This is a genomic window from Buttiauxella izardii (genome assembly GCF_003601925.1).
In the GTDB taxonomy this organism is placed as follows: Bacteria; Pseudomonadota; Gammaproteobacteria; order Enterobacterales; family Enterobacteriaceae; genus Buttiauxella; species Buttiauxella izardii.
On record NZ_QZWH01000006.1, the window covers coordinates 397,050 to 453,907 of the forward strand.

Genomic DNA, 56,858 nt, shown 5'->3' on the forward strand with positions numbered 1-56,858 from the left:
GATGACAGGCCAGGCGTTGGGTAACTCGACCTGGCGTAGTCGCTGCCATTTCGTCATACCGATACCGTTGGCGGCTTCGATAAGCGAAGCCGGAACGCCGCATAAGCCGGAGTAGGTATTACGAACAATCGGCAGGAGCGAGGCGAGGAACAGGGCGATGATCGCTGGTTTGTCGCCAATCCCGATAAACACCATCGCCAGCGCCAGAACGGCCAGTGGCGGTAACGTATTCCCGACGTTAAAGATCTGCATCACATATTCGGCGAAGCGACGCGCAGCCGGGCGGCTTAATAAAACTCCGCTTGGAATGCCAACCAGCAGCGCCAGTGCCATGGAGCTAAACACCAAAATCAGGTGCTGTTGCCCGAGATAAAGCAAATCAACCTGACGGGCTTTGATGGTTTCGGGGCCAATTCCCCAGACCAGCAAACCGACTACCGCGACGAGCGCCAATGCACCTAAAAGTGTGCGTTTTACTAACGAAGAATTTTGCATTGCTATGCGTCTCCCTGAGTGCACGTTATAGCGACTAAAAGCCGCCTGTTGTTATGCCTTGTGTCGGCAGGGTGTTTTGACCTATAGCAACGGAGCGGGAAGGATTCCAGTTTATGGGGAAATTACCAGGCTTATGATTAGTATGGGAATTACGGCTTTGGCCTTGTGCCGCTTCGCTTGCGAGGGAAGGTAAAGAATTGTCTTAAAAATGTGATGGTTAAGTTACGTTGTAACTTTTGACGTAATGAGTGTCGGATGACGCTTCGCTTATCCGTGCTGGTGATTGGGGGGGATTTGTGGGATGGAGAAGCGGCGGGATCAATCCACCGCTTCTCAGATTCTTAGAAATGAAGCTCTTTGCTAGCGACCGGAATCAGCATCTCTTTTTGCCAGTCGGCCAGGGTAATTTGGGTCAACTCGCCCAACGCCTGGTAGAACGGATGTTCAGCATTGGCGATAAACAACTCCAGGAAACGCCCGCTCCACGGCAGAATATGCCACGCCAGCAGTTCATCAACTTTCTGCTGCAAACCTTCTTCTGCAAGCCAGGCGGTCAGCATCAACAGCAAACCGATATGATCTTCCGGTTCATTGCTTTCTTGCTCATTGGAAATGTCGTTTTTGCGCATCCAGCGGCGCAGCTCAAGCATTGAATCGCCAAACAGCACGTTTTCTTTGTCCAGATAAACCGAACCCCACGGTGACGCAGGTAAAGCGTAAGGGCCGATAAACAGGCGTTGCCACGCTTCGCTCAGTGATTCTTCTGCATAATTGAAGCCGTCGGTCATGCGCTGGGCGATTGCCGCCAGTTCTTCGTGCTGCACCGGCCATTGCTCGACCCAGGTTGGATCTTCAAGTGTGGCGTACAGCGAGGCGACATCCCGGCTTTTAGGCTCTTGATAATAAAGCGCACCCAGTACTCTTCCTGTAAGGGCGATAGTCGCCAGTCGTTGTGCGGTTGGAGACAGTGTTTGAGACATCATTCTTTCCTTGTTGCGCGGGTTAAACTAACCCGCGCATTTTGTACCAATTAACCCGCAACCGCCATGCCAACGGTCATATGCAGGCCGTAAAAGATCCCACGGCCAATACATTCACCGATAACGACCAGTATCAATCCGACGAACAAACCGAGAGTTTTCGGCGATGAACGACGCAGCAGCGGGCAAATCCAGCAGCCCAGGCCAAGCGCCGACAGCGCAATACGCCACACTTGAAGCGAGGCATAATCAGGAACCAACGCGCTCGCTTGCTGCACCGAGCTGTGAATACCCGTCAGTTCACTGCCTTGCAGCACGATAACCGCCACCGCCACAAACAGTGCCAGCACGCTCAGCGTCGCCAGTTTGGTTTCATGGAAGGATTTACCCACCGCGCGTAATAACAACGCCGCGAGCAGCGGGCCGCCCAGCACCACCGTGGTAAAGAAACTCAGCGTGGTGTAACCGTTGTGCCAGGTCGGAACGGTGTCAATCTGGTAGACACGGGTCATTGCCCAGACAAAAACCAGCCCCAGCACCATGGTCGCCGCCAGCCATACACGGCCAATCGCCACCGGCATTTTGTTCAGTACGCTGAGCAACCACCAGAAACCACCCACCGCGAAGAACACGGAACCACTGGCAATTTCATTACTGAGCGCCGATTCCCCCACGCGATTGAGCGAGTTAAATGCGCGTAGCGGCGAGCCGAGGTGCATCACTGACGCCAGAAACGCAACGCCCATAATCACCCAGATAAAGAACATGGAACGAACGACTCTTTGCTGTAACTCGCTGTTGTTGCTCAGGGAATTCCATGCCAGCCCCATCACGATAACAGCCCCAACCACGCACTGGCCCAGTACGGTAAATAACACTAACGGCCATTCATGCCATCCGCTTCCCATCTTAGACCTCCTTCGGGTTAGCCAGATAACCGGTTTTATCCCCGCAAGGACGGCTGTTGGCGTTAGGTTTAATCACAATATTTGGCTTGGTAAAATGCGCTGATGGCAGCGGGGCGATTGCCGCCTGGGTGCCATATTTTTGGCGCAGTTCCGCAATCGGAGCCATATCCAGCGCACGCAGCGGGCAAGATTCCACGCAAATCGGTTTCTTACCTTCGGCGATACGTGAATAGCAGCCATCGCATTTGGTCATGTGGCCTTTTTCGGCGTTGTACTGCGGTGCGCCGTATGGGCAGGCCATGTGGCAGTAGCGGCAGCCGATACACACGTCTTCGTTAACGACCACAAAGCCATCTTCGCGTTTGTGCATCGCACCACTCGGGCAGACTTTGGTACACGCCGGGTCTTCGCAGTGGTTGCAGGCAATCGACAAATAATATGCAAACACGTTTTGCTGCCAGACACCGTTGTCCTGCTGCCAGTCGCCGCCCGCATATTCATAAATGCGGCGGAAGCTGACATCCGGGCCTAAGTTTTTGTAATCTTTACACGCTAGCTCGCAAGTTTTGCATCCGGTACAGCGGCTGGAGTCTATGTAAAATCCGTATTGGGTGGTCATTCGCTACTCCTTACGCCTTTTGGATATCAACCAGGTTGGTATGTTGTGGATTGCCTTTCGCCAGCGGTGAAGGGCGCTGCGTGGTCAACGTGTTGATGCATGAACCGTGATCAATCCGATCTCCCGTCATGTTGGCGTCGTGCCATGCGCCCTGGCCCATAGCGGTGACGCCCGGCATGATGCGTGGCGTGACTTTTGCTGGAATGCGCAATTCACCGCGCCCGTTAAACACGCGCACCATATCGCCGCTGGCGATACCACGGGCTTGCGCATCAATCGGGTTAATCCACACTTCCTGGCGGCAGGCGGCTTTCAGAATGTCGATGTTGCCGTAGCTCGAGTGGGTGCGGGCTTTGTAGTGGAAGCCGAACATTTGTAGCGGATAGGTGCTGCGTTCTGGCGCGTCCCAGCCGTCAAAGGTGGAAGCGTAAATGGGCAGTGGGCTGATGGTTTCGTCTTTTTCTAACTCCCAACTGGCGGCGATTTGCGCAAGCTGGCTCGAGTAGACTTCGATTTTCCCCGACGGCGTTTTTAGCGGGTTGGCGTCAGGATCTGCGCGGAATTCTTTGTACGCCACGAAATGCCCGTTCGGGTCTTTACGCTTATAAATCCCCATCGCGCGCAGTTCTTCATACGACGGTAATGCGGCGTCTTTTTCCAGCATCTTCGCATAGAGGTATTTCAGCCACTCTTCCTGGGTGCGGCCTTCAGTAAACTTCTGGTAGATATCTGGCCCGAGGCGGCGCGCCACTTCGCTGGTGATCCAGTAAATCGGCTTGCGTTCAAACTTCGGCGCGGTGGCGGGCTGGATGAAAATCAGATAGCCCATATTCCCGGCGTAGTCGTTCGGGATAATGTCCTCTTGCTCGACGGTCATTAAATCAGGCAGCAAGATATCGGCGTACTTCGCCGATGAGGTCATAAAGTTTTCGATCACCACAATCATTTCGCACTGGCTGTCGTCTTGCAGAATGTCGTGGGTTTTATTGATGTCGGAATGCTGGTTGATAATGGTGTTACCGGCATAGTTCCAGATGAACTTAATCGGCACATCCAGCTTATCTTTACCGCGTACACCGTCTCGTTTAGCCGTCATTTCCGGGCCACGAGCGATGGCATCCGTCCAGCTAAAGCAGGAAATCTGCGTTTTCACCGGGTTGGTCAGCACCGGCATACGTTCGATGGTGATGGTGTACGTGGATTCGCGCGCGCCGCTGTTGCCGCCGTTCACGCCGACATTCCCGGTCAGAATCGGCAACATGGCGATGGCGCGAGAGGTTAGCTCGCCGTTGGCCTGGCGCTGTGGCCCCCAACCCTGAGCGATATACGCCGGTTTGGTGCTGCCAATTTCACGCGCCAGTTTGATGATTTTATCCACCGGAATACCGGTAATCGCCGACGCCCACTGCGGGGATTTTTCTACGCCGTCATCGCCCTGGCCGAGAATATAGGCTTTGTAATGGCCGTTAGCCGGTGCACCTTCCGGCAGCGTTTTTTCGTCATAACCGACGCAGTATTTATCGAGGAACGGCTGATCGACGAGGTTTTCGCTGATCAATACGTGGGCCAGACCGGCAACCAGCGCGGCGTCCGTTCCCGGGCGAATTGGCAGCCATTCATCCTCACGTCCGGCGGCGGTATCGGTGTAGCGGGGATCGATAACGATCATCCGCGCATTCGAGCGTTCGCGAGCCTGTTCCAGATAATAAGTAATCCCACCACCGCTCATACGCGTTTCGGCGGGGTTATTCCCGAATAACACCACCAATTTGCTGTTTTCAATATCGGAAGTGCTGTTGCCGTCGTTGCTGCCGTAGGTGTACGGCATGGCGCAGGCAATTTGCGCGGTACTGTAAGTGCCGTAGTGGCTGAGGAAGCCGCCATAGCTGTTCATCAGGCGGGCAACCAGGGAAGCGTAAGGTGAGGAACGCGTAATGTTGCCGCCAACAATGCCCGAGGTGTAGTTGATGTAAACCGCTTCGTTACCGTGCTTTTCCACCGTGCCTTTCAGGCTTTTGGTGATGGTATCGAGCGCTTCATCCCAGGAAATGCGTTCGAACTTCCCTTCACCACGCTTACCTACGCGTTTCATCGGGTAGTTCAGGCGTTCCGGGTGGTTTATACGACGGCGAATCGAGCGTCCACGCAGGCAAGCACGCACCTGGTGATCGCCATAAATATCATGCCCGGTATTGTCGGTTTCAACCCAGGTGACTTCATTATCCGTGACGTGCAAACGCAAAGCGCAGCGACTGCCGCAGTTCACGGAGCACGCGCCCCAGACCACTTTCTCTTGTTCTGTACTTTGGTTTACGGCAGCGCCGACAGCGGTCGCCGCAGCACGCAAGCCAAAGGGCAGTGATATTCCACTGACCGCAACAGCCAGCCCACCAATGGCGCTGTTTTTCATCAGGTTTCGACGGGTGATTCCATCGGGGCAATTTTGGTTCGACATAACTCACTCCATGACGTGTCATCTCAGGTCGGGATGTCATTGTTGTTATTGTTTTAGGTGTAATGACGGTGTGCGAAATATTGCTTAACAAGCGAATATTATCGTCGGCAATGAGTTTTACTCATTTAGGGGTAGAGTTTGTTAACACGGGTCAAAGTTAGTGCGGACTTTTGAATGAAAGTTGACTTGTATGGTGCAGGGGGAGAGGCGGGGCTGTTATGCCCCGTTTGAAAGTTTACTGCGGCTCAGTCTGTGTTCCATCCTGAGTGGTACTGCCGCTGGCCGGATTGTTACCGCTGCTGGTACGGGTATAGAGGATTTTCTGCGTATCATTGGCGCAGTGCCCAACCACTTGTGCATCGGGTTGGTCGGCCTGATCGTTTGGAACAATCGTCAAACTAAATCCCGACTCCGGGACGCCGTTGTTAATGATCTTTTGCTGAATGTCGGCCTTAACTTTATCGCATGATGTCTGCGCGGCGAGCACTGGCGTGGTCGCAATTAATAGACATACACCCAGCCAAATCGAGTGTTTCATGATCTCTTCCTTATGTTGAGAGTGCCATTAAAGAATAGTCGCATTAGTGTAAAGCGCTGTATTTGCTTATATCATGAATGTTACCTATCAAGTCGATGACAGGATTTACGTGAAGAAAATCATTATCCTCTGTGCGCTGGCGGTGTCTATTGCCGGGTGTGACAATCAGAACAATACCCTTTCATACACGCCTGAAATGGCGAGTTTCTCGAACGAATTTGATTTTGACCCGCTGCGTGGGCCGGTCAAAGATTTCAGCCAGACGCTCATCAATGAAAAGGGCGAAGTGATTAAACGCGTGGTGGGTCTGGTATCGGAAGAAGGGTGTTTCAACGAGCTCGAATTTCACGATCTGGAAAACAATTCCGGAGCCACGCTGGTGCTGGATGCCAATTATTATCTTGATGCTGTGAGCCGTGAAAGGCGCGTCAAACTCCAGGGGAAATGCCAACTGGCGGAGTTGCCCGGTGTGGCGGTGACTTATGAAACGGACGACAATGGTTTTGTAGTCGCGGCACATGGCGAAGGCACATCCATCACATATCAATATGACGCTGATGGCTATCCGTTAGGTAAAACTACCAAGGCAAAAACCGACACTCTGGCCATCACCGCGAAAGCGGGCAGCGACAATAAGAAAAAACTCGACTACACCTCTGAAAGCACGCTTAACGGCAAAGCTATCGCGATGGTGAAACAAACCTGTGATTACGACGGCCATTTCAACCCGCTGGAGTGCGTGCTGAGTATCACCGATGAAAGTGTCAAACCGCCAAAAATGGAAAGTTACACCATTAAAAACAACATCAATTATTATTGATCATCAGCCTGTTAAGGAAACCGGATGAACTGGTTACAGCGTCTTAAAATTGATACTTTCTTGCTGGTGATGATCGCGGTGGTGGTGGTCGCGTCGCTATTCCCCTGCGAAGGCGTGGTCAAAACTGCGTTTGAATACCTGACCACGGCGGCTATTGCACTGCTGTTCTTTATGCATGGTGCCAAGCTCTCGCGCGATGCGATTGTTGCTGGTATCGGGCACTGGAAATTACACCTCGTGGTGTTCCTCAGCACCTTTGCGCTGTTCCCGTTATTGGGGCTGGCGATGGGTTTTCTCTCGCCCGCTATTCTTAATCAGCCGCTGTATATGGGCTTCCTTTATCTTTGTGCGTTACCGGCTACCGTGCAGTCAGCCATCGCGTTTACGTCGGTTGCGGGCGGCAACGTCGCAGCAGCGGTGTGTAGCGCTTCGGCTTCCAGCATTCTGGGGATTTTCCTGTCGCCGGTTTTGGTCGGTGCGCTGATGAACACCCAGGAAGGCTCCACCGACACGTTGCATGCGATTGGTAAAATTGTGCTGCAACTGATGGTGCCGTTTGTGGTGGGGCATTTATCGCGCCCGTTGATTGGCCGCTGGGTCGATAAACATAAAAAGTTGATCAGCCTGACCGACCGTTCGTCCATTTTGCTGGTGGTGTATGTGGCATTTAGCGAAGCGGTGGTGGAAGGGATCTGGCATCAGGTTAATGGCTATTCGCTGCTGGCGGTGCTCGGTTGTTCGATTGTTTTGCTGGCGATTGTGCTGGTGATCAACACCTGGGTTGCGCGCTTGATGGGCTTTAATACCGCCGACGAAATCACGATTGTGTTTTGCGGCTCGAAGAAAAGTCTGGCGAATGGCATACCGATGGCGAACGTGTTATTCCCGGCAAGCGCTGTGGGCATGATGGTGCTGCCGCTGATGATTTTCCATCAGGTGCAATTGATGGTTTGCGCGGTGCTGGCGCAACGTTATGCGAAGAAAACAGCGAAGGAAAAAAGAGCGCTTGAGTCAGTTTCCTGACTCAAGCGTGGAGAAGATTAAGCGGCGCGAACTTTAGCGATCAGCGCCTGCTTTTCTGCATCAGACAGGAAAGCGATTTTCAAACCATTCTCTTGTGCGGTGCGAATCTGCGCCGTACTCAAACCCGCCTGCGGTGCGGCAACTGTGTATTCATGAATAATATCAATCCCCTGAACCGCCGGGTCATCGGTATTAATCGTCGCCAGCACACCATGATTCAGGAAAGTGATCAGCGGGTGTTTATCAAGAGAAGCGACGGTGCTGGTCTGAATATTCGACGTCAGGCAAGACTCAATCCCGATACCGTGTTCAGCCAGGAAATCCATCAACACCGGGTCTTCAACGGCTTTCACACCGTGGCCGATACGTTTTGCGCCTAGTTCACGAATCGCCTGCCAGATGCTTTCCGGGCCTGCCGCTTCACCTGCGTGAACGGTAATGTGCCAGCCCGCGTCACGCGCACGGTTGAAATGGTTGAGGAACAAACTGCCTGGGAAACCTAACTCATCGCCCGCAAGATCAAGCGCGGTAATTGAATCGCGATGGGCGAGCAGCGCTTCGAGTTCAGCCAGGCAAGCGGCTTCACCAAACGTACGGCTCATAATGCCAATCAAACGCGCTTCAACACCAAAATCGCGGCAACCCTGGCGCACACCTTCGATAACCGCTTCTACCACGCCTGCAACGGGCAGGTTATGGTTCATCGCCATATAGCCTGGCGAAAAACGCAATTCGACATAATGCAGGCCGTTACGCGCCGCATCTTCAATGTTTTCCCACGCCACGCGCCGGCAGGCATCCAGGTCAGCCAGGACTTTCACGCCCCAGTCTAGCTTTTGCAGGAAGCTCACCAGGTCAGGCGCGGTTTCGACAACTTGTACATGTGGACGAAGTGCTTCAAGGGAATCTGCCGGAAGCGGCAAATTAAACTGGCGGCCGAGGTCAAGGATGGTTTGTGCACGAATATTGCCATCAAGGTGGCGGTGCAAATCAGTTAACGGCAGGGTGGTATCAATCATGGTCGCACTCTTTATTTTGATTTAAGTGCGTAACAGTATAAAAACAAACGCACCTAAATAGCTACGTTGCGCAAATAAAAAGGGGAGTTTCCTCCCCAGTATTCGGAAAAAGCTATTGCAACGACTTAATGGCCGCAATCAGGCGTTTAACGCCTTCTTCAAGCTTAACGCGTGGGCAACCGGCGTTGAGGCGTACAAAGCCTTTCCCTTCTTCGCCATAAGTATATCCCGGCATAATCGCCACTTTTTGCTGCTCGATCAGCGCTTTTTGCAGTGCATTGTCATCAATGCCCAGCGGGCGCAAATCAATCCATGCCAGATAGGTGGATTCTGGCGGCTGCCAGTTTAGTTGCGCAAACTCGCTGTTTAACGCATACGCCACATAGCGAAGATTGCTTTGCAGATATCCGCGTAGCTCATCTAACCACGCAGCCCCTTCCTGATAAGCGGCAATATGCGCAACGACCGCAAGAATTGCGGGGGAGGAAAGCCCGTCCTGGCCTTTCAGCACGCTCAGGTATTTCTGGCGTTCATCGGCATCGTTAATCAGGCCGTAAGCGCCGGTTAATGCTGGAATGTTGAAACTTTTGGAACCGGAAGTGAACAGCGCCCACTGGCCTTTGCCGACTTCATTCCATGGTGTGTGTTGGTGGCCTTGCCAAATCATATCCATATGGATTTCATCGCTGATCACCCGCACGCCGTGGCGTTCGCAAAGCGTCGCCATGGTGTCGAGCTCCTCGCGCGTCCACACTTTACCGGTTGGGTTTTGCGGGCTGCACAACAGCATGATTTTGCATTCAGGCTTTGCCAGTTGCGCTTCAAGTGCGGCCATATCGCACATCCAGTGACCGTCAGTTTTATGCAGCGGCGCACTAAATACCTGGCGCTGATTACCTTCAATCGCTTTATAAAATGCGTCATAGGCTGGTGTGTGGATAAGCACCGCATCGCCCGGCTCTGACCACTGGCGAATCAGCTGCGAAACCATGTAGATAACCGACGGGCCATACACCACGGATTCTTTATCAATCACGCTGTTAAAACGAACGTTGTACCAGTGAGCAATCGCGGCCAGAAACTCGTCATTCTTCCAGCGGCTGTAACCTAATACGCCGTGAGATAAACGTTTTTGCAGAGCTTCAAGAATGACCGGAGCGGTCGGGAAATCCATATCGGAGATAGTGAAGGGCAGAAGGTCGGCGGCACCAAAGCGGTCTGCGACATAATCCCACTGGGTACACCAGGTTCCGTGACGGTCAACGGGGGTGGAGAAATCGAACATATCACCTCGCAACAATATCATCTTGCAACAAAGGGCGCCGCAGCGCCCATTGTGATTTACGCCTGAGCTGTTTGCATCAGATGCGCCATTTCATCTTTCACCGACTGGACCTGCGGCCCAATCACCACTTGCAGATTATGCTGGTTAAGTTGCACCACACCAATTGCGCGCAGATTTTTCAGTGCGGCACTGTCTACCAGAGCCATATTTTTCACTGACATACGCAGACGCGTGATGCAGTTATCGAGAGAAACGATATTCTCGGCACCGCCCAGGGCTGCGAGCATGGCGGGAACATTGTAACCCGATTTACCCACCTGGCCGGCAATCGCTTTCTCAACGCTGGTGGTGTTATCGATATCACGACCTGGCGTTTTGATGTTGAAGCGGGTAATGGCGAAGCGGAAAATTGCGTAGTACGCCGCAAACCAGATAGCTGCAACCACTGGCACCATATACCATTTTGTTGCCAGACCGTGCAGGATACCAAACACCACGAAGTCGATAACGTTGCCATCGGTATTGCCGATTGTCACGCCCAGAACAGCCATGATGGTAAAGCCAAGGCCGGTCAACAACGCGTGGATAACATACAGAACCGGAGCCACGAACAGGAACAGGAACTCAAGCGGTTCAGTGGTGCCGCCAATAACACACGCGATCACACCAGAAATCAGCAGGCCTTTAATTTTATGACGGTTTTCTGGGCGAGCACAGTGGTACATCGCCAGTGCCGCACCCGGTAAACCACCAAGGAACGCAGGCATTTTACCCTGAGACAGGAAGCGCGTCGCACTTTCAGAGAAACCATGCACGCTTGGGCAGCTTAATTGCGCCTGGAAGATAGTCAGTGCGCCGCTGACGCTATGACCACACACATCCATTGTGCCGCCTGCATCGGTAAAGCGAATCAGCGCAACGAGAATGTGGTGCAAACCGAACGGCAGCAATAAACGCTCGCCGGTACCGAAGATCATCGGGCCGAACATCCCGGCGCTGTTGATCATGTTACCCAGTGCGTTGATCCCTGCGGCGAATACCGGCCAGATTAATGGAATAACCAGACCGACCAGACCCATCACCACTGTGGTGATAATTGGTACAAAGCGGGTGCCGCCAAAGAACGCCAGCGCATCTGGCAGACGAACATTGTGGAAACGTTCGTGAAGCAGGAAAACGATAATCCCGACAATCACCGCGCCCAAAATACCGGTATCAATAGATTGAATACCCAGAATATTTTGAATGTTGTTGGCTTTCAGAATTGCTGCATCAGTGGTCGGCAGAATGCCTTTTGCGGTTAACCAGAAGTTCACCGCCAGGTTCATTACCGCGTAACCGACAAAACCGGCAAACGCGGCAACGCCTTTGTTCTCACGCGCCAGTCCCAGCGGGATGGCGATACAGAACATGATAGGCAGGAAGCTAAATGCAAATGAACCGACTTTACCCATCCAGATGAAGATCAGTTGTAAAACGGGATTACCTAAAGCCGGAAGTAACGTAACAACATCGTGGCTGCTCAGCGAGCTGCCGATACCGAGCATGATGCCGCAGAACGACAGCAGTGCCACAGGCAACATAAAGGTTTTGCCAAGGTTTTGAAAAAACTCCCAAAGCGTAATTTTTTGTGGTGTATTAGCCGCCATAACGACTCCTTTAACCCTGGTTAATAAATGAGTAGTGTTACAAATCGAAGCGGATGATAAAACGTTTTACCAACCTTTATTGCGCTATAGCTCACAGATCCAAAGCTCGGTACAGTGCTTAATATATTCATAAGGGTTAAACGTTTTACCTACTAATTTGCCTCATGGAGGATTCGTCTGTCTTATGACGACTCAGGAAAAGAAAATAACCATTCACGAAGTTGCTGAGGCCGCAGGGGTTTCTGTTACGACAGTTTCTCTGGTACTTAGCGGTAAAGGTCGCATCTCTCCGGCGACCGGATTACGCGTGAATGAAGCCATCGAAAAGTTAGGTTTCGTGCGTAATCGGCAGGCGGTTTCCCTGCGTGGTGGGCAAAGCGGCGTTATCGGCTTGATCGTGCGCGATCTGTGCAATCCTTTTTATGCGGAGCTGACGGCGGGCCTGACGGACGAGCTGGAAAAGCAGGGCAAATTATTGTTCCTGACCCAAAGCGGCGCGCAAGGGCAACATATGCAGCGCTGCTTTGACATGCTGGTGGCGCAAGGCGTGGATGGGATTATCGTTGCGGGTGCGGCAGGACAGGGCGCGGATATGCGCGCCATTGCTGAACAAAAAAATCTGCCGCTGGTGTTCGCTTCCCGCGCCAGTTATCTCGACGAGGCCGATATCATCCGCCCCGACAACATGCAGGCCGCACAGCTTGTGACCGAGCACTTAATCAAACGAGGGCATCAGCGCATTGCGTGGCTGGGCGGCGACGGCTCGTCATTAACCCGCGCCGAACGCGTCGGTGGCTACTGTGCCACGCTGTTGCAATACGGTTTGCCGTTCCACAGCGAATGGATTATTGAATGCGAGCCGAGCCAGAAAAAGGCCGCAGATGCGATCACTACGTTGCTACAACATAACCCGACGATCACCGCCGTGCTTTGCCACAACAGCACCGTGGCGATGGGGGCCTGGTTCGGATTACTGCGAGCGGGGCGGCAAAGTGGGGAAGGCAGCATCGACAGCTATTACGACCGCCACGTCGCGCTGGCCGCTTTCGCGGAAGTAATGGACGACGAACTGGATGATTTGCCGCTTACCTGGGTTTCGACGCCCGCCCGTGAAATCGGGCGCAGTGCGGGGCAGCGAATAATCAAGCGAGTGCAAAACGATAACGAAGAAGCGCGTAGCCAGATTATGCCCGCTCGGCTGGTGGTTCGGGCGAATTAAAAAAGCCTCCCGTGTGGGAGGCTTCTTCAACAATCAACGATCAATTTACTGCTGAGGAACAGCCGGAACAGCCGGAACAGCTGGCTCAGCCGGTGCTTCCAGTTCAGGCGCTGGAGCTTCTTCCTGTGCATCCGGTGCCGCCATACCAAACATGCCTAACAGCTGGCCGATAGGCATTTTCTGGCCGTTTAGCGTCACCTGGCCGTTGGAGTATTGCAGGCTGGAAACCACTTTGTTGTCTTCCATGGTGGTCACGCGGAACATTTGCCCCATCGCCGCCAGGCCTTTGATTTGCTGGTCAGCCAGTTTTGCCGCTTCTGCTGGCTGGTAGCCTTCGAGCTGTGCAACTTGAGTCATCAATTCAGTCGCCATATCCACTGGAATCACCAGTTTGCTATCCAGCGATTTCACCACGCGATCAAGTTGTTCTTCAGGCGTGGCTGGTTCGCCAGTCGCTTGCGCCGGATCTTTCAGGAACAGCGACAGGTTAAAGGTGCTTTCGCCTTTGGCGTTTTTCCAGCTCAACGGCGCAACGGTAATGACCGGGTCACCTTTCAACAGAATCGGCAGGTTGGCGGCAAACAGCTCAATAATGCGCTGCTGATAGGCTTCCGGGTTTTGTGCCAGAGCAGGATCAGCCAGCAGTTTTTGCGATTCAACGTTATATTTCTGGCTGAATTCGTGCACCGCTGCGCCGTCAAGATTACCGACTTTGAGCGTCAATTTTCCGCTGCCGATATCTTTGTTCTGCACTTTCAGGGAGTTCAGCGTGTAATCGATTTGGCCAGAAAGATGTTTTTTATCTTCCTGCACCTCAGATTTCGCATTGATATTTAAGCCTTCCAGCACCGCCATTTCTTTGCCTTCAACAGAAATAGCTAACTTCTCAATAGACGCTTTTTGGTTACCGATGCGCTCGATAAATTCGCTGCGCGCGCTGTCGCCTTCGGTTTTGATACCGTTGAAGGTCATCTGCACATGCTGGCCGTATTCGTTAACGGTATTCACCAGCCCGCTTTGCGCTTCACCGCTGACGGAAATTTTGTCACCCTGGCCATCAACATCGGCCTTGAACTGACCGCCGCTGAACGCCACTTTCTCTTCGCCTTTTTCGTAATTCAATGGCAGCAGGCCAATGTCGGACGAGGTGTCGCCGTTGTAGCCAATACGCGTTTGAGCATCAATAAAGGACTGGCCTTTTGCAATATCAAACAAAGGTTTAGTGGTTGGGTTATTCACAAGCGTAGTGTGAACCGATGCCATGGAAGGAATCAGATTGAATTTTTTAAGCTGAGCGAACGGGAACGGGCCGTGATCGATGGTTTCATTGAATACGATGCTTTGATCAGGCTTCAGAATCGCGCTCGTTTTCCCTGCGGTGGGTTTTACAATCAACTGCATCGAACTGTGGAACAGGCCGCGATGATAATCCTGGTAGCTCAGCGTTAAGCCAGCTTCCGGAGAGGCTTTGTTCAATTCGGCGTTAGCATTACTCACCATTTCAGCCATGCGCCCTTCGAGCTGCTTTCCGGTATACCAGGCTGTGCCTGTCCACACCACGCCCAGAGCCACAATAACACCTACAGCAACCAGTGATTTTTTCATTCTGTGATAGTCCATATTAAGTGCACCTGCCGCTCCGGCAGATGATTGAAACGCCTCATATAGAGGCGTTTACGAAACTAATCTTAAAGCTTAGCAATCTTGCTTAAAAAGATCAGTAAGTTGCTTAAAACTCAGATTTTGGTGTAAACCCGCGCGACGCGTCCGACACCACTGATGGCAACCGGTGATTCTTGTGCAGAAATAAACGCTGACTCGCCAGGTTTAAGTACCAGTTGCTGACCCTCTTTACTCAACACCGCTTCGCCTTCAGTGCAGAACACAATGGCGGCACTTGGCTGCGCAAGGCTTGCTTGCTGCGTGCTGAGGTCATGTAAAGAGAAAGCAAAGTCATCAACCGGAATAGGGAAGTCCAGTTCAGTTGCGTGTTTTTCAGGTTGAGTCAGCAATTCTGCCGCTGGTTTTGGCTCAAACTTCACATTGGCGACCAGCTCGGGAATGTCGATATATTTTGGCGTCAAGCCCGCACGAAGTACGTTATCGGAGTTCGCCATCACTTCAAGGGCGACGCCTTTCAAATACGCGTGTGGCGTTTCAGCGAACAGGAACATCGCTTCACCGGGTTCTAATTTCACCACATTTAACAGCAGCGGAGAGAACAAACCGCTGTCGTCCGGGTAGAACTCAGAAATCACACGAATGGTTTCCCACGGCTCGCCTTGCTGGTTGTTCAGCGCCGCTTTCAACACGCTCAGCGCAAGGGATTTCTCTTCACCTTTCATATTTAGCAGGCTGGCGAAAAGCTGCGACAAACGTTCAGCATTTGGTTCCTGCAAGAAATGGGCGATGGCCGGATGCGCGCCCGAAACCGGCTGCAACAGCGAAACAATATCGGAGAACTCGCGGAACGCGTTCATGGCAAGGAAAGGCGTTAATGCAAACACCAATTCTGGCTTGTGATTAGGATCTTTGTAGTTACGCTCGGCGGCATCTAAAGGAATACCCGCCGCATTCTCTTTAGCAAAACCTAATTCAGACGCTTTTTTGTTCGGGTGCACCTGAATAGAAAGAGGTTGATCGGCGCACAGCACTTTGAAGAGAAATGGTAACTCACCAAAACGCTCTGCAACGGCCTTGCCTAAGAGAGTAGACTTGTCAGCATCAATCACATCGCGCAGTGAACGAGTCTGGCCATTATCAAGAATTTTTGAGCTACTTTTAGGGTGTGCGCCCATCCAAAGTTCTGCCATAGGCTGATTTTCTGGATTGGCTACGCCATAAAGTTCGGTTAACGCAGTTTTACTTCCCCAGGCATAGTTTTGCACTGAGTTAATGAGTTTTTGCATTGTTAAGCCCTGTTGGAATCTAGACAAAGTTGCTGCTATTAAACCAATTATCCGTTGTGAAGTAACCAGGGGATTAAAAAGTCGGTGTAGTCTCAGTTTTTGTTAAAAAATTGTGTAGGATATTTCGACCTGGATTGTGAACGTAGCGCCACGTTTTCGCAGAAAGATAAAAATTAATATGTAAGTGAGAGAACAATGTCTAACAAAGCCTTTCATTATCAAGAACCGTTCCCGTTAAAAAAAGACGAAACAGAATACTACCTGCTCAGCAGTGATTATGTTTCGGTGTCAGAGTTCGAAGGGGAGGAAGTCCTGAAAGTCGACCCCAAAGCCCTCACGTTACTCACCCAACACGCCTTCCACGATGCCTCTTTTATGTTGCGCCCGGCGCACCAACAGCAAGTCGCCGATATCCTCAACGACCCGGAAGCCAGTGAAAACGACAAATACGTCGCGCTGCAATTCCTGCGTAACTCTGAAATCGCCGCCAAAGGTATTTTGCCAACCTGCCAGGACACCGGCACGGCAATCATCATGGGCAAAAAAGGCCAGCGTGTATGGACCGGGGGTGGCGATGAAGAAGCGCTGTCTCGCGGCGTCTACAACACCTTTATTGAAGACAACCTGCGCTATTCGCAAAACGCGGCGCTGGATATGTATAAAGAGGTGAATACCGGCACCAACCTGCCAGCGCAAATCGATCTCTACAGCGTTGATGGCGCGGAATACAAATTCCTCTGTATTGCCAAAGGCGGCGGTTCAGCGAACAAAACTTATCTGTATCAGGAAACTAAAGCGCTGCTGAGTCCAGGCCGCCTGAAAGAGTACCTGGTCGAGAAAATGCGCAGCCTCGGCACGGCGGCTTGCCCGCCTTACCACGTTGCGTTTGTGATTGGTGGAACCTCTGCCGAAGCGACGCTCAAAACCGTGAAACTTGCGTCAACTAAATATTATGACGGCTTGCCAACGGAAGGTAACGAGCATGGCCAGGCGTTCCGCGATGTTCAGCTTGAAGAAGAGTTGCTGAAAGAAGCGCAAAACCTCGGTTTAGGCGCGCAGTTTGGCGGAAAATATTTTGCTCACGATATTCGAGTCGTGCGCCTGCCACGCCACGGAGCATCTTGCCCGATCGGCATGGGCGTTTCTTGCTCTGCGGATCGCAACATAAAAGCGAAGATCAACCGCGACGGTATCTGGATTGAGAAACTGGAGCACAACCCTGGCAAGTTTATTCCGCAAGAGTTGCGCCAGGCGGGTGAAGGCGAGGCGATCAAAGTCGATCTGAATCGCCCAATGAGCGAAATCCTCAAGCAGTTGTCGCAATACCCCGTTTCCACTCGTCTGTCGTTAAGCGGGACAATTATTGTGGCGCGTGACATCGCCCACGCTAAACTCAAAGAACGTATCGACAACGGCGAAGGTTTGCCGCAGTACATCAAAGATCATCCGGTGTATTACGCAGGCCCGGCTAAAACGCCAGAAGGTTATGCGTCCGGTTCGCTTGGGCCGACAACGGCAGGGCGTATGGATTCATACGTTGATTTGCTGCAAGCCAACGGCGGCAGCATGGTGATGTTGGCAAAAGGCAACCGCAGCCAGCAAGTGACCGACGCCTGCCACAAACACGGCGGATTCTATCTGGGCAGCATCGGCGGCCCGGCGGCGGTACTGGCGCAACAAAGCATCAAGAGCCTGGATTGTGTTGAATATGCAGAACTGGGAATGGAAGCCATCTGGAAAATCGAGGTGGAAGACTTCCCGGCCTTTATTCTGGTCGATGACAAGGGCAATGACTTCTTCCAGAAAATACACGCCTCACAATGCACACGATGCGTGAAATAGAAATCTCAGACAAACCGCCCAAATGGGCGGTTTTTTTTGCTCAAAATCTAAGGAGTATGAAATGGCATCCGTTCGCAGTGAAAAAGACTCAATGGGCCCGATCGACGTTCCGGCAGACAAATTGTGGGGCGCGCAAACCCAGCGCTCACTTGAGCATTTCCGCATTTCCACTGAAGAAATGCCCACCGCGCTGATCCACGCGCTGGCGCTGACCAAACGTGCCGCCGCTAAAGTGAATATGGATTTAGGCTTGCTGGTTTCCGAGCGCGGTAACGCCATTATCGAAGCCGCCGATGAAGTGCTGGCGGGCAAACATCCCGATGAATTTCCGTTAGCCATCTGGCAAACCGGCTCCGGCACACAGAGCAATATGAACATGAATGAAGTGCTGGCGAACCGGGCGAGTGAAATCCTCGGCGGGGTGCGCGGCATGGAACGCAAAGTTCACCCGAATGATGACGTGAATAAAAGCCAAAGCTCGAACGACGTCTTTCCAACGGCGATGCACGTTGCGGCGGTGATTGCCGTACGCGAGCAACTGATCCCCGAATTAAATGTGCTGAAAGAAACGTTGCAGGGCAAAGCTGAAGCCTTTAAAGACATCGTAAAAATTGGCCGCACCCATTTGCAAGATGCCACGCCGTTAACGCTGGGCCAGGAGATTTCCGGCTGGGTGGCGATGCTTGAACATAATCTCAAACATATCGAAAACAGCCTGCCGCACGTGAGCGAACTGGCGTTAGGCGGAACAGCTGTCGGAACCGGGCTGAACACGCACCCGGAATATGCCGTGCGCGTGGCGAAAGAGCTGGCTGAAATCACTCAACAATCGTTCATTACCGCGCCGAATAAATTCGAAGCGCTGGCGACCTGTGACGCGCTGGTTCACGCGCATGGTGCGCTAAAAGGGTTGGCGGCATCGTTGATGAAAATTGCCAACGATGTGCGTTGGTTATCTTCCGGGCCGCGTTGCGGGATTGGCGAAATCGCCATCCCAGAGAACGAACCGGGTAGCTCCATCATGCCGGGCAAAGTAAACCCGACGCAGTGTGAAGCCATGACCATGCTGTGCTGCCAGGTGATGGGCAACGACGTGGCTGTGAATATGGGCGGTGCATCGGGCAACTTTGAGTTAAACGTCTACCGCCCGATGGTGATTCATAACTTCCTGCAATCGGTGCGTTTGCTGGCGGACGGCATGGAAAGCTTTAACGAACATTGTGCCGTGGGTATCGAACCCAATCGCGACCGCATCACGCAGTTGCTCAATGAATCGTTGATGTTGGTGACGGCGCTGAACACACATATCGGCTACGACAAAGCCGCAGAAATTGCCAAAAAAGCCCATAAAGAAGGGCTAACATTGAAGGCGTCGGCCCTTAAACTCGGGTATCTCACCGAAGATGAGTTTGACGCCTGGGTGCGCCCGGAAGAGATGGTTGGCAGCATGAAATATTAAGTCACTAAAGCGTCATCCGACAATTCGGTGTAAATGGTGGATGACGCCTGTGGCTTATCCACCTTACAAAATCTACTGACGACAGTTACTCGCAATACAAATGCAGGCGCGGGATCACCAACTGTAACGGCTGCGCATCCGGTTTATAACGATGGCGAATATTATCCGCATCGTAATTTAATAATTCCCCTATCTCTGGCGGTGCCTCGCCGTTATCCCGATTACACAGCACGATTAATGGTGACGGGCAGGCGTGCTGCACCTGCTTTTTACGATCCTGATACCAGGCTCGAGCCAGCGGCTGCACTTTGACAGGCCGCTTGATCTTCAGGCGCACGTTATCCGAAAGCCGGGTGATGGAATCCAGCTCGCGGGTGATTTGTTCCGCCCATTGTTCGCGGGTATACGGCGGCACAGCGCGATTAGCCAGCAGGCTTTTTTCAAGTATTTCGATGACTTCACGGCGGGTGTAATTCTTGATGATTTGCTTATTCGCCCAGCCAAAATTCAGCGTAGTGGGGTTTTCCAGCAACGTAATCGTGCGATAGGCATTGAGCGTGATGAGGCCGGGCAGATGTCGGTGAACCCACTCAAAACGCTGCACGCTAGGTAAACCAGACTCCACGCTGATAATGTTTTCCAGCTCTTGTTTACGCTGGTTAATTTGCGCAATCAGCGCCTGAGTCTGGCCGCGTTGTGCTTCATCCACTTGATAGCAAAGGGCACCCGGCAGGCGTTTCGCGGCTTTGCTGCTGGTTTTCTCCGATTGCTGCTGAATAAACAGATGGGTGAAATGGGCAACGGTGGCCTGATGCGCCTCTTTACCGAGGAGCTGCTTCACTTCGATTTGAGTCACCGAATCATGCTCTTTACCTTTATCGACGGCAGGTAACTGAAAGACACGGCCAACCAATAAATGATAACTATCAAGCTGTTCCCGTAATTGATGCAGGTCGCGCTCAAGCTCGCGAAAACTGCTGGTTAAGCGCTCAATCAAATCATATTTCGCCATTTTGCCATCCATTAGTTACAACATACTAAAGAATTTATAGCACAGGGAGAGCGACCTGACCACCAGCGTTGTGATCGTCAGGCAGGGGAAAAAGGGATTTTTAGCGGCGAGGTGTGATGGAGGCGAGCGGCAATGGCGATTCGGTTTTTATCGGCCAGCTAAAACGGAAGCGAGCACCGCCCAGCGCGCCACTGTCGACGATGACATTGCCTTCCATCGCAGTGGCGACAGAGTGAACGATAGCCAGCCCCAGCCCACAGCCGCCGGTTGCGCGGTCACGACTTGGGTCGAGACGCACAAACGGTTCAAACACGCGTTCGCGTTCTTCGGCAGGAATACCCGGGCCATCATCTTCCACCTGCAAACACGCGGTGGCGCCATCCAGCCACAAACTCACGCGTAGCTTCTCTTTGCTGTAACGGAGCGCGTTGTTCACCAGGTTATCGGTCACGCGCTCCATCAGGCGCAGATCGATCAGTCCAAAGTTTCCGCTGGCGGGTGTGTCCAGCAAGATATCCAGATGCGGGTGGATAATTCGAACGTCGGCGATGTGCTCATCGAGCCAGCGCGGAACGTCAACGCTCGCCAGTTGCAGTTCGGTTTGCGGGCGATCGAGGCGGGCGTAGGTCAGCAATTCTTCAATCAAGCCTTCAAGCTGGCCGATATCACGGTTTAACGCCAGTGACTCCGCTTCTGTCAGGTTGTCGCTCATTTCTAAACGGTAACGCAAGCGCACCAGCGGCGTTCGCAGTTCATGAGCAATCCCGTCAATCAGCAGTTTCTTACTGGCGATTTGCGCGTTAATACTATCCGCCATCTGGTTAAAGGCGACGCCTAAACGCTCAAAACTGGAAGCGCTGTCGAAATGAATACGTTCATCCAGATGCCCTTTGCCTAACCTTTGCGCTGCGGTTTCCAGTTTTAGCATGTCCTTCCAGTGCGGACGCATCCAGATAAATACCGGAAAGGCGAGGGAGATCGCAATAAACGCCATCAGCGCTACATCCAGCAAACGCATCTGATGCAGGAAAAACAGATAAGGGATTGGGCCAACTGCCAGAACATAATGGCTGCGGGGAATGCGCTGAATAAAGGTGTATTCATCATCCAGGGCGACAATTTCGCCTTCACGTAAATGATGCATCGTCATGTCGTCGAGCTTGAATTTGTCCATCGGCTCAATGCGCAGTTTGAAAGACAAATTAAGGTCGAGATCTTTAACGGTTCGGTTCCAGTCCCGTGGCGGGATTTCGCGCAGTTCGCTGCGCATTAAATACAGCGAACTTTTCATTAAATCATCAAGAGACTGGCGGCCAGCGCGTTCAGCGGTGAATTTGTACACCAGCCCAACCAGCATGGTCATCAACAGGAAGCAGACGAACAGCAGAAGATAAAACTGGATAAAAAGCTTTTTCATCAGGCTTCACTTTCCCAGGCGTGAGGCGCGAAAAGATAGCCTTTATTACGCACCGTTTTGATACGGAAAGGTTCGGTAGCACTGTCGTAGAGTTTTTTTCGCAGGCGCGAAATGGCGACATCAACGCTCCGATCCAGCCCGTCATAGGTCACGCCGCGTAAATTTTTTAGTAATGCATCGCGATCCATTATCTGCCCGGCGTGAGTCGCCAACTCCCACAACAAATCAAAATCGGCTGTGGAAAGGGTGATGTTTTCTGCACCCAGCGTCACCTGACGGTTTACCGGATCGATACATAGCGTGCCAAAACGCATCGCTTTATGCGGTTTAAGTGCATTAGAACTATTGCTTTCGACCGTTTGTTGCGCAGAAACACGCTGGCGCAAATGCAGGCGCAAACGAGCCAGTAAAACGGCAGGCGGTGTGGTTTTTAGAATGTAATCGTTAGCGCCCATCTCCAGCGACAAAATATGGTTCATGTCGCTGTCCAGAGAAGTCAGAAGAACAATCGGGCCGTCCCATTGCGGGCGAAGATCTCGGCACAACGTCATGCCGTCTTTGCCTGGCAGCATCACGTCAAGCAGCACAAGGTCAGGGCGCTGCTGTGCAATAGTCGCTTCGGCGCAATCGCCACGGCTTTCGACAATCACTTCAATGTCATGCTTGCCGAGGTATGCGGCAATTAACGCTCCGACTTCTGGATCGTCTTCTACATATACGATTTTGTTCATAGCCCGGCACTTCAGATCAAAAGGGAAACATACACTGCTAAATGTTTTTACACCATAAATCATGGGTAAACAGATTTACCGTAGCGGGCGGCCGCCATCCACAGAATGTGTACGGCCAGTCACGTACTCACTATTTAATAGATATTCTACCAGCCCGATAATTTCTTGCTCGCCAGGTGCAATCTTCATTAGCGACTTATTTAACGCGGCTTTCCGGTATTCGGCGTCATCATTTTCATTAAACATAATCATCGCCGGAGCAATAGCATTCACTTTGACTTCTGGAGCCAGCTTGCGGGCAAACGAACGGGTCATATTATCGAGCGCTGCTTTGCTGGCGGCATAGGCAATGTGCTTATCGCTGCCACGTTCCACAACGTAATCGGTAAAGTGAATGATGTCCGAGCCAGCATGACCGTGGCCGCGCAGCAACGGTTCAAGATATTGGTTCAGCAAATAAGGCGCGTTGACGTGAATTTGCAACATGGCGGCCAGAGTATCGGCGGGGGGCGAGTCGGGGGATTCGGCAAGCCAGTCGCTGGCATTATGCACAATCGCGCGTAAGCCGTCGCAATGCTGCTTCACGTTATTGGCAAATTTTTCAATGCCTTCGTTTGTTGAGAAGTCGCCGAACAGGCAAATGGCTCCTGCCTGTTCAAGCTCAGCTACCGCCGGATAACGCGTGCGATAGCTGATAATCACCGGTTGTTGTTGGGCAAGGAAATGCCGTGCTAATGCGAGACCAATTCGTTTACCGGCCCCGGTAATCAAAACCGGACGTACCACCATCGACGACTCCTTTATATGTTTATTTCACCAACATCCACGTCGCAGGGAACGCCGCCACCAGTATCAGGAAAATCACCGACTTTTCCTTCAGATTCAGTTTGATGTCATGCGTATGCGTGCTGCGAGTATACATAAAGACTAATAAACCCGGCGCATAAAGTACCACTGAAAGCAGCAAATGCATGGGGCCGGACGCATAAAGCAGCCATAAGCCATAAATACAGGCACCGAGGCCAATGGTTTTATGCAGTGGGCGAGTCGAGACTTTCAGCAAAAATGCACCGACCAGGAAATAGGGCACCAGAATCATTTCTGAGGCGATGGTCAGCAGCGTATTGTAATCCGAACCTGTCAGCCAAATCAGCACTAGGCAAATTTGCACACTGATGTTGGTGAGCCACAGCGATGCCGACGGCGCGTTATTTTTGTTCTGACGAGCAAAGATTTTCGGGAAGGCTTTGTGCGTGGCGGCCAAAAATGGCACTTCGGCAGCCATAATCGTCCAGCTTAGATAAGCGCCGCACACCGAAACAATTAACCCGGCGGCGATAATCACTTCGCCCCACGGCCCCATCATTTCGACCATCAAACCTGCCATCGACGGGTTACGGATTCCGGCCAGTTCCGGGCGGGCAATCACGCCAAGCGACAGCAAAGTCACCAGCAGATAAACGCCCAATGCGGCAATCACCGCCAACAAAGTGGCGCGACCCACATCATTTTTATTACGCGCACGAGCCGAAACAACGACCGCACCTTCTACACCGATGAATACCCACAGAGTAATCAGCATGGTGTTTTTGACCTGTTCCCAAACCGGAACACCGAGCGCGAGGCCGCTGAAATCAAGAGTAAAAGTGGAAAGTTTGAACGCCATCGCCGCGAGTACGACAAACAGGCCCAACGGCAATAATTTAGCAAGAGTGGCGACCAGGTTAATACTGGCTGCGGTTTGTACGCCGCGAAGAACGAGGAAATGCACCATCCACAGCAAAACTGAGGCGCCAATAATCGATTGCCAGGTATTTCCGTCACCAAACAGGCGCAGCTCAGGCGTGTCGGTGAAGAAACTCAGCGCCGAGAAAACAATCACCAGATACGAAACGTTGGCGATCACCGCGCAAAGCCAATATCCCCAGGCCGAGAAGAAACCAATCAGCTCGCCGAATCCTTCGCGTGCATAAGTAAAAATGCCGCCATCAAGATCGGGGCGCAGGCGTGTTAACACCACCATTGCCAGCGCCAGAAGCAAAATGCCCACACCGGTAATGGCCCAGCCAATCAACAATGCTGCGGGACTCGCCACGCTCGCCATGTTTTGCGGTAGGCTGAATACGCCTGCGCCGAGCATTGAACTCAATACCAATGCCGTTAATGCGGCGAGGCCAAGCTTCTTTTCCATAGCAGTCCCATAAAATTCAAATTAAAACACAGAATAATTATTATGCTTTTGTGCATAAAAATGGTGGGTAACACCAAGGCGCGGAATTTTACGGAGTGTGAGAGCTGCTTGCAATGATGTGAGCCATAAAATGCTCTGCGAAATAAAAAAAGGCCAGCGAGGCTGGCCTTTTCGGAGGATGCTGAACTTATTTGTACAAATCAGCGCTCACGGTCAGGTTGCCACCACGTTCTTCCCACTGACGGGTGATGTGGTAATACTTGGCACCTTTCTTAGCGGCACGCTTCGCCACCTGATAAGAAACTTCTGTGCTGCTGCCGTAGTGACCCGTGAACTTCACGCTATCAAATGGAACCATCTGTGCTGCGGTGACTTTGTTCACTTCTTCGATTTTGGTGCCATCCGGCAACGTTACAGTGTAACGTCCACCTTTAGTGGTTTGTGTTTCAAAGAAACGGCCAATATCAGAAGTTGGGGTGCTGGTTGTTGCTACACCTGGGATTTCAACAGCGGCTGCCGCAGCGCCACCGGCTGCCAGTGCAGCTTTACCCGCTTCGGAGTTCGCAGGGATCGCATCCGGGCTTTGCAGTACGCGTTTCTTAGCGTCTTTTTTATAGATGAAAGCGGTAATGCGCTGGTTGCCACCTGAGTTTGCGTCAATCTGGCGCACGATATAGAACATATCTGCACCTTTTTCTTTGGCCGCGCGGGTGATAGCCGCGTTCACGTCAGGCTGACTACGATAAAAACCCTGGACTGTCACGGTATCGAACGGCTCAAGAGCGTATGCTTGATCTTTAGGTAACTCAATCACGCCATTAATAACGCGGTTGGTGTTTTCCTCAGCCTTAGCTGCATCGGCATGATACACATCAGCCACCACACGCCAGTTACCGCTGCTGCCGGTGTCGTTGGTGTCCTGAACATAGAAAGAGGCTGCGCCAATTTTATCTGCACGTTTGGAGACGGCATTGACCGCTTCGCCAATCGAGTTAAAACGGCCAGTGATGGTAATGCGATCAAATGGTTTAAGAGCAGCAGCTTGATCTGGAGTCAGTTCCGTTGCAGCCTGAGCGGACAGCGTAGTTAGGGAAATCAGTGCTGACGCCAGAAGGGTGTTCTTGAGCTTCATAAAAATAATCCTTCGCCTTGCGCAAAATGAATACAAATACCGCATTCTCTGAGAGTTACCTGTTAGCCGCCGATTATGGCATCGAACACTCAAACTGTCTGCGCGATTTTTCACGCAGCAACTGTTGCTTGCAGAAATTTTTCATAACTAAAATTTATATGTTAATAAAAGAGCGCTTTGACCACTAAAACCGGTAAAGCTTACAACTTAATTAGTTAATGCAATGTTAAATCTGCAATTTGCGTTGGCGCAGAATCGTGAATTGCGGCTTCGCTTAAGCGGATTATCAGGTGTCACAGGTTAAAATCAGTCAGAAATAGCTGTCTGAGGCGCTTAACGCTAAACTTTTACGATAATGATACAAATACTGAGATCCGGATCTAGATCACAGGCGTTATTTTCAGTAGGTTATAAAAAGTTTGTTACAGATGTATTTTTTCATTGTTTTGGACTTGGCCACGCCGATCGCCAGGACAATGTCTGACAAACCATCAACAAAAAACAGATGGAAGGGAATACTATGCGTATTGGGGTACCAAAAGAGCGGTGGGCGGGAGAATCCCGCGTGGCAGCCACGCCAAAAACAGTGGAGCAGTTGCTGAAGCTAGGCTTCACCGTCACAGTCGAAAGCGGAGCGGGCAAACTGGCCAGTTTCGATGACGAAGCGTTTGTACACGTTGGCGCGACCATTTCAGATACCGCTGACGTCTGGCAATCTGACATTATTTTAAAAGTGAACGCACCGCAGGATAGCGAAATCGAGTTGCTGCGTGCAGGTTCTACGCTGGTGAGTTTTATCTGGCCTGCGCAGAATCCTGAATTACTCGAAAAACTGGCTGCGAAGAATGTCACCGTGATGGCGATGGACTCTGTACCACGTATTTCTCGTGCGCAGTCTCTCGATGCCCTGAGCTCAATGGCGAACATTGCGGGTTATCGCGCCATCGTTGAAGCGGCTCATGAATTTGGCCGTTTCTTTACCGGGCAAATTACCGCTGCGGGTAAAGTGCCACCGGCGAAAGTAATGGTTATCGGTGCCGGTGTTGCTGGGCTTGCGGCAATCGGTGCGGCAAACAGCCTTGGCGCTATCGTGCGTGCCTTCGACACTCGTCCAGAAGTGAAAGAACAAGTGCAAAGTATGGGCGCTGAGTTCCTGGAACTGGACTTTAAAGAAGAAGCGGGCAGCGGCGACGGTTACGCCAAAGTCATGTCCGAAGCCTTCATTAAAGCCGAAATGGAACTGTTTGCGGCACAAGCTAAAGAAGTCGACATTATTGTCACCACGGCGCTGATCCCAGGCAAACCGGCTCCAAAACTGATCACCCGTGAAATGGTTGATTCCATGCAAGCGGGCAGCGTGATTGTCGATCTAGCCGCGCAAAACGGCGGTAACTGTGAATACACCGTTGCCGATCAGGTTACTGTGACGCCAAACGGCGTGAAAGTTATCGGTTACACCGACTTGCCGGGCCGCTTGCCAACGCAATCTTCCCAGCTTTACGGCACCAACCTGGTGAACTTGCTCAAATTGCTCTGCAAAGAGAAAGACGGCAATACCGTGGTTGATTTTGAAGATGTGGTGGTTCGCGGCGTGACCGTGATTCGCGATGGTGAAGTCACCTGGCCTGCACCGCCAATTCAGGTTTCTGCACAACCGCAGGCTGCTGCCAAAAAAGCGGCTGCACCAGTAGAAGAGAAAAAACCAGCATCACCATGGCGCAAATACGCGTTTATGGCGCTGGCGATTATTCTGTTCGGCTGGCTCGCTGATGTTGCTCCGAAAGAATTCCTCGGCCACTTCACCGTATTCGCGCTGTCATGCGTGGTGGGTTATTACGTGGTGTGGAACGTTTCTCATGCTCTGCACACCCCACTGATGTCGGTTACCAACGCCATTTCAGGGATCATTGTGGTCGGCGCGTTACTGCAAATTGGCCATGGCGGCTGGGTGAGCTTCCTGAGCTTTATTGCGGTGCTGATTGCCAGTATCAATATTTTTGGTGGTTTCACCGTCACTCAGCGCATGCTGAAAATGTTCCGGAAGAACTAAGGGGTAACACATGTCTGGTGGATTAGTTACAGCAGCATACATTGTTGCCGCTATTCTGTTTATTTTCAGCCTGGCAGGGCTGTCAAAACACGAAACATCCAAACAAGGTAACTTGTTCGGCATGGCCGGTATGGCTATTGCGCTGGTGGCGACCATCTTCGGGCCTGAAACGGGCAACGTAGTTTGGATTATCGTCGCTATGGTGATTGGTGGTGCCATCGGTATTCACCTTGCCAAGAAAGTTGAAATGACCGAAATGCCGGAGCTGGTGGCGATTCTGCACAGCTTCGTGGGTCTGGCTGCGGTTCTGGTGGGCTTTAACAGCTATCTGGATCATGCACCGGGTCTTGAGCCAGTGATGGAAAACATCCATTTAACCGAAGTGTTCCTCGGTATCTTTATCGGTGCAGTGACCTTCACAGGTTCCATCGTGGCATTTGGCAAACTGCGCGGCAAAATTTCGTCTAAACCGCTGATGTTGCCAAACCGCCATAAGCTGAACCTGGCGGCGTTGGTCGTTTCCTTCGCGATGCTGATCATCTTCGTGCGTACTGAAAGCGTTGGCTTGCAGGTTCTGGCACTGTTGGTGATGACAATTATTGCGCTGGTTGTTGGCTGGCACCTGGTGGCGTCAATCGGTGGTGCAGACATGCCGGTTGTGGTTTCGATGCTGAACTCCTACTCCGGTTGGGCAGCGGCGGCAGCGGGCTTTATGCTCAGCAATGACTTGCTGATTGTTACCGGTGCGTTGGTCGGTTCTTCCGGTGCGATTCTGTCTTACATCATGTGTAAAGCGATGAACCGCTCGTTTATCAGCGTTATCGCCGGGGGCTTTGGCACCGACGGTTCTTCAACAGGTGAAGATGAAGAAGCGGGTGAACACCGTGAAATCACGGCGGAAGACACGGCTGATATGCTGAAAAACTCCACCTCGGTGATCATCACTCCAGGGTACGGCATGGCGGTGGCTCAGGCGCAATATCCAGTGGCTGAAATTACCGAAAAACTGCGTGCACGTGGCATCAAAGTTCGCTTTGGTATCCACCCGGTGGCTGGGCGTTTGCCAGGGCACATGAACGTTCTATTGGCAGAAGCGCGTGTTCCGTATGACGTAGTTCTGGAAATGGACGAAATCAACGATGACTTTGCTGACACTGACACCGTTCTGGTTATTGGCGCGAATGACACCGTAAACCCGGCAGCACTGGAAGATCCTCGCAGCCCAATCGCAGGGATGCCAGTGTTGGAAGTGTGGAAAGCGCAGAACGTTATTGTGTTCAAACGCTCTATGAACACCGGCTACGCTGGCGTTCAGAACCCGCTGTTCTTTAAAGAAAATACTCACATGCTGTTCGGCGATGCCAAGGCCAGCGTGGAAGCAATTCTTAAAGCGCTCTAGTTTTTGCGAGCTGCATTCCAAAACCGCCTCTCGGGGCGGTTTTTTTATGCCTGCTTATCATTCAGATGAATGCAATATTACTTTTAACTGACTGAATCTATGGAAAAATAATGTAGATGAGAGAAGGGGCGAAGAGTAAAGTATCACCGGGTGCTGAAGCTGTTTGCTTCAATGCCAGTGGTGAAAAGCAGGCAGAAAAAAGCCCCGAGTTAGTTAAACCAACCCGAGGCCCTCTCATGCTAGACACCATGATAGTAGCCTCTTCACTTTGTGTTTGCAACGCAGGAGGCGAAGATGTCGTCAAAGAACAGGTTGTTCAGCGTTATCGTTATCTGTTTGACAATTCTCATGATTATTTTTCTGGTGAAAGATTCACTGTGTGAATTTCACTATCGAAAAGGAGGCATTGAGATGGCGGCATTTTTAGCTTGTCACAAGTCGTAATCGTGAAGTTTTGAGGTCAGTGGCGGGAAGGATAATTTCCCGCCACACATGAATGTCTGGTATGAGATTCAGCACGCCACCCAACAAAAAGCCCGTTCATTAATTTGAACGGGCTTTTCTTTACCGATTGAGCGACAAATCAATCGTCTTCTTCGTCATCCAGCTCTACAGGTGTTTGATACTCATCGGGTTTGATGACCAGCAAATCACAGCGCAAATGGTCGATAACTTGTTCGGCAGTATTGCCGAGGAATGCCGCAGAAAGCCCGGTTCGGCCTACAGTTCCGAGCACCACGATACCGGCTTGCAAATGCTCGGCGAGGTCAGGGATCACTTCTTCCGGCAACCCTTTCTCAACGTGAGTCATTTTCTCGTCAATACTGAATTTCTGACGCAACGCTTTCATCGCAACCAAATGCTGGCCGCGAATGGCATCGTTATAAACGCTTGGGTCAAAATCTGGCAGTTCGATGGCGATGTTAATCGGGGTAATTGGGTAAGCGCCAACGAGGTGGACTTCAGTGTGGTTAACATCGTCGGCCAGGCGAAGCGTCTCTTTAACCAGCTTTTCATTCAGCGCGTTATGGTACTCTTCTTCACTTGCGAGGTTAACGGCGACAACGGCTCGGCCACCTTCAGGCCATGGTTTTTCGTTAACCATCCATACCGGGCACGGGCATTTACGCAGCAGGTGCCAGTCCGTTGGAGTGAAAATAACCGCTTCCAGTTTGTCGTGCTGATGCGTCATTTTGAGCACTAAATCGTGCCCGCCGCTAATCACTTCCTGAATAATCGCCTCGAACGGGCGGTTATGCCAAACCACTTTAATCTCAATCGGGACGCCCGAATCGATGTAATACTGGGCTTGTTCTTTAATCCAGGCCGCACGTTGGCTAATCACGCCTTTGCGCATAGCAGTACGTTCATCTGGTGACAGAAGGGTGGTCATTTCGTAGGAAAAATCATAGATAGGCAGAAAGGCTTTGATCCTGCCACCAATCCGTTGATGCAAATACACCGCGCGCCGCAGGGCGGGTTGATCGTCCTGATTAGGATCTATTGCAACTAGCATGTTTTGATAGTTTGCCATACAGGTCTCCTTACAACTGCTTAACCACAGTCTGTTTAGTAAGATTAACCCATATGTGCTGAATGAAACAGGTGATAAGCCATTGCCGGATCAATAAATGAATAAAATTTAGCGATCCGGCTTTGGTCAGTATGAATCAGGCGACGTTACGCGATTGACCGGCAAGCTGTGCCAGAATATCGATATTTTCGATAGTAATGTACTTACCTTTCACCGCCAGCATGCCACTTTTCTGGAAACGGCCCAGCAAACGGCTGATAGTCTCGACAGTCAGACCCAGATAGTTACCGATATCGCCACGGGTCATGGTCAGGCGGAACTCGCGAGGCGAGAAACCGCGCTGCGCAAAGCGGCGTGAAAGATTATAGATAAACGCGGCCAGACGCTCTTCTGCATTCTTTTTGGAAAGCAGCAGAATCATATCCTGATCGCCCTTAATTTCGCCGCTCATCAAACGCATCATCTGCTGGCGCAGGTTAGGCATTTTCCCGGACAAATCATCAAGCGTTTCGAATGGGATTTCGCAGACCATGGATGTTTCCAGCGCTTGCGCGAAACTTGGGTGCATCCCGGTGCCGATAGCATCAAAGCCCACCAAATCACCCGCTAAATGGAAACCGGTAATTTGCTCATCACCTTGCTCGGTAATGGTGTAGCTTTTAATGGTCCCTGAACGGATAGCGTACAGCGACTTCAGCTCATCACCTGCCTTAAACAGGGTTTGTCCCTTCTGAATAGGCTTTTTACGCTCGATAATATTATCAAGCTGATCAAGCTCATGCTCGTTGAGCGTGAAGGGGATGCATAACTGGCTGATGCTGCAATCCTGGCAATGGATTGCACAGCCGCCAGACTGAATGCGTCGAATAATTCGCTTTTCAGGGATCATAGATATGCTCGGCGTTATTGATATTGGTCAATTTTAACATCTTTTTCTTGAGCACGTAAGTATGATGAATGCCCATTCAGAATTTAACAATCAATAAAGCCAGGGTTATAGAGCTATCCTATTGAAATTATTGGAACTATATATTAATGCGTATTATTCTTTGAAGAATTAAGAACAATATTCTGCAGTCATGCTTCTACAACAGCAAATATCCTTCATGGCGCAATAACCATTCTTTACGACTCACGCCACCTGCATAACCCGTCATCGTGCCATTACGGCCAATCACGCGATGGCATGGAACCACCACGCTCACCGGGTTTGAACCATTTGCTGCACCGACTGCACGAGCCGCGCCCGGCCTGCCTAGTTGGTCCGCTAATTGCCCGTAATGCATGACTTGCCCGCAAGGGATGGTGCGCAACGTTTGCCACACTTCTCGCTGAAATGCCGTTCCCGCCGTCGCCGTCGGGAGCGTTTCAATCACCGCTAAATCACCCTCAAAATAATCGCGCAGCTTGTCGCTTAACCCATCCGGATTCGCACAAGCCACGCGCTGATAGCCGCTGACACCGTAATGAAGACCGAGCAATTGCACCATTCTGTCGCTATGTTCTTCCCATTCCACCGCTCGCAAATGGTACTGCTCGTCGCAAATGACCCACAGCGGCCCTAATGGTGTAACGATCTTATCTTCCAGCAATGTCAGCATTGATTGTTCGCTCCGGTTAATTAGAGATGCGGGTAAACTCCCGGCCCAATGGGCAAGCCAACAAGATACCACGCCACCAATAGCAGCAACCAGACACCCAAAAAGATGAGGGGGTAAGGTAATACTAAAGAGTAATAAGTCCCTAATTTGGCATCGGGTTTATAGCGTTGTAGGAAGCCTAAGAATAATGGAATAAACGGCGAAACCGGCGCCAGCGGGATAACGGAAGAATCCGCCACGCGGAACAGGATTTGTGCGAACGCCGGATGGAAACCCAGCAGCATAAACATCGGCACGAAAATCGGTGCCAGAATCGACCAGATTGCCGAACCGCTGGCGATAAACATGCACAGGAATGACGAGAGCAACGCCAGGCCCAGAAACGCCGGAATACCGTTTAGCCCGGATCCCTCCAGCACGTCGGTCAGCCCGACCGCCATAAACTTGCCCATATTGCTCCAGTTGAACATCGCTACAAATTGCGCCAACGGGAACACCATCACGATAAAACCGGCCATCTCTTTCATCGGCTCAATCATGAGCTGCGGCAAATCAGCCTGTTTACGGATTTTTCCGGTCGCAATACCATAGGCCAGAGAGATGACGAAGAAGAACAGAATAATCAGCGGCACAATTCCGCTAATAAATGGCGACGGGATAATCGTGCCTTTCACCGGGTCACGCAGCAGGCTGTTTTCCGGGATTAAAAGCAGGGCGATAACCGCAATAAACAGCAGCGACACAATCCCGGTAACGCGCAATCCAAAGCGTTGAACATCATCCAACTGTTGCAATTTTTCTTTGTTTTCGCCTTGCCACGTTCCCAGGCGCGGCTCGACGATTTTATCGGTAATCAGGCCACCGACAATCGACAGCACAATCACCGAGGTCGCCATAAAATACCAGTTATCAATCACGCTAACGTGCATCGCGGGATCGATAGTGTGCGCCGCTTCGGTGCTGATACCCGAAAGCAGAACATCGGTCGTCACAATCAGTAAATTCGCGGTAAACCCACAGCCCACCCCCGCAATCGCCGCCAGCAAACCGGCAACCGGATGGCGGCCCACGGCCAGGAAAATCAGGGCCCCCATCGGCGGCATAATCACCAGTGCCGCATCCGAAGAAATATGGCTGAAGAAGGCGATAAACAGCACCATATAACTGGCATAACGAGCACTTACGTGGGACGCCATTTTCACCATCAAACTCGGTAGCAACCCCACGCGTTCCGCCAGACCCGCACCTAAAACCAGCGCCAGAATTGCCCCTAACGGCGCAAACCCACTGAAGTTCTTAATCACGTTTGGCAAAAACCAGTGCACACCCTCGGCGCTCAACAAGTTTTTGACCTGCACCAGGCTCCCGTCAGCGGGGTTACGAACACTGACGTTGAACGCAGAAAGCACGGCGGTACTCACGGATAAAACAACAATCAAATAAACAAACAGCAAAAATGGATGGGGCACTTTATTGCCAATTTTCTCGACAAGGCCATACAGCTTGCCAGAGCCGGAGTGCGTGGGTATGGAGGACATACTCATGGGCTTACCTCGGGTGAAGTTGCGATATTGTGTTTTATATAATTATTTTAAAGGTGACGGTGTCACGCCTTCTGGGATCGGACACTGATAAGGGCGCTCGGCGAGTTGTGCGTGCAACTCGCTTTGGCAGGCTTTCAGCGTCTGTGGATTTATAAACAATTGCAGAGCCGTTGCGGCCATCACTTTGCCCGCATGTAACATCCCTTTATGGGCAATCGACGTGCGTCCCTGACTCACTAATTGCCAGGTGTGCAGCGGGGTGCCGACGGTAAAGCACGGGCTAAAGCATTGTGCGACGGGCACCTTCCAACTCACATCACCGACATCCGTAGAACCCGGCAAAATTTTGTCATTTGGGGCATAGGGCGCAATTTCGTTAATCAACAACGTTTCACGATGGCGACGAGCAAAGGCTTTTCCCTCTTCATTGGAGGTATTAGCAATATTATTTAAGCTGTTTTGCAGGTCATTTTCGGTCAACGTCGCGCGAATTTGTTTGGCGAATGCCAGTTCTTCTTCGCTCCATTGTGGCAAGCCCAGTGCTTGTAAAGCCTCGTACATCACGCTTTCAAGCTGGCGGTTGGGCAGATAATTGGAACAGGCTTTATCAAAACGCACTTTCACCGAGGTTTCGGTCATCAGCGCGGCACCCTCGGCGATTTTATTGATGCGCTCATAAATATGCTGCGCCTGAGCCATTTCCGGGGCGCGAATCAAATACAACACTTCGGCCTGCGCCTGCACCACATTTGGCGAAATCCCGCCGGTGTTGGTGATGGCATAATGCACGCGAGCTTTTTCGATGATGTGCTCGTTGAGGAAGTTCGTCCCGGTGGTCATCAGCGTTACCGCATCTAATGCGCTACGCCCGAGATGCGGAGAATTTGCGGCATGTGCCGCAATTCCGTGAAAGCGATACGCCACCTGAATGTTCGCCAGTGAACTGGTGCTGAACATCCCGGCATAGGCTTCCGGGTGCCAGGTTACGGAGGCGTCAACATCGTCAAATAACCCTTCGCGTACCATAAACGTTTTGCCGGAACCGCCTTCCTCGCCAGGGCAGCCGTAAAATCGTACCGTTCCGCCAGCGCCGTATTGTTCAAGCCAGTTCTTCACCGCTACCGCGCCTGCAAAGGCCGCCGTACCCAGCAAATTGTGACCGCAGCCGTGGCCGTTCGCATCTTCAACCAACGGGTTGGGCGAGGCTTCGCCCGAACACTGACTTAATCCCGCCAGCGCGTCGTATTCGCCGAGCAGGGCGATAACCGGTTTACCGGAACCAAAACTTGCCACAAATGCGGTTTCGATATTCCCTGCGTTACGCTCGACGCTAAAACCTTCGGCTTCCAGCGCGCAGGCCAGGCGTTCAGCCGACCAGTGCTCTTCAAAACGAGTTTCCGGGTGATCCCAGATATCATCGGCAATCGCGGTAAACTCGCCACGTTTTGCTTCAATCGCATCATCGACAAACTGATAAATCGAACTCATCACACACCTCTCTGCCACGGGAAATTAAGTGCGAGGCGTGCCATGGTGCTGACGGCAACTTCCATCACTTTTTCATCAAAATCAAACTTCTCATTGTGATGTCCGGCGCTCAATTCGGTGCCGAACACCATGTAAGAGGCTTTGCCGCCTTGCTCCTGCACACGCGCCATCATGAGCGTCGCATCCTCAGAACCGGCTGCGCCTTTAACGGTGTCGACCACTTCGTTTACGCCGTTCACCTCTAACGCCTGTTGGTGGATAAACGCCACCCATTCTGGCGATGGCACGCTGCTGGTCGCCGCACCCATTAACTTCACGTCAGCTTCGATGCCATACATCGTTGCCGTGCCGCGAATAATTTCCTGTGCCCGGTCAAAGACATAGTCATTGATTGCGCTGGTTTCGCCGCGGGTTTCTACTTTCAATAACGCCTGTGCAGGCACCACGTTGCGCCCGCTGCCCGCCTGCAAAACGCCGACGTTAACGCGTGATGCGCCCGCACTGTGCGGCGCGATGCTGTGCAAAGCCAATGCGGTTTGCGCGGCGGCGAGCAGGGCGTTACGGCCTTCTTCCGGCTTGCCGCCCGCATGTGCCGCGACACCGGTAAATTCCACATCAAACTTGGTGGTTGCCATAAAGTTATCGCTGCCGCACACCACGGTGCCGGAAGGGATGCCAGTGCCGATGTGGATCGCCGTAAAGTAGTCGATGTTATCAAGCGCACCGGCTGCCACCATGGCGCGAGCGCCGCGTGTGCCTTCTTCGGCGGGCTGGAAAATGAGTTTGATGGTGCCGTTTAACTGGCTGGAAAACTGTTGCAATACCGAGGCTAACCCGAGGCCAATCGCCGTGTGTCCGTCATGGCCGCAAGCGTGCATCATTCCGGCATTACACGAAGCAAAACCTTCGGCAAACGGGCGGTGCGCAGGCTTGAGCATCTCGCCTAAATCCAGTGCGTCCATATCCACGCGAAACGCGAGAGTGGGGCCGGGGCGACCCGTTTCCAAAGTGGCGACAATTCCTGTAAATCCGCCGGAAAAATGGTGTAGCCATTGCGGCAATGCGCCTTGCTCCAGTGCACGTTGTTCTTCACGCGCCAGCACTTCTGCCGCTGGCAGCCCCATGCGCGCCGCGTCGTCTACTACTTCACGGCCTAACGCCAGCTGATAACCTAATTGATGTAGTGTCTCAGCCACCAGCGTGGCGGTGCGAAACTCGAGCCAGCCCGATTCGGCAAAATGGTGAAAATCACGCCGCCAGTGCTGCATGCGCGGAGCCAGTTCATGTACTGCCAGTTCTAATTGCGACATAACCCATCCTGTATAAGCATCTTCTGTGATCAACTTCACGCTGTGATAGTTTTTACTTATCGCTCAGCGATATTTGGTAGTTTTCGCCGTCATGGGATTACCCTGGCACAAGAGTTTGAATTACAGTAGATGCTAAATTCTTTCGGCTGATAGCTAATGGTTATCAGGAGGCAATGTGACCTTCCAGGTTAAGCTCCATCAAATCCGCGCGTTCGTGGCGGTGACGCAAAATGGCAGCATTCGCGGAGCCAGCCGGGCGTTAAATATTTCGCAGCCCGCGCTCACCAAAGCGATAAAAGAATTAGAAGAAGGGATGGCGGCGCGGCTGTTCATTCGGCGCAGCCAGGGCGTGGCGTTGACCGAATGCGGTGAAAGTTTTTACTCCCACGCACGCTTGATTCTTGAAGAGTTACGCGCTGCTCAGGAAGATATTTTGCAGCGTCAGGGGCAACTGGCCGGGCAAATCAATATCGGTTTGGGGGCGAGTGTTTCCCGCACATTAATGCCGCCGGTTATCACTGCGTTTCATCAAAAACACCCGCAAGTGAAAGTGCGCATTATGGAAGGGCAACTGGTGTCGATGATCAACTCCCTGCGCCAGGGCGAACTGGATTTCACCATCAACACCTATTATCAGGGGCCATACGACCAGGAATTTACCTTTGAACGGCTGTTTGAAAAACCGTTCGCCATCTTTGGTCGTGAAGATCACCCGGCAATTAACGCCACATCAATAAAAGAACTGCTGCACTACAACTGGACGCTACCCACGCCACGCGGCAGTTATTACAAACAACTGGAAGAGTTATTCCATAAGCGTTCAGAAATTCCCAATGTCAGCGTATTCTGCGAAACCTTTTCGGCCTGCATCAGCCTGGTGGCACAAAGTGATTTCCTCAGTATTTTGCCCGCAGAACTCGGCCACGATCCGTTATTGGCGCACAGACTCAAACAAATCAAAGTCGTCGAAACGCTACCGAATGCCACTTACTATTTGATTCAGCGGCGTGATGTTACCCAGGCACCGTTAACCACTGCGCTTATCAATCAGTTTCGTCGCGAATGCCGTTGAGCCACGGCACATCGGCGGCTATAGTGACTCCTGAATAAAGCCTGGAGGATTTTGCTCATGAACCTTGACGAAAAATCGCTGTTTCTCGACGCGATGGAAGACGTGAAACCGCTGAAAGATTGCAACCGCAGCCAGTGGTTAAAACCGGTCAAAGAGAAGGTGGTGCAAAAGCCCGACACGCTGCAGTTAGATAACTTTCTCACCACCGGTTTTCTGGAAATTATTCCGCTCGCCGCACCGCTGGAATTTAAGCGTGAAGGGCTACAAACCGGCGTGCTGGATAAACTGCGACACGGAAAATACAAACAGGAAGCGAGCCTGAACCTGATTCGCCAGCCCGTTGAAAAGTGCCGTCAGATGCTTTTTGCCTATATTCAGGAAGCCAAAAAAGATGGTTTGCGTAATTTGCTGATCGTTCATGGCAAAGGGCGCGACGATGAATCTCATGCCAATATTGTGCGCAGTTACGTCGCCCGCTGGCTGGTGGAATTTGAAGACGTGCAGGCGTTTTGCAGCGCCATGCCGCATCACGGCGGCAGCGGGGCGTGTTATGTGGCGCTCAAAAAATCCGAACAGGCGAAAGCCGAGAACTGGGAACGCCACGCCAAACGCAGCCGTTGAGCTGCTTTCAGCTAATCAGCTTTCAACTAATCTGATTTTAACAACAACGACAACTCTTCTGCCGCTTTCAATAATTCCGGCAACACGCGGCTGCGCAACTCCTGCGCGGAAACTTGCCCGGCGTGAACACCAACGTTTAACGCCGCAACCACTGCGCCTTCAGGGTTAACCAACGGCACCGCAATTGATCGCAATCCCATCTCCAGTTCCTGATCGTTAAGCGCGTAGCCTTGCTGGCGCACGCGTTTTAACTCCTCACGAAGTTTACTCACCGAATCCACCGTCTGCGGCGTGTAGCGAATCATCGTAATGCGCGCCAGGAAATCATTGAGCTGTTCTTCCGGCAAATAACTCAGCAACACGCGCCCCATCGACGTTGACCATGCGGGCAAGCGGCTGCCGATATCCAAATCAATCGTCATGATGCGCGAGCTGGAAGCGCGGGCGATATACAGAATATCGTCGCCATCCAGCGTAGCAATCGAGCAGGATTCATTGAGCATTTCGCTCAAATGTTTCAGCACCGGTTGCGTCGATTTTGCCAGCGGTGTGGACGCCAGATAAGCGTGGCCGAGAGATAAAATTCGTGGACGCAACTGGTAGTTTTTACCGTCATCCGCGTAAACAAAACCCAGCTTGCTGAGCGTGTACAAACAACGGCGCACCGCCGCGCGAGGAATGCCCGTTTTCTGGCTGATTTGTGAAATAGAAAGCTGACGGCGCTGGGGGGTAAACGCCTGAATCACCTCCAGGCCACGCGCCAGAGACGCCATAAAATTGGGGTCGCCTTTGAACGGATCCACTTCACCCGCTTGTTCATCATGTTGAATTTCCATTCTGTTTTCCTCAAATTTTCGCCGTTGATCACACTCTGAAAACAAAGATACATGATGTTCGATAATCGCACCACATTTCGATTATCGCCCTTGACCAGCTTCGTTAAGCGAGTCACATTTTGTTCAAGAAACGCAATCTTGTGCGAATAACGCACCCCAGGGAGAACCGTGATGATCAACAAAACTGTGGCGTCGCTCGAAGAAGCCGTCGCCGGAATTTTCGACGGAGCCACCATTATGATTGGTGGTTTTGGCACCGCCGGGCAGCCCACCCATCTGATTGATGCCCTGATAGAACAGGGCGCACGCGACCTGACGATTATCAACAACAACGCAGGCAATGGCGAAGTGGGGCTGGCGGCACTATTAAAAGCCGGGCGCGTGCGCAAAATGGTGTGTTCCTTCCCACGCCAGGTGGACTCACAGATTTTTGATGACTTATACCGTCGCGGAAAAGTCGAGCTGGAACTGGTGCCACAAGGCAACCTGGCCGCGCGTATTCAGGCGGCAGGTTCGGGCTTAGGTGCGGTGTTTACGCCAACCGGTTTTGGAACGCCGCTCGCAGAAGGTAAAGAAACCCGTGAAATCGATGGCCGCCAGTACGTGCTCGAATACCCGCTAAAAGCTGATTTCGCCTTAATCAAAGCTTATGAAGGCGACCGCTGGGGCAATCTTGTCTACCGCAAAGCGGCGCGTAACTTTGGGCCAATCATGGCGACAGCCGCCACCGTCACCATCGCGGAAGTCAGCCGAATTGTGCCGTTGGGTGAACTTGACCCGGAAAACATCATCACCCCCGGAATTTTCGTTAAACGCCTGGTCGCCGTCGAAAACTCGCTGGCGCAAAGCGCATAAGGAGCTGGAAATGAAAAAACTCACTCGTGATGAAATGGCGCAGCGCGTGGCGCGTGATATTCCCGAAGGCGCTTACGTGAACCTCGGCATCGGCCTGCCGACGCGCATTGCCAACTACCTTCCGGCGGATAAAGAAATCTTCCTGCACAGCGAAAACGGCCTGTTAGGCATGGGGCCAAAGCCGGCTGAAGGCGAAGAAGATCCCGAACTGATCAACGCCGGAAAAGAATTCGTCACACTGCTGACCGGCGGCTGCTATTTCCACCACGGTGACTCGTTCGCCATGATGCGCGGCGGCCATCTCGATATCTGCGTCCTGGGCGCTTATCAGGTTTCAGCGCAGGGCGACCTGGCAAACTGGAGCACTGGCGCAGCGGATGCGATTCCCGCCGTCGGCGGGGCGATGGACTTAGCCATTGGCGCCCGCCAGGTATTCGTGATGATGGATCATTTGACCCGCGACGGCGAATGCAAACTGGTGGAAAGCTGTTCCTATCCGCTCACCGGAATTGGCTGCGTCAGCCGCATCTACACCGACCTCGCGGTGATTGATATCACCGACAAAGGCCCGGTGGTGCGTGAAATCTTCAACGGCCTCTCTTTTGAAGAATTACAACGTATTACCCCGGTCACATTAGGCTTCGAACAACTGGCAGAAAGCGCATAAGGAACTATGATGAATCAAGCATTTATCTGTGATGGAGTGCGTACTCCATTCGGTCGTTTTGCTGGCACGCTGTCATCGGTTCGTAGCGATGATTTGGCGGCACTGCCGTTGAAAGCGTTGATGGAACGCCACCCGAATCTGGACTGGTCTGCGGTAGACGATGTGATTTATGGCTGCGCCAACCAGGCGGGGGAAGACAACCGCAACGTGGCGCGTATGGCGCTGTTATTGGCCGGATTACCGGAAACCGTGCCGGGCAGCACCATCAACCGTTTATGTGGTTCCAGCCTTGATGCGCTGGGCGTTGCAGCTCGAGCGATTAAAAGCGGTGAAACGCATTTGATGATTGCGGGCGGCGTGGAAAGCATGTCGCGCGCGCCATTTGTGATGGGCAAAGCGGAAAGCGCATTTAGTCGTAGCATGAAAATGGAAGACACCACCATCGGCTGGCGGTTTATCAACCCGCTGATGAAAGCGCAATACGGCGTTGATGCGATGCCGGAAACCGCCGAAAACGTGGCGACCGACTTCAACATCAACCGCGCAGATCAAGATGCATTCGCGCTCCGCAGCCAGTTGCGCACCGCTCGCGCTCAGGAAACAGGGATTTTCGACGACGAACTGATCCCGGTTTCCATCAATCAGCGAAAAGGCGAAGCGTTGCTGTTTAACCGCGACGAACATCCACGTTCCACCTCGCTTGAGGCGCTGGCTAAACTTAAAGGCGTGGTGCGCGCAGACGGCACCGTAACCGCCGGAAATGCCTCGGGCGTGAACGACGGCGCGTGTGCATTGTTGCTCGCCAGCGAACAGGCGCTGAATACCCACGGCTTGCAGCCGCTGGCGCGGGTGATTGGTGTGGCAACCGCAGGCGTTGCGCCACGAATTATGGGCTTTGGCCCGGCTCCGGCGGTGCGCAAAGTGCTGGCGCAAACCGGTTTAACGCTGGCGCAAATGGATGTGATTGAATTAAACGAAGCCTTCGCCGCTCAGGCGCTGGCGGTAATGCGCGATTTGGGCCTGCCGGATGACGCGGAACATGTGAATCCGAACGGTGGCGCAATTGCGCTGGGCCATCCGCTTGGCGCATCGGGCGGGCGTCTGGCGATGACCGCCGCGTATCAACTCAAGCGCAGCGGCGGGCGTTACGCGCTATGTACGATGTGTATTGGTGTCGGTCAGGGGATTGCACTGATTATCGAACGTGTTTAAGGAGCAGGCATGACACTGTTTACCCCGATGTTGCGCAACTCGCCATTAAGCGAAATTTTTAGCGATGAGAACACGTTACAAGGGATGCTGGATTTTGAAGCGGCACTGGCGCGGGCTTGTGCGCTTTGTGGCGTGATCCCTGAGTCGGCGGTTGAAGTGATTTCCGCCCAGTGTCAGGCCGATAAACTTGATTCGCAGGCACTGGCACAAGCGGCGGCGGGCGCGGGGAATCTGGCCATCCCGCTGGTGAAACAGCTCACCGCCAACGTCAAACTCCAGGATGAACAAGCGGCGCGTTATGTTCACTGGGGCGCAACCAGCCAGGACGTGATTGATACCGGCCTGGTTTTACAACTGCGCGAAGCATTCTCAGCCACGGAAGACATTCTCGAACCACTGATCGGCGCTTTAACCGAACAAATTCAACAGCATCAGCACAGCGTCATGGCGGGCCGCACCTGGATGCAGCACGCATTGCCGATTACCTTCGGCCTGAAACTGGCCGGAACGCTCGACGCGCTATTGCGCTGGCAGCAACGCTTAAATGAAATCAAACCGCGTGTTTTAACGCTGCAATTTGGCGGTGCCGCGGGCACGCTGGCGTCGCTTAAAGAGCAGGGCATTCCGGTGGCGCAGGCGCTGGCAAACGCGCTGGATCTTCATCAATCAGACACGCCCTGGCACAGCCAGCGTGACCGATTACTGGAAGCCGCCGCCTGGTTTGCCGGAATGGCGAGCACGCTCGGGAAATTCGCCGGTGACTTTGCGTTACTGATGCAAACCGAAGTTGCCGAAGTGGGCGAGCCGATTGCCGAAGGGCGCGGCGGTTCCTCGACCATGCCGCACAAACGTAATCCGGTAAGCTGTGCGGCAATTTTAACGGCGACCAGCCGTATTCCAGGCCTGATGGCAACGATGTACGCCAGCCAAAACCAGCAGCATGAAAGGGCACTTGGCGGCTGGCAGGCAGAATGGGAAGTGCTGCCGCAACTGATTACGCTGGCTGGCGGCGTGATGCAAACCACGTTGGATTTGCTCAACGGCATGCAGGTCAACAGCGCAAAAATGCGCGCCAATCTGGATATCACTCACGGCCTGATTATGGCTGAGTCGGTCACTCTCGCGCTGGCGCAGTTTATTGGCAAGCAACCTGCGCATCACTTAGTGGAACAGCTTTGCCACCGCGCGCTGGATGAAAACCAGCCGCTTGCGGCATTGCTCGCAGAAAATCCGCAAGTGACTCCTTATCTTTCTTCAAAAGAAATCGAACATTTGCTCGACCCGCAGCAGGCGCTCGGCAGTAACGATACCTTTATCAGCCAGGTTCTGGCGCGGGCGGCACAACAAACCAGGAGGGTAAAATGAGCCTTTATTATCAACTGGAAGGGCGAGTCGGCGCACCGGTGGTGGTGTTGTCAAATTCACTCGGCACCACATTTGAAATGTGGCAGCCGCAAATGGCGGCACTATTAGAGAACTTCCGCGTGCTGCGTTACGACACCCACGGCCACGGGCGCACCAGCAAAAACGACAAAACAACACTGCCGCAACTGGCGGAAGACGTGATCGGCGTGATGGATGACGCAGGCATTAAACAGGCGCATTTCTGCGGGATTTCCATGGGCGGGCTGACGGGTTTGTGGCTGGCTCGATTTGCGCCAGAGCGTTTTCTTTCCGTCACCGTCGCCAATAGCGCGGCGAAAGTGGGCGAACAAAGCGGCTGGCTGGAACGGGCGCGAAACGTCCGTCAGGACGGCATGGCCGCCATCGCCAACAGTGCGCCGCAGCGCTGGTTTACCGAAGATTATGTCAAATACCATCACGCGCAAGTTGATGCCATTTGCGAAACATTAGCGGGCGTTAACGCCGAAGGTTACGCGGCCTGTTGCGAAGCCTTAGCCGCAGCGGATTTACGCGCAGAAGTTGGCGAGATTTCCCTGCCGATGCAGTTTATTGCCGGTATTCACGACCCGGTTTGCAGCGTCGCCGACAGTGAATTTTTGCATCAGCAAGTCCACGGCTCGCATCTCGTCACGCTTGAAGCGTCGCACCTTTCCAACATTGAAGACGCCCACGGTTTCAATGTGGCGCTGCTTAACTTTATTCAACAGGACGATTGAGATGACGGACGAAGAACATTATCAGCAGGGCATGGAAGTGCGCCGGGCGGTGCTGGGCGATAAACATGTTGACCGCACGCTGTCGCAACTCACGCCGCTCAACGAAGAATTTCAAAACTTCATCACGCGCTATGCCTGGGGCGATATCTGGACGCGCCCCGGCCTGGAGCGCCACACCCGCAGCATGATCACCATCGCGATGTTGATTGCGCTAAACCGTGAAGCCGAGTTGAAAATGCACCTGCGCGCCGCGTTTAATAACGGCGTGACGCGTGATGAACTTAAAGAGTTGATTATGCATTCGGCGCTGTACTGCGGTTTACCCGCCGCCAACGCCACCATGCATCTGGCACAACAAGTGTTTGATGAAATGGATGCTGCGGGTTAATCAATGTCGGATGTCGCTAACGCTTATCCGACCTACGAAAACGGTGGCTAAGCCACCATTTTTCACCCCGGAATCGACTTGCGAATCGACGACAACAAAATTTGCGCTGCAGGTGACAGCGGTGTATCTACCCGCGTTAACACGCCAATTGGCTCGCCCGCACCTTGCGTGGTCACCGGAAGCGACGTCAACACACCCTGACGCAAATCTTCTTTCACCGCGCCCGACGGCACAAACCACACGTAGTTGTAATCCACGGTCAACTGGCGCGAAAGCGAGGCCGAAAGCGTTTCGACGCAGGTAGCAGGCATTTTACAACCCTGGCTTGAAAGCAACGTTTCCGCATTCTGGCGTGGGATCGTCCCCTTCGGTGACACCACAATCGGCCACTCCATCACACGGCTTAACGTGATGTTTTCATGCAAAAGCGGGTGGCCGGGGCGCACCACCAGCTTTAAAGATTCGAGGAATAACAGCTCATAATTCAACCCGGTCATCAATTCCGGGTCAGACATGCGCCCAATGCCTAAATCCAGCTCGCCGGATTTCAAACCCGACAGCAGCATAGTGTTATTCATGGTCGCCACTTGCAGCGTTACATCACTTTGTTGCTTATGAAACTGGCCGATCACTTTGGGCAAAATCCCCAACGCCGCCGTTGGCAGCGCGCCGACGCGAACCACCGTGGTATTTTGTCCATCTTTCTGATTCAGCGATTGCCCGGCGTGGTTAAGCGCATCAAGCACTTTTACTGCGTGCGTCAGAAATTGCTCGCCCATGAGCGTCATCTGTGCGCCTAGCCGCCCACGCTCAAACAAACGCGTGCCGGTAAGTTGCTCAAGCTCGTTGAGTGTTTTTGACAGTGCAGGCTGGCTTAGATTAAGAGTTTCAGCCGCGCGCCCCAGCGTTCCCTGTTGAGCGACAGCTACGAAAGTATGAAGATGGCGCAAGCGAATGCGCTGACTGAACAAACCGTTTTTTTCCATAACCTGATGTTAAAAACAGACTCGTCCGGCTGACAAGATAAGTTGTTTAATTTTGATAACTTGCTAGCAAAATTTCATTAACAATTGATTTGTTTTTATAACAAAGGGTGAGGGTAATGAACGGTAAGGTGGATAAGCGCACGCGTCATCCACCTTTTTTCATCTGAGCTTACACGTCAAAAAACACCGTTTCCTTTTCACCCTGCAGATATATATCGAAGGTATAAACCACCTCAGAGCCGCGCTGCTCGCGCTTACCCATCAAGGTATTGCGACGTACTTCCCATTCAATCAGATTCAACACCGGGTCAGTTTCGTTCGCCGCTTGCTCGTCGGAAAAATACATCCGCGTATTCAGGCCAATGTTAATCCCGCGCGCCACAATCCACAGGTTGAGATGCGGAGCCATTAATCGCCCGTCGCGCCCGACAACCGCACCGGGTTTGATGGTGTCAAAACGCCACACGCCGCTGTCGAAATCTGAACATGTGCGCCCCCAGCCCCGGAAATCGTCATCCAGTTTTTTATCCGTTTGCTGGTCGGCAGGGTGGTTGTAACGCCCGGCGGCATTGGCTTGCCACACTTCCAGTAATACGTCGCGCACTGGCGTGCCGGAGCCATCAAACACCCGGCCTTCAACGGCAATCCGCTCGCCCTGAGTGTGGGAGTTTGTCAGCACATGACTAAAGTTCTTCTCGAAAATATTAAACCCGGCGGCTTGCGGCGCGAGGCCAATATGCACATACGGGCCAGCGGTTTGCGAGGCGGTTTCAGATAAGTAATTTTTCATCACACGGCTCCTTGAGTGCGATTTTCAAATAGCGTGGCGCGTTGGCCGCGCAGCACCAAATCAAAGCGATACGCCAGGCAATCGAGCGGCACCGCGGCGTGAGTATCGAGTTCGGCAATCAGCGTGCGGATGGCGTCGTCGTTATTAATGGTTTTCACAATCGGACACTGCTTGATCAGCGGATCGCCTTCAAAATACATCTGGGTAATCAGCCGCTGGGCGAATGACTCGCCGGAAAGCGAAAAGTGAATGTGCGAAGGACGCCAGTCGCTGGCCTGGTTGCGCCACGGATACGGGCCGGGCTTGATGGTGCGGAAGAAGTAATAGCCGTTTTCATCCGTTAGCACGCGCCCGCAGCCGCCAAAATTCGGGTCGATGGGCGCGAGGTATTTGTCTTTCTTGTGGCGATAACGCCCGCCCGCGTTGGCCTGCCACACTTCCACCAGCGTGTTTTTCATCGGGCGACCAAAACCGTCGCGCACATAGCCATGAACAATAATGCGTTCGCCAATCGGCAGGCCGTCTTTGGCGTAATTCATGATCAAATCGTTATCGAGCGGGTCGAGATCTTTCGCGCCAAATATCGGCCCGGTGATCTCCGAAAGCGAGTTTTGCAACGAGATCAGCGCATTTCGCGGCGAGCGCAGCACGCTGGTTTTATACCCCGGCGCGAAAGCCGGTGGATGGGAATCGTAGTCGCGATGGATCAGCTCACGAGGTTTCCAGATTTCGGACATAACGTACTCCAGGGACAGGGTGAATTTTTTATATTTTGACGATCTCCACACAGAGTCTCAGTTAATAACTTGTTAAATTAAAGTGAATTTAAGCGTGGTTTTGCATAGCGTTTAGTTATGAAATGGCGAGGTAGCATTACTTCTTTTATGTGGTTGTAGGGTCGATCACAAAACGAAAATTCTTCCGCCAAAACCTTCCCGCGGCATTCTACGCTTTCAGCAATATTCACTGGAGATACGACATCATGGCGAACAACATCACGGCTGATGATATTCGGGAAAAATTTTCGCACGCAATGTCGGCGATGTACCAGCAAGAGGTGCCGCAGTACGGCACCTTGTTAGAGTTAGTGGCTGATGTGAATCTGGCGGTGTTAGAAAGCAGCCCTGATTTACAACAGCAGCTAGAAAATGCCGACGAACTGGCGCGTTTAAATGTCGAACGCCACGGCGCAATTCGGGTAGGTAAAGCGGAAGAACTGGCGACATTGCGCCGCGTGTTTGCGGTGATGGGCATGGTGCCGGTGGGCTATTACGATCTTTCGCAAGCGGGCGTTCCGGTGCATTCCACCGCGTTCCGTCCGATTGACGATGCCGCGCTGGCGCGTAACCCGTTCCGCATTTTCACCTCACTGCTGCGCTTAGAGCTGATTGACGACGAAGAGTTACGGAAAACCGCTGCGGCGATTCTCGCAGAACGTGACATTTTCACGCCGCGTTGCCGGGCATTGCTCGATGTTTACGATGAACAGGGCGGATTTAACGAAGCGCAAGCCGACGAGTTTGTCACGCAGGCGCTGGAAACCTTCCGCTGGCACAGCCACGCCACGGTGGATGCGCAGACTTACCAGGCGTTCCACCAGCAGCACCGCCTGATTGCCGATGTGGTCTGTTTCCGGGGTTGCCACATCAACCATCTGACGCCGCGCACGCTGGATATTGACCGCGTACAAGCGTTAATGCCGGAATATGGCATTGCGCCAAAAGCGATTATTGAAGGCCCACCACGACGCACGTTCCCGATTTTGCTGCGCCAGACCAGTTTTAAAGCGCTGGAAGAACCGATTATTTTTGCTGGCGTCCATCACGGCACGCACACCGCACGCTTTGGGGAAATCGAGCAGCGCGGCGTGGCGTTAACCCCGAAAGGGCGCGCTTTATATGATGAATTGCTCAACGAAGCGGGCAGCGGGCAAGATAACTTCAGCCATCAGCAGCATTTGCAGGAAATTTTCAGCCGCCTGCCCGATAGCGAAACGCTGATGCGCTGCCAGGATCTGGCCTATTTTCGTTACCGTTTAACACCGGTTGGCGAAATGCATCGCCAGGCGATTAAACCGGGCGATGACCCGCAACCGCTGATCGAGCGTGGATGGCTGGTGGCACAACCGATTATTTATGAAGATTTCCTGCCGGTGAGTGCGGCGGGGATTTTCCAGTCGAATTTAGGTAGCGAAGGCGGGGCGCGCAGCCACGGTCATTCCAGCCGCACCGCGTTTGAAGAAGCGCTCGGCGCGCCGGTGGCCGATGAATTTGAGTTGTATCAGCAGGCGTCGGATCGCAGTAAAAAACGCTGCGGGTTGATGTAATAAAGGGCCGCATTATTGCGGCCCACAATTAACGGTTTTTGTCGGATGACGCTGGCGCTTATCCGACCTACCACTGCCATTCCACCGTCACTTCATATTGCGGCCCACAAATTATAAACAACGGTAAATTAATGGTTTTTGTCGGATGACGCTGGCGCTTATCCGACCTACCACTGACATTCCACCGTGCGGCCCAAAAATTATAAATAACGGTAAATTAACGGTTTTTGTAGGGTGTATAAGCCGCAGGCGTCATCCACCATTTACGCCGCGTCAGCCAGAATAAACATGCCGTACGGATGGATCTCGAGGTAGTAATTATCCCCCACGTCAGGCTGCAAACGCGTGGCATTCACCTGCAACAACAGCGCCTGACCATGCCATTCCACCGTCACTTCATATTGCGGCCCCATATACGCCACATGGCGCACCACGCAGCGCTGGCTTTCTTCGCCATGTTCGCTCAGCGTGATGGCTTCCGGGCGCACGCCAACCGTGCCTTCCGCTTGCGTAATAGTGAGCTGAGGCGGACGCGGTAAACGATAACCGTGGATCTCGACAAAATCGCTGCCAAAGCGCGCCGGGAAGACGTTTGCATCCCCCATAAAGCTCGCCATAAATCGCGATGCAGGCTGGCGATACAGCGTTTGCGGGCTGCCAATCTGCATGATTTCGCCTTTGTTCATCACCAGCACGGTATCGGAAACGGCAAACGCCTCGCTCTGGTCGTGGGTGACGTACAGCGATGTGATGTTGAACTGCTTTTGCAGTTCGCGGATTTTGTCGCGCATACTGCGGCGCAGGTTGGCGTCGAGGTTACTCAGTGGTTCATCAAACAGCAGTACTTTCGGCTTGAGGATTAGCGCCCGCGCCAGCGCCACACGCTGCTGCTGGCCACCAGAAATCTGGTCAACAAAACGGTCTTCGAATCCATCTAAATCGACCATTGCCAGCGCTTCTTTGACGCGTGTTTTAATTTCTGCGCGCGGTGTGCCGAGCATTTTCAACCCGTAACCGACGTTATCTCCCAGCGACATATGCGGGAACAGGGCGTAGGACTGGAACACCATGCAGATATCGCGCTGCTGAATGGAACGGTGGGTCACATCTTCGCCATCAATAAAAATCTGCCCTTCAGTGGGTTTCTCAAGCCCGGCCACCAGGCGTAAAACGGTGGTTTTGCCGCAGCCGGAAGGGCCAAGCAACGTCACCATTTCGCCTTTCGGGATCGCCAAATTAATGCCTTCAATGACGGTGTTATTGCCAAACCGTTTCGTGACATTGCGCAGTTCTACAAAATGAGGTTGTGTCATGTTTTACTCCGTCATCACACGCTGGTTTTGGCTTTTGAACGCGAGATACGCGCTTCACCAATCAGCCAGTCAAAAATGAAAATAATGGTCAACATCACGACGATAAGAATCGAACCGTAGGCAATCGCCACGCCGTATTCGCCATCTTCCACGCGATTCAAAATGTAGGCGGTTGCCACTCGCGTATCCGGCGTGACGAGGAACACAATCGCACTCACCGTGGTAATCGCACGCACAAAGCTGTAAATCAGCGCCGAAAGAATAGCTGGGCGCAGCAGCGGCAGCAGAATGTTGATAATGGTGCGCATCGAACCGGCACGCAGACTCAGCGACGCTTCATCCAGCGATTTGTCGATTTGCCCAAGCCCGGCAATCCCGGCGCGAATGCCCACCGGAACGTTACGCATCACCATCGACATAATCACAATCGCCGCCGTTCCGGTCAGGTAAACCGGGGCGCTGTTAAACGCCAGGATGTAGGACACGCCCGCCACGGTGCCCGGAACCGCAAAGCACAACATGGTGGTGAACTCGATGGTCTTTTTGCCACGGAACTGCTGGCGCACTACAACCCAGGCAATTAACAGGCCGAAGAAAGCGGTGATCGGGGCGGCAATTCCGGCGTACAGCAAGGTATCAAGCAGAGAAGGCCACGCGCCGTCGCTCATGCCCTGGCCGAACAGTTTGATGAAGTTATCGAACGTCAGCGTGTAATCCACGCCCCAGTTGACCGTAAAGCTGCCGTAGAAAATGCTGCCGTATAACAAGGCGTTAAAGGCAATCCACACGGCTAATAATGCGACAACTCCCCACACCAGCGTAACGGGCAGCGGCTGCACATCGCCACGGTTGGATTTACCGGAAACCGTGACGTAAGAGCGTTTGCCAATCCACATGTACTGAATGCAGAACACCAACAGGGAGAACACCAACAGGAATGCGCCGAGCGTACTGGCGGCCTGATAATCAAGCTGCGAGCCGGTGATGTAGAAGTAGATTTGCGTGGCGAGCACGTCGAAGTTGCCGCCCAAAACCAGCGGGTTACTGAAGTCTGCCAGCGATTGCACAATCACAATCAGGAAGGCGTTCGCCAGCGCGGGTTTGAGCAGCGGCAAAAACACCCCTTTGAAGGTTTTCCAGCGCGTGGCGCGCAGGGTGTAGGAGGCTTCTTCCAGCGACGGGTGAATAGTTTTAATCGCGCCATCTAGGATCATAAAGGCCATCGGTGTGAAGGCCAGAACCTGCGCCAGCCAGATGCCGGTAAAACCGTACAGCCAGTTGGTGTTGGTCAGCCCAAACCAGTCCACCATTAATTCGGTCACATAACCTGAGCGGCCCATCATCAGCGTGACGCCAAGGCCGACGACAAACGGCGGCGTCACAATCGGCAGAATCGAGAAAATACGCCCGATAATGGCGCTGCGTTTGGCAATGCGCGTGGTGTAAATCGCCAGCACCAGACCGAAGAAAGTACAGCCAATGCCCACTGCAATCGACAGCGCGATGGAGTTGATGATCACCTGAATAATATGCGCCTGGCTCAGTACAGTCATAAACGCCAGCGGGGCAAATTCCCCGGCATCATTGGTAAACATCGGAATGAAAATAGCGACGCTCGGCCAGACGATAAACACGCCAATCAGCGCCACAATCGTCACCAGCGAACCGATTACAAAGCTGTCGCCGCCGAGCCATTCGAGGCGGGTCAGGGCGAGAGTGATCACCATGCCGAGGGCGATAAATAGCACGATGGTGGCGTAGCCCATGCCGCGTTCGGTCACGGTGGCGCTGATCACCACAAACGCCATGCAGAACAACGCCCAACCGGCATCAAAATAGTGGCGTTGGCGCTTTTCTGGCCCGAGTTCGTTGAACGGGCGCAGCAGTAACAGCGACGGCAAAACGTACCACAACAGGCTGATATTAATGCCCGACCAGCTATAAGCGTCGAGCAGTTCATCGCCGGTCGATTCAAACAGGCCGTAATCCAGGCTCCAGCTTGGCAGCAGGGCGAAAGCTAGCCAGCAAAGCGCCACCCACCAGAGAATAGCGTCCCGCTTTCGCGGCGTACGCAAAAGTAAAGTTTCAGACATAAGTGCCTCATCGGCCAAAAGAAAAAGAGGGAAGCAGGTGACATGACGCTGTCACCTGCGAATGGGTTAGTTACCCATTTTCACTTCGCTGACCCATTTGTTGATCAGAGCTTTACGCATGTCGGTGGCACCGTATTTGTCCATGTCGTAGTTGATGAGTTTCAGGTCATCCAACTTGAGCGACAGCGGGGAGCTTTCGGCGGTGGTGTTAGTCAGAATCTGGTAAGACTTGCCCTTTTTCCACGACAATTCTTGTGCTTCTTTCGACAGCACCCAATCCACGAACAGTTTGGCGTTGTCCATATTGCGGGCGCCTTTCAGGATGCTGACGCCGCCGATTTCATAGCCCGTACCTTCGCATGGAGAAATCAATTCCAGCGGTGCGCCGTTCTCTTTTTCCAGCGAATAATCGTGCAGGAAGCCAATGCCAATTGCCGTTTCACCACGGGCGGCGTTTCGCGCCGGGGCAATGCCGGATTTGGTGTATTGGGAGATGTTGCCATTAAGCTTTTTCAGGTAATCGAATGCCTGATCTTCGCCCCAAAGCTGGGCGAAGGTCGCCAGCGCGGTATACGCGGTGCCGGAGCTTTGCGGGTCAGCGACCTGGATTTCGCCTTTATAAATTGGGTTGGTCAGATCCTTCCAGCACTTCGGCACTGGCAGGTTTTTCTCTTTCAGGCGCTGGGTGTTCACGCCAAAACCGAGGATGCCGATATACACCGCAGAGGAGTAGTTACCTTTGCGTTTAGCGGGATCCTGGAATTTCGGCATGATTTGCGCAAGATTGGCGGATTTATACGGCTCCAGAAGATCCATTTCGCCCGCCTGGGATTGAGGGTCGAGTGTGCCGCCGTACCACACATCGGCCTGCGGGTTTTTCTTCTCGGCATCGACTTTCGCTAATGTGCTGCCCGAACCGTTACGGATAAACGAAGTTTTGACATCGTATTTTTCGCCGAAGGCTTTGGTTTCGGTTTCACACATTTCATTGGTGGCGCTGCAATACACGACTAAACGGCCTTTGGCCTGCGCGGCACCGGACAGGGTAGCCAGCGCGACACCGGCAGCAACCAGAGAAGAGAGCACGGTCAGTTTCATATTATTATCCTATTTGTCCTGAGATAAAGGGTCCTGAGGTAAGGCAACTGCCGGATCCATGGCGCCAACACTCCTGTCCTGCGCGCTGATGCCCGCCATTAACAGGGGCATCAGCAAAAAGCCAATCAATGCGGCGGCCACGGTTAATAACGCGAACATCCCGGACCAACCGTAACGCTCAATCACTTGCGACAGTGGCCAACCCGCCAGCGCCGCGCCCAGATAGGCAAATAATCCTAAGAAACCGGTGACACTTCCCGCCGCCTGTTTATGGCTGCATTCCACGGCGGCGAGGCCAATCAGCATCTGCGGGCCAAAAACAAAAAATCCGATGGCGAAAAAGCAGATAGCCAACAGCGCATAGTGGTGAACCGGCGACAACCACAACGCAGCAACCGAGGCAAACAGCCCGAGCGCGAAGAGCAAAATCATCGGCCCGCGCTGGCCGCGAAACAGCAAATCTGAACCCCATCCGGCGAATAATGCGCCCAACAATCCGCCCATCTCGAACAGCATCACCGTGGCGTTGGCGCTGAGTAAATTCACGCCGTGGCTTTCATAAAGCCAGATGTTGCCCCAGTCGTTTAGCGCGATACGAATCAGGTAAACCAGCACATAACTCACGCCGAGCAGCCAGATCATCGGGTTTTGCAGCACCGTGCTGCGAAACATTTGCCACTGCGGCATTGGCGGACTGAGCTGTTCCTGACGCATTTCCAGCGGGTCATGCCGCCAGACGCCGACCGGGGGCAATCCCAATTCTTGCGGCGTGCCGGTTAAGCTGCGGCACAGCCAAATCCCAATCACAATGCCGATGGCACCTGAAACAAATAACGACGCCTGCCAGCCGAACCATAGCGCCATCAGCGCAGAAATCAGTGGAACGGCAGCACCGCCGAGATTGATGGAAGTGTTCCAGCATCCCCACCAAAAACCGCGTTCGTTACGCGAATACCAGTGGGTTAATAGCCTTGCGCACGGCGGCCATCCCCATCCCTGAAAGAACCCGTTCAGCGTCCAGATAATCAGCAACATCGGCAAATTCGTGCCGAAGGCAAATAGCACGTTCAGTATTCCGGTTGCCAGTAATCCCGCGCCCATAAACCAGCGCGCCCCCCGGCGGTCGTGCCACAGTCCGGCGGCAAATTTCGACAGGCCGTAGGAGAGATAAAACAGCGTGCCTAACAGGCCAATGTCGCCTTTGCTTAAATCTAAATCGACCTGCATCGCCGGGAGTACGAAGCTGACGCTTTTGCGCGTCAGGTAAAATGCGGCGTAGCCCACGACCATCGACAGCAGCAAACGTGGACGCCAGTAACGGTAATCACGACCGATTGTTTGCTCGGAAATCATGCTCGCCCTCCGGGTTGAAATGACTATAGAAAACGCAGAATGAAAGGGGATGAGACAAGGTTTTAGCCAACCAGGAATTTTTCCTGGTTATCCCTGTTTTTGTGCAAAAAGTGTGGGCAGGTTAACAATTACGCGGGTGCCTGACTGGCTTTCGAGCTGCAAATCGCCGCCTAACGCACGAATACGCTCGGCAATGCCCTGCAATCCCTGGCCGTTATGGGTGGTGCCGCTAAAACCAATGCCATCGTCTTTCACTTCAAGCCGCACGCCGTCGGGCTGTTGCGTTAAAGAGATTTCAATCAGACGGGCATCGGCGTGTTTGAAGATATTGTTTAACAGTTCCTGCACCAGGCGGTAAATCGTAAACACCACCGGGTCACTGGCGGGTTGACCGGGTAAATCGTAGTGAAAACGGCAGGTAATCCCACGTTCGGCAAAGGCAAATTCCTGCATCAAATGATGCAGCGCTTTATCGAGTGAAATTTCGTCGAGCACGGGCGGGCGAAGCTGGCGCAGAAGGTGACGCGTTGAATGGTGAATACGCTGGGCGAGCTGGTTAATTTGCTCGGCGGCCAGCACCGTGGCATCGCCGCTGGCGGTACGTTTCACCAGCATCGACTGGATTTGTATCGCGGTAATATTCTGACCAATTTCATCGTGCAGCTCACGCGCCAGATCCTTGCGCGTGTCTTCTTCGGTATGCACCAGTTGTTCCATCAGCTCGCGCCGCGCTTGCAACTCAACTTCCAGGCGCTGGCGATAACGGTGCAGATTATTGGCCAGATGTTGCTGGCGGCTGATCGCGATCCCCAGCCCAATCCCCAACAGCGCTTGCGTCGAAAGGAAAAGTTCCATTTCCAGAAGGCCATTAAAGCCGCTGCCAATTTGCCGGGCGATGGTAATCATCATGCTGCCAAGAAGCGCTGCCAGCACGCCGCCTTGCCAACCGAACTTGTAGGCCATCACCACGTTTGGCAGAAAAACGACAATCAACAACAGCCGCTCGATTTCCGGCGACAATACCATTTGCGCGCCTACGCCAATGATAAAAAACAGGCTGCACCAGATAAGCAGCGAGGTGCGTAGCGGCGGGTTCGGTGTTTCTTGCGCCAGCAGACTTTCGAGATGTTGCTGGCGCAAATATTCATAAATCAAATAGACGAAGGGCGTCAGCACCACGCCGCCGGTAAACGCCGCTAACAGTGTTTGCGAAGCGGTGCTGGCGAGGAAGGGCGTCAATATCAGCGTGTGCAGCAACGCATCGCTGGTAATCGCCGCCATCAGCAGGGAAAGTCGTTGCCAGTAAAGCGTGTAACGGTGCCAGAAATGCTGGACAACCAGAGCGGGAACGGCGCTAAGGAAAGGCGAGAGCAGTATCACCGGCTCGGTCATCAACTGCTGTTGCCAAAGCCAGCCGAGAAGCCCAATTACCGGGATAAACAGCGCAGGCCAGTAGCGGCGATGCAGTAAAATCAGCAGCGCCAGATGCACGCCCTGCGGCAACAACAACGTGGCTTGCTGCCCGTTATCGGTGAGGTAAAAACTGATCGTCCACAGGGCAAGCCAGGTCAAACCCCAGGCGAAAACAATAAACAGCGATAACAGCAGGTGACGCCACGAACGAGACATTTAGTGCCCGGCTAACAATTGGTGTTCGAGGGCAAAATGCACCAGTTCGATGGTGCTTTCGCATTGCAATTTGCCGAGGATATTGGCGCGATGGACATGCACCGTTTTATGGCTGAGATTGAGTTGCTCCGCAATGTGTTTCACGCTTTCGCCTTTGACCAGCAAATCGAAAACTTCACGTTCGCGCGGAGTAAGAATCTGCAGCACTTTGGCGGGCTGCCCGGCGTGGCGCAGTGCGCGAAGGGCATCGGCACACAAATAATGCCCACCCATTCCCACGGTGCGCACCGCCTGCACGAGTTCTTCCGGGCCGCAGCGTTTAGTGAGATAGCCGCTGGCACCGGCATCCAGCGCGCTTTGCACAAACGCGGTGGTGTCGTAAATGCTCAGAATAATGGCGCGAAAACCGGGTCGCTGCTGGCGCAGGCGCTTAAGCAAACTCAGCCCATTCTCGTCCGGCATGGCGACGTCTAACACCGCGACATCGGGCTGATTTTTTATTAATGCAGGGAACGCTTCGGCGGCAGAACTGTATTGCCCGACGATTTCGATATCGGTTTCGAGGCTCAGCAACTGTGCAAAACCCGAGCGCACTACAACGTGGTCATCAACTAAAGCAACGGCAATCATCGTTCTGCTCAATAAGGGGAGTCTGGCGACATCATGCGGGTGAATCAATTCTGCGCAATGGGGATGTTGGGATTATGTTACGGGGGTAACAGAAAAGGGGGGAGGAGCCATATTCATGGGCGGTGGTTTTCCGTTCACCTGAAAGTTCTTCGATCCCACATAGATCAATGAACGGTGAACGTGTAAGGGGGATTACGACATCCCCCTTACGACCCCGTCGCCCGGTCATTAAATTGCCGC

General features: G+C 52.8%; 51 protein-coding genes (1 of these 51 only partly in view). 18 read left to right on the forward strand and 33 right to left on the reverse strand.

The window, feature by feature from the left end:
* The 6 genes from osmY to D6029_RS05060 all read right to left on the reverse strand — a co-directional run.
* Window positions 1-495, reverse strand: partial view of an osmoprotectant ABC transporter permease OsmY gene (osmY, locus tag D6029_RS05035; protein WP_120063700.1) — the 5' portion only. It extends 222 nt beyond the left edge of the window; 495 of the gene's 717 nt are visible here — the first part of the coding sequence; its start codon is at window positions 493-495; the stop codon falls past the left edge of the window.
* A 341-nt stretch (window positions 496-836) separates the two neighbouring features.
* On the reverse strand, window positions 837-1,475 hold the full coding sequence (gene dmsD, locus D6029_RS05040; protein WP_120063701.1) for a Tat proofreading chaperone DmsD: 639 nt from the start codon (window positions 1,473-1,475) through the stop codon (window positions 837-839).
* Window positions 1,476-1,525: 50 nt separating this feature from the next.
* Window positions 1,526-2,383 carry a dimethyl sulfoxide reductase anchor subunit family protein gene (locus tag D6029_RS05045; RefSeq protein WP_120063702.1) on the reverse strand — a complete coding sequence of 286 codons (858 nt, stop codon included), beginning with the start codon at window positions 2,381-2,383 and terminating at the stop codon, window positions 1,526-1,528.
* 1 nt (window position 2,384) lies between these two features.
* The gene (locus tag D6029_RS05050; protein ID WP_120063703.1) at window positions 2,385-3,002 is read right to left on the reverse strand and encodes a DMSO/selenate family reductase complex B subunit; all 618 of its coding nucleotides are present in this window, start codon (window positions 3,000-3,002) and stop codon (window positions 2,385-2,387) included.
* Window positions 3,003-3,012: 10 nt separating this feature from the next.
* The gene (ynfE, locus tag D6029_RS05055) at window positions 3,013-5,457 is read right to left on the reverse strand and encodes a selenate/tellurate reductase subunit YnfE (protein WP_120063704.1); all 2,445 of its coding nucleotides are present in this window, start codon (window positions 5,455-5,457) and stop codon (window positions 3,013-3,015) included.
* Between the two features lie 235 nt (window positions 5,458-5,692).
* Window positions 5,693-5,995, reverse strand: coding sequence for a DUF1161 domain-containing protein (locus tag D6029_RS05060; protein ID WP_034495027.1), 303 nt, complete (start codon window positions 5,993-5,995; stop codon window positions 5,693-5,695).
* Between the two features lie 109 nt (window positions 5,996-6,104).
* On the opposite strand from D6029_RS05060, the gene D6029_RS05065 reads away from it, so the two are divergent.
* Window positions 6,105-6,815: a YnfC family lipoprotein gene (locus D6029_RS05065; RefSeq protein WP_120063705.1), complete on the forward strand. Its 711-nt coding sequence runs from the start codon at window positions 6,105-6,107 to the stop codon at window positions 6,813-6,815.
* A gap of 24 nt (window positions 6,816-6,839) precedes the next feature.
* Entirely contained in the window at window positions 6,840-7,838 is a 999-nt protein-coding gene (locus D6029_RS05070) for a bile acid:sodium symporter family protein (RefSeq protein WP_120063706.1), read from the forward strand.
* A gap of 17 nt (window positions 7,839-7,855) precedes the next feature.
* On the opposite strand, the gene add is transcribed toward D6029_RS05070, so the two are convergent.
* The 3 genes from add to malX form a co-directional block, all read right to left on the reverse strand.
* Window positions 7,856-8,857, reverse strand: coding sequence for an adenosine deaminase (add, locus tag D6029_RS05075; protein ID WP_120063707.1), 1,002 nt, complete (start codon window positions 8,855-8,857; stop codon window positions 7,856-7,858).
* A 112-nt stretch (window positions 8,858-8,969) separates the two neighbouring features.
* Window positions 8,970-10,142, reverse strand: coding sequence for a MalY/PatB family protein (locus tag D6029_RS05080; protein ID WP_120063708.1), 1,173 nt, complete (start codon window positions 10,140-10,142; stop codon window positions 8,970-8,972).
* Window positions 10,143-10,198: 56 nt separating this feature from the next.
* Entirely contained in the window at window positions 10,199-11,791 is a 1,593-nt protein-coding gene (gene malX / locus D6029_RS05085; RefSeq protein WP_120063709.1) for a maltose/glucose-specific PTS transporter subunit IIBC, read from the reverse strand.
* Between the two features lie 184 nt (window positions 11,792-11,975).
* On the opposite strand from malX, the gene D6029_RS05090 reads away from it, so the two are divergent.
* The gene (locus D6029_RS05090) at window positions 11,976-13,010 is read left to right on the forward strand and encodes a Mal regulon transcriptional regulator MalI (RefSeq protein WP_120063710.1); all 1,035 of its coding nucleotides are present in this window, start codon (window positions 11,976-11,978) and stop codon (window positions 13,008-13,010) included.
* 45 nt (window positions 13,011-13,055) lie between these two features.
* On the opposite strand, the gene D6029_RS05095 is transcribed toward D6029_RS05090, so the two are convergent.
* Both D6029_RS05095 and manA read right to left on the reverse strand, forming a co-directional pair.
* Window positions 13,056-14,615, reverse strand: coding sequence for a YdgA family protein (locus tag D6029_RS05095; RefSeq protein ID WP_120063765.1), 1,560 nt, complete (start codon window positions 14,613-14,615; stop codon window positions 13,056-13,058).
* Between the two features lie 131 nt (window positions 14,616-14,746).
* The gene (gene manA, locus D6029_RS05100) at window positions 14,747-15,919 is read right to left on the reverse strand and encodes a mannose-6-phosphate isomerase (protein WP_120063711.1); all 1,173 of its coding nucleotides are present in this window, start codon (window positions 15,917-15,919) and stop codon (window positions 14,747-14,749) included.
* Window positions 15,920-16,114: 195 nt separating this feature from the next.
* On the opposite strand from manA, the gene fumA reads away from it, so the two are divergent.
* Window positions 16,115-17,761 carry a class I fumarate hydratase FumA gene (fumA, locus tag D6029_RS05105; RefSeq protein ID WP_120063712.1) on the forward strand — a complete coding sequence of 549 codons (1,647 nt, stop codon included), beginning with the start codon at window positions 16,115-16,117 and terminating at the stop codon, window positions 17,759-17,761.
* A 61-nt stretch (window positions 17,762-17,822) separates the two neighbouring features.
* Window positions 17,823-19,220 (forward strand): class II fumarate hydratase, encoded by a 1,398-nt coding sequence (fumC, locus tag D6029_RS05110; protein WP_120063713.1) that lies wholly within the window; start codon window positions 17,823-17,825, stop codon window positions 19,218-19,220.
* Between the two features lie 85 nt (window positions 19,221-19,305).
* Here the strand turns inward: fumC and tus are convergent, their stop codons facing one another.
* The 6 genes from tus to ydgH all read right to left on the reverse strand — a co-directional run bounded on the left by tus (window position 19,306) and on the right by ydgH (window position 25,703).
* Window positions 19,306-20,232: a DNA replication terminus site-binding protein gene (gene tus, locus D6029_RS05115; protein ID WP_120063714.1), complete on the reverse strand. Its 927-nt coding sequence runs from the start codon at window positions 20,230-20,232 to the stop codon at window positions 19,306-19,308.
* 100 nt (window positions 20,233-20,332) lie between these two features.
* A complete protein-coding gene (gene rstB / locus D6029_RS05120) occupies window positions 20,333-21,649 on the reverse strand; it encodes a two-component system sensor histidine kinase RstB (RefSeq protein ID WP_120063715.1) in 1,317 nt (438 codons plus the stop codon).
* The gene (gene rstA / locus D6029_RS05125) at window positions 21,649-22,380 is read right to left on the reverse strand and encodes a two-component system response regulator RstA (protein ID WP_120063716.1); all 732 of its coding nucleotides are present in this window, start codon (window positions 22,378-22,380) and stop codon (window positions 21,649-21,651) included. The genes rstB and rstA overlap by 1 nt, the downstream gene beginning before the upstream one ends.
* Window positions 22,381-22,455: 75 nt before the next feature.
* Window positions 22,456-23,169, reverse strand: coding sequence for a dihydromonapterin reductase (folM, locus tag D6029_RS05130; protein WP_120063717.1), 714 nt, complete (start codon window positions 23,167-23,169; stop codon window positions 22,456-22,458).
* Between the two features lie 19 nt (window positions 23,170-23,188).
* Window positions 23,189-24,571 carry an amino acid permease gene (locus D6029_RS05135; protein ID WP_120063718.1) on the reverse strand — a complete coding sequence of 461 codons (1,383 nt, stop codon included), beginning with the start codon at window positions 24,569-24,571 and terminating at the stop codon, window positions 23,189-23,191.
* Window positions 24,572-24,758: 187 nt separating this feature from the next.
* The gene (ydgH, locus tag D6029_RS05140; RefSeq protein ID WP_120063719.1) at window positions 24,759-25,703 is read right to left on the reverse strand and encodes a DUF1471 family protein YdgH; all 945 of its coding nucleotides are present in this window, start codon (window positions 25,701-25,703) and stop codon (window positions 24,759-24,761) included.
* 520 nt (window positions 25,704-26,223) lie between these two features.
* On the opposite strand from ydgH, the gene pntA reads away from it, so the two are divergent.
* From pntA to D6029_RS05155, 4 genes are all read left to right on the forward strand, one after another.
* Window positions 26,224-27,753 (forward strand): Re/Si-specific NAD(P)(+) transhydrogenase subunit alpha, encoded by a 1,530-nt coding sequence (gene pntA, locus D6029_RS05145; protein ID WP_120063720.1) that lies wholly within the window; start codon window positions 26,224-26,226, stop codon window positions 27,751-27,753.
* 10 nt (window positions 27,754-27,763) lie between these two features.
* Window positions 27,764-29,152 (forward strand): Re/Si-specific NAD(P)(+) transhydrogenase subunit beta, encoded by a 1,389-nt coding sequence (gene pntB, locus D6029_RS05150; protein ID WP_120063721.1) that lies wholly within the window; start codon window positions 27,764-27,766, stop codon window positions 29,150-29,152.
* Between the two features lie 116 nt (window positions 29,153-29,268).
* Entirely contained in the window at window positions 29,269-29,535 is a 267-nt protein-coding gene (locus tag D6029_RS22650; protein WP_244212373.1) for a hypothetical protein, read from the forward strand.
* Window positions 29,501-29,596 (forward strand): Hok/Gef family protein, encoded by a 96-nt coding sequence (locus D6029_RS05155; protein ID WP_418230245.1) that lies wholly within the window; start codon window positions 29,501-29,503, stop codon window positions 29,594-29,596. The genes D6029_RS22650 and D6029_RS05155 overlap by 35 nt, the downstream gene beginning before the upstream one ends.
* Window positions 29,597-29,735: 139 nt before the next feature.
* Here D6029_RS05155 and uspE read toward each other — a convergent pair whose 3' ends face one another.
* The 6 genes from uspE to D6029_RS05185 form a co-directional block, all read right to left on the reverse strand.
* Entirely contained in the window at window positions 29,736-30,686 is a 951-nt protein-coding gene (gene uspE / locus D6029_RS05160) for a universal stress protein UspE (RefSeq protein ID WP_120063723.1), read from the reverse strand.
* A 136-nt stretch (window positions 30,687-30,822) separates the two neighbouring features.
* Window positions 30,823-31,575: a fumarate/nitrate reduction transcriptional regulator Fnr gene (fnr, locus tag D6029_RS05165; RefSeq protein ID WP_064558073.1), complete on the reverse strand. Its 753-nt coding sequence runs from the start codon at window positions 31,573-31,575 to the stop codon at window positions 30,823-30,825.
* Between the two features lie 196 nt (window positions 31,576-31,771).
* On the reverse strand, window positions 31,772-32,287 hold the full coding sequence (ogt, locus tag D6029_RS05170; protein WP_120063724.1) for a methylated-DNA--[protein]-cysteine S-methyltransferase: 516 nt from the start codon (window positions 32,285-32,287) through the stop codon (window positions 31,772-31,774).
* Window positions 32,288-32,307: 20 nt separating this feature from the next.
* Window positions 32,308-33,831: a p-aminobenzoyl-glutamate transporter gene (gene abgT / locus D6029_RS05175; RefSeq protein WP_120063725.1), complete on the reverse strand. Its 1,524-nt coding sequence runs from the start codon at window positions 33,829-33,831 to the stop codon at window positions 32,308-32,310.
* A 42-nt stretch (window positions 33,832-33,873) separates the two neighbouring features.
* Window positions 33,874-35,319 (reverse strand): M20 family metallopeptidase, encoded by a 1,446-nt coding sequence (locus tag D6029_RS05180; protein ID WP_120063726.1) that lies wholly within the window; start codon window positions 35,317-35,319, stop codon window positions 33,874-33,876.
* Window positions 35,319-36,629, reverse strand: a complete 1,311-nt coding sequence (locus D6029_RS05185) for a M20 family metallo-hydrolase (RefSeq protein WP_120063727.1) — start codon at window positions 36,627-36,629, stop codon at window positions 35,319-35,321. Before D6029_RS05185 ends, D6029_RS05180 begins: the two co-directional genes overlap by 1 nt.
* A 175-nt stretch (window positions 36,630-36,804) precedes the next feature.
* Here D6029_RS05185 and D6029_RS05190 point away from each other — a divergent pair, with 175 nt between their 5' ends.
* Both D6029_RS05190 and smrA read left to right on the forward strand, forming a co-directional pair.
* Complete coding sequence (locus D6029_RS05190; RefSeq protein ID WP_120063728.1) at window positions 36,805-37,701, forward strand: LysR family transcriptional regulator; 897 nt, start codon at window positions 36,805-36,807, stop codon at window positions 37,699-37,701.
* Window positions 37,702-37,758: 57 nt separating this feature from the next.
* Complete coding sequence (smrA, locus tag D6029_RS05195; protein ID WP_120063729.1) at window positions 37,759-38,322, forward strand: DNA endonuclease SmrA; 564 nt, start codon at window positions 37,759-37,761, stop codon at window positions 38,320-38,322.
* Window positions 38,323-38,348: 26 nt separating this feature from the next.
* Here smrA and D6029_RS05200 read toward each other — a convergent pair whose 3' ends face one another.
* Entirely contained in the window at window positions 38,349-39,158 is an 810-nt protein-coding gene (locus D6029_RS05200; RefSeq protein WP_120063730.1) for an IclR family transcriptional regulator domain-containing protein, read from the reverse strand.
* Window positions 39,159-39,329: 171 nt separating this feature from the next.
* Between D6029_RS05200 and D6029_RS05205 the strand changes: the two genes are divergently transcribed.
* Genes D6029_RS05205 through pcaC form a run of 6 tightly spaced genes read left to right on the forward strand, consistent with a single transcriptional unit; the run spans window position 39,330 to window position 44,400 of the window.
* Window positions 39,330-40,013, forward strand: coding sequence for a 3-oxoacid CoA-transferase subunit A (locus D6029_RS05205; protein WP_120063731.1), 684 nt, complete (start codon window positions 39,330-39,332; stop codon window positions 40,011-40,013).
* Window positions 40,014-40,023: 10 nt separating this feature from the next.
* The gene (locus D6029_RS05210; RefSeq protein WP_120063732.1) at window positions 40,024-40,680 is read left to right on the forward strand and encodes a 3-oxoacid CoA-transferase subunit B; all 657 of its coding nucleotides are present in this window, start codon (window positions 40,024-40,026) and stop codon (window positions 40,678-40,680) included.
* Between the two features lie 9 nt (window positions 40,681-40,689).
* Window positions 40,690-41,892, forward strand: a complete 1,203-nt coding sequence (gene pcaF, locus D6029_RS05215) for a 3-oxoadipyl-CoA thiolase (protein ID WP_120063733.1) — start codon at window positions 40,690-40,692, stop codon at window positions 41,890-41,892.
* 9 nt (window positions 41,893-41,901) lie between these two features.
* Complete coding sequence (locus tag D6029_RS05220; protein WP_120063734.1) at window positions 41,902-43,257, forward strand: 3-carboxy-cis,cis-muconate cycloisomerase; 1,356 nt, start codon at window positions 41,902-41,904, stop codon at window positions 43,255-43,257.
* Window positions 43,254-44,012: a 3-oxoadipate enol-lactonase gene (gene pcaD, locus D6029_RS05225; protein ID WP_120063735.1), complete on the forward strand. Its 759-nt coding sequence runs from the start codon at window positions 43,254-43,256 to the stop codon at window positions 44,010-44,012. Before D6029_RS05220 ends, pcaD begins: the two co-directional genes overlap by 4 nt.
* 1 nt (window position 44,013) lies before the next feature.
* Complete coding sequence (gene pcaC, locus D6029_RS05230; RefSeq protein ID WP_120063736.1) at window positions 44,014-44,400, forward strand: 4-carboxymuconolactone decarboxylase; 387 nt, start codon at window positions 44,014-44,016, stop codon at window positions 44,398-44,400.
* 62 nt (window positions 44,401-44,462) lie between these two features.
* Here pcaC and pcaQ read toward each other — a convergent pair whose 3' ends face one another.
* From pcaQ to pcaH, 3 genes are all read right to left on the reverse strand, one after another.
* Window positions 44,463-45,386: a pca operon transcription factor PcaQ gene (gene pcaQ / locus D6029_RS05235; protein WP_120063737.1), complete on the reverse strand. Its 924-nt coding sequence runs from the start codon at window positions 45,384-45,386 to the stop codon at window positions 44,463-44,465.
* A 169-nt stretch (window positions 45,387-45,555) separates the two neighbouring features.
* On the reverse strand, window positions 45,556-46,176 hold the full coding sequence (gene pcaG, locus D6029_RS05240; RefSeq protein WP_120063738.1) for a protocatechuate 3,4-dioxygenase subunit alpha: 621 nt from the start codon (window positions 46,174-46,176) through the stop codon (window positions 45,556-45,558).
* Window positions 46,176-46,913 (reverse strand): protocatechuate 3,4-dioxygenase subunit beta, encoded by a 738-nt coding sequence (gene pcaH, locus D6029_RS05245; protein WP_120063739.1) that lies wholly within the window; start codon window positions 46,911-46,913, stop codon window positions 46,176-46,178. Before pcaH ends, pcaG begins: the two co-directional genes overlap by 1 nt.
* A gap of 245 nt (window positions 46,914-47,158) precedes the next feature.
* On the opposite strand from pcaH, the gene hglS reads away from it, so the two are divergent.
* Window positions 47,159-48,502 (forward strand): 2-oxoadipate dioxygenase/decarboxylase HglS, encoded by a 1,344-nt coding sequence (gene hglS / locus D6029_RS05250; protein ID WP_120063740.1) that lies wholly within the window; start codon window positions 47,159-47,161, stop codon window positions 48,500-48,502.
* A 263-nt stretch (window positions 48,503-48,765) separates the two neighbouring features.
* On the opposite strand, the gene fbpC is transcribed toward hglS, so the two are convergent.
* The 6 genes from fbpC to D6029_RS05280 all read right to left on the reverse strand — a co-directional run bounded on the left by fbpC (window position 48,766) and on the right by D6029_RS05280 (window position 56,618).
* Window positions 48,766-49,815 carry a ferric ABC transporter ATP-binding protein gene (gene fbpC, locus D6029_RS05255; RefSeq protein WP_120063741.1) on the reverse strand — a complete coding sequence of 350 codons (1,050 nt, stop codon included), beginning with the start codon at window positions 49,813-49,815 and terminating at the stop codon, window positions 48,766-48,768.
* Between the two features lie 14 nt (window positions 49,816-49,829).
* Window positions 49,830-51,908, reverse strand: coding sequence for an ABC transporter permease (locus D6029_RS05260; RefSeq protein ID WP_120063742.1), 2,079 nt, complete (start codon window positions 51,906-51,908; stop codon window positions 49,830-49,832).
* A 66-nt stretch (window positions 51,909-51,974) separates the two neighbouring features.
* Window positions 51,975-53,006 carry an ABC transporter substrate-binding protein gene (locus D6029_RS05265; RefSeq protein WP_034495116.1) on the reverse strand — a complete coding sequence of 344 codons (1,032 nt, stop codon included), beginning with the start codon at window positions 53,004-53,006 and terminating at the stop codon, window positions 51,975-51,977.
* Between the two features lie 9 nt (window positions 53,007-53,015).
* Entirely contained in the window at window positions 53,016-54,359 is a 1,344-nt protein-coding gene (uhpC, locus tag D6029_RS05270; RefSeq protein ID WP_120063743.1) for an MFS transporter family glucose-6-phosphate receptor UhpC, read from the reverse strand.
* An 87-nt stretch (window positions 54,360-54,446) separates the two neighbouring features.
* Complete coding sequence (locus D6029_RS05275; protein ID WP_120063744.1) at window positions 54,447-55,988, reverse strand: MASE1 domain-containing sensor histidine kinase; 1,542 nt, start codon at window positions 55,986-55,988, stop codon at window positions 54,447-54,449.
* Window positions 55,989-56,618 carry a response regulator transcription factor gene (locus D6029_RS05280; RefSeq protein ID WP_120063745.1) on the reverse strand — a complete coding sequence of 210 codons (630 nt, stop codon included), beginning with the start codon at window positions 56,616-56,618 and terminating at the stop codon, window positions 55,989-55,991.
* Between the last annotated feature and the right edge of the window lie 240 nt (window positions 56,619-56,858).

Excerpts from the sequence above, each read along its gene's own strand:
- dmsD (WP_120063701.1), bottom strand. The coding sequence starts at position 1,475 with ATGTCTCAAACACTGTCTCCAACCGCACAACGACTGGCGACTATCGCC.
- D6029_RS05045 (WP_120063702.1), bottom strand. The coding sequence starts at position 2,383 with ATGGGAAGCGGATGGCATGAATGGCCGTTAGTGTTATTTACCGTACTG.
- D6029_RS05050 (WP_120063703.1), bottom strand. The coding sequence starts at position 3,002 with ATGACCACCCAATACGGATTTTACATAGACTCCAGCCGCTGTACCGGA.
- ynfE (WP_120063704.1), bottom strand. The coding sequence starts at position 5,457 with ATGTCGAACCAAAATTGCCCCGATGGAATCACCCGTCGAAACCTGATG.
- D6029_RS05060 (WP_034495027.1), bottom strand. The coding sequence starts at position 5,995 with ATGAAACACTCGATTTGGCTGGGTGTATGTCTATTAATTGCGACCACG.
- D6029_RS05070 (WP_120063706.1), top strand. The coding sequence starts at position 6,840 with ATGAACTGGTTACAGCGTCTTAAAATTGATACTTTCTTGCTGGTGATG.
- add (WP_120063707.1), bottom strand. The coding sequence starts at position 8,857 with ATGATTGATACCACCCTGCCGTTAACTGATTTGCACCGCCACCTTGAT.
- D6029_RS05080 (WP_120063708.1), bottom strand. The coding sequence starts at position 10,142 with ATGTTCGATTTCTCCACCCCCGTTGACCGTCACGGAACCTGGTGTACC.
- malX (WP_120063709.1), bottom strand. The coding sequence starts at position 11,791 with ATGGCGGCTAATACACCACAAAAAATTACGCTTTGGGAGTTTTTTCAA.
- D6029_RS05090 (WP_120063710.1), top strand. The coding sequence starts at position 11,976 with ATGACGACTCAGGAAAAGAAAATAACCATTCACGAAGTTGCTGAGGCC.
- D6029_RS05095 (WP_120063765.1), bottom strand. The coding sequence starts at position 14,615 with ATGAAAAAATCACTGGTTGCTGTAGGTGTTATTGTGGCTCTGGGCGTG.
- manA (WP_120063711.1), bottom strand. The coding sequence starts at position 15,919 with ATGCAAAAACTCATTAACTCAGTGCAAAACTATGCCTGGGGAAGTAAA.
- fumA (WP_120063712.1), top strand. The coding sequence starts at position 16,115 with ATGTCTAACAAAGCCTTTCATTATCAAGAACCGTTCCCGTTAAAAAAA.
- fumC (WP_120063713.1), top strand. The coding sequence starts at position 17,823 with ATGGCATCCGTTCGCAGTGAAAAAGACTCAATGGGCCCGATCGACGTT.
- tus (WP_120063714.1), bottom strand. The coding sequence starts at position 20,232 with ATGGCGAAATATGATTTGATTGAGCGCTTAACCAGCAGTTTTCGCGAG.
- rstB (WP_120063715.1), bottom strand. The coding sequence starts at position 21,649 with ATGAAAAAGCTTTTTATCCAGTTTTATCTTCTGCTGTTCGTCTGCTTC.
- rstA (WP_120063716.1), bottom strand. The coding sequence starts at position 22,380 with ATGAACAAAATCGTATATGTAGAAGACGATCCAGAAGTCGGAGCGTTA.
- folM (WP_120063717.1), bottom strand. The coding sequence starts at position 23,169 with ATGGTGGTACGTCCGGTTTTGATTACCGGGGCCGGTAAACGAATTGGT.
- D6029_RS05135 (WP_120063718.1), bottom strand. The coding sequence starts at position 24,571 with ATGGAAAAGAAGCTTGGCCTCGCCGCATTAACGGCATTGGTATTGAGT.
- ydgH (WP_120063719.1), bottom strand. The coding sequence starts at position 25,703 with ATGAAGCTCAAGAACACCCTTCTGGCGTCAGCACTGATTTCCCTAACT.
- pntA (WP_120063720.1), top strand. The coding sequence starts at position 26,224 with ATGCGTATTGGGGTACCAAAAGAGCGGTGGGCGGGAGAATCCCGCGTG.
- pntB (WP_120063721.1), top strand. The coding sequence starts at position 27,764 with ATGTCTGGTGGATTAGTTACAGCAGCATACATTGTTGCCGCTATTCTG.
- D6029_RS22650 (WP_244212373.1), top strand. The coding sequence starts at position 29,269 with ATGAGAGAAGGGGCGAAGAGTAAAGTATCACCGGGTGCTGAAGCTGTT.
- D6029_RS05155 (WP_418230245.1), top strand. The coding sequence starts at position 29,501 with ATGATTATTTTTCTGGTGAAAGATTCACTGTGTGAATTTCACTATCGA.
- uspE (WP_120063723.1), bottom strand. The coding sequence starts at position 30,686 with ATGGCAAACTATCAAAACATGCTAGTTGCAATAGATCCTAATCAGGAC.
- fnr (WP_064558073.1), bottom strand. The coding sequence starts at position 31,575 with ATGATCCCTGAAAAGCGAATTATTCGACGCATTCAGTCTGGCGGCTGT.
- ogt (WP_120063724.1), bottom strand. The coding sequence starts at position 32,287 with ATGCTGACATTGCTGGAAGATAAGATCGTTACACCATTAGGGCCGCTG.
- abgT (WP_120063725.1), bottom strand. The coding sequence starts at position 33,831 with ATGAGTATGTCCTCCATACCCACGCACTCCGGCTCTGGCAAGCTGTAT.
- D6029_RS05180 (WP_120063726.1), bottom strand. The coding sequence starts at position 35,319 with ATGAGTTCGATTTATCAGTTTGTCGATGATGCGATTGAAGCAAAACGT.
- D6029_RS05185 (WP_120063727.1), bottom strand. The coding sequence starts at position 36,629 with ATGTCGCAATTAGAACTGGCAGTACATGAACTGGCTCCGCGCATGCAG.
- smrA (WP_120063729.1), top strand. The coding sequence starts at position 37,759 with ATGAACCTTGACGAAAAATCGCTGTTTCTCGACGCGATGGAAGACGTG.
- D6029_RS05200 (WP_120063730.1), bottom strand. The coding sequence starts at position 39,158 with ATGGAAATTCAACATGATGAACAAGCGGGTGAAGTGGATCCGTTCAAA.
- D6029_RS05205 (WP_120063731.1), top strand. The coding sequence starts at position 39,330 with ATGATCAACAAAACTGTGGCGTCGCTCGAAGAAGCCGTCGCCGGAATT.
- D6029_RS05210 (WP_120063732.1), top strand. The coding sequence starts at position 40,024 with ATGAAAAAACTCACTCGTGATGAAATGGCGCAGCGCGTGGCGCGTGAT.
- pcaF (WP_120063733.1), top strand. The coding sequence starts at position 40,690 with ATGAATCAAGCATTTATCTGTGATGGAGTGCGTACTCCATTCGGTCGT.
- D6029_RS05220 (WP_120063734.1), top strand. The coding sequence starts at position 41,902 with ATGACACTGTTTACCCCGATGTTGCGCAACTCGCCATTAAGCGAAATT.
- pcaD (WP_120063735.1), top strand. The coding sequence starts at position 43,254 with ATGAGCCTTTATTATCAACTGGAAGGGCGAGTCGGCGCACCGGTGGTG.
- pcaC (WP_120063736.1), top strand. The coding sequence starts at position 44,014 with ATGACGGACGAAGAACATTATCAGCAGGGCATGGAAGTGCGCCGGGCG.
- pcaQ (WP_120063737.1), bottom strand. The coding sequence starts at position 45,386 with ATGGAAAAAAACGGTTTGTTCAGTCAGCGCATTCGCTTGCGCCATCTT.
- pcaG (WP_120063738.1), bottom strand. The coding sequence starts at position 46,176 with ATGAAAAATTACTTATCTGAAACCGCCTCGCAAACCGCTGGCCCGTAT.
- pcaH (WP_120063739.1), bottom strand. The coding sequence starts at position 46,913 with ATGTCCGAAATCTGGAAACCTCGTGAGCTGATCCATCGCGACTACGAT.
- hglS (WP_120063740.1), top strand. The coding sequence starts at position 47,159 with ATGGCGAACAACATCACGGCTGATGATATTCGGGAAAAATTTTCGCAC.
- fbpC (WP_120063741.1), bottom strand. The coding sequence starts at position 49,815 with ATGACACAACCTCATTTTGTAGAACTGCGCAATGTCACGAAACGGTTT.
- D6029_RS05260 (WP_120063742.1), bottom strand. The coding sequence starts at position 51,908 with ATGTCTGAAACTTTACTTTTGCGTACGCCGCGAAAGCGGGACGCTATT.
- D6029_RS05265 (WP_034495116.1), bottom strand. The coding sequence starts at position 53,006 with ATGAAACTGACCGTGCTCTCTTCTCTGGTTGCTGCCGGTGTCGCGCTG.
- uhpC (WP_120063743.1), bottom strand. The coding sequence starts at position 54,359 with ATGATTTCCGAGCAAACAATCGGTCGTGATTACCGTTACTGGCGTCCA.
- D6029_RS05275 (WP_120063744.1), bottom strand. The coding sequence starts at position 55,988 with ATGTCTCGTTCGTGGCGTCACCTGCTGTTATCGCTGTTTATTGTTTTC.
- D6029_RS05280 (WP_120063745.1), bottom strand. The coding sequence starts at position 56,618 with ATGATTGCCGTTGCTTTAGTTGATGACCACGTTGTAGTGCGCTCGGGT.